This is a genomic window from Leptolyngbya sp. 7M (genome assembly GCF_018128485.1).
The window spans coordinates 6,138,410-6,191,864 of sequence record NZ_CP070897.1; the positions used below are offsets into that span (position 1 = coordinate 6,138,410).

A 53,455-nucleotide genomic window follows, 5' to 3' on the forward strand; every position below is an offset into this window, starting at 1 on the left:
TCTCACTATGAGTCAATCCACCTTTAATCACACTGTTCAACCTCCGACTGCTGAGACGATTCAAGCTTGGTTAGTGGCCCAAATTACCGAGCAGATGGGTAGCGATTCTGAAGAGATTGATGTGACTGCGACGTTTGATGTGTTTGGCCTAGATTCGGCTCAAGCGATGCTGATTGCTAGTCGTACTGAAAAGCAATTCGGCTTTAAATTATCACCGAATCTTTTGTGGCGTTATCCCACGATTCAGGCGTTATCCCAGCGGTTGGCCGAAGAAGCCGAAACCGAGGAAACAGAACTATTCGAGATCTAATTGTGACCAGTCTGGTTATTTATCGTTTGCAGATGCAGCATCAGCGGAGATGAATAGCCAATCACGAATTGCTGATAACCAGTACATAATAAACGGTGGAGATAGGTAATGAACGCAACAGAGCTACTGGCAAGCCTGAGTGAGCGCGGGGTGCAAATTTGGGTTGATAATGACAAACTCAGCATTCGCTCGCCCAAAGGTGTGATTACTCCTGAGCTACAGGCAGAACTAACTGCTCTTGAACATGGAATTGCGAACCGTACTTGAGAAATGATGGGCAGATTCATGAGTATTGATTTACAAGCCAAAGTTGACGGCTTTAAAACTCCCAGGACACTGTACCCGATATTGTAAATGGATCACCTCGTAGCACGGAGTCTCTACCACTCACCGAGACAAAATAGTTTTCGTCAAATAGGTTTCTGATGTTTAACGCAACTCGCAGGCGATCGCGTCGATAAAACAGGGCAACGTCAGTACGAAGATAACCCGGTACCTCAAATGAGTTGTCTAAATCTCCTGTACGCTCACCTACATAAAACAGTCCCAAACCAAATCCCAGCCCTCTCAAATCTCCTGATTGAATTTCATAGGTTGTCCAGAGATTGAAGAGATGTTCGGGAGCATTGGCCAAACGATTTCCTGATTCAAATGTATTATCTTCTGTAATCCGGGCATCGGTGTAAGCATAGCCGGCAATAAGATTCCATCCTGGCAAGATTTCACCTGAAAGATCCAACTCGATTCCCTGGCTGCGTTGTTCACCCGTTTGAATCGAGAAGCGAGAATCATCAGGATCAACCGTCAATAAGTTGGAGCGGGTTAAGTTGTATAGGGCGAGGGTCGCTGCTAGTTGGTCATTCAAATCTGCTTTGACACCAATTTCGTATTGTGTGCCCCGTTCTGGTTCAAAAACTTCTCCAGTCGCCGAGCGTCCCTCGGTTGGGTTGAAGGATTGACTATAACTGGCGTAAAGGGAAATGGCAGGGATCGGCTGATAAACGATGCCAACACGAGGCGTAAATGCATTCCCAGATTGCGTGTCTTCTGTATCTGACAGAAAATCGTCAATCCTTTGTTCAAATAGGTCAAATCGCCCTCCCAACAGGAGTTTTAGATTGTCAGCGATCGCAATCTGGTCTTGCAGATAGATACCGAATGAATTAGTCTGACGAGAGTTATCTTCGAATACTGTATCAATGCGACCGATGGGCGGCTGACGATAAACCGGGTCATAAATATCCAGGGGAGCCAATTCTGCCAGGTCAATACCAAAATTATTGAAATTATCCAACAGGCTCCAGTTCATACCAAACAGTAATTGATGTTGCACAGAGCCAGTTGAAAAACGTCCCAAAACGTCGGCGGTAAGGTTGTAGATATTAGCAGCGCTCTCTGAACTGTAGGTAACTCGATTTGCCGTTCGACCATCTTCATCAAGACCCACAAAAAATGACTGGTCGTTATCCGAACCACGCTCAAACGCAACCCGAAAGTCATTTCGCAAAGACCAATTTTCGCTAAATTGTTGCCTTATCAAACGGAGTACCAGCAGTTGCCATTGATTACACGTTAGGACAGGGAAAAGTGAAATCTCTGGCAGAAAAATATCATGTACCTTACCAGGGACTAGACACCATCAGCGCTGAATTTATTGCTTCATCACTATCCCCAATCTTGACAGGAAAAGCTAACGATTCAGTCGTTGCATTTCAAAAACGAACATTGACCTTTAAATATTCTGTAAAGGTTTTGATTACATCACTTAGTAAATAATCGGAGCTGCTACTGTGAGTGTATGGGGAGAATATAGTTTTACTGTTGTGCGGCTAGAGGTCAGGCGATGAATAGAGTGCTGGTGATTGGTGGAGCAGGCTTTATTGGGTCTGCATTAATTGCTGAGTTACAAAGTTATAACTACGAAATTTTCGTAATTGATAATCTTTCCTTTGGCAATCGAGAGTTTATTCACATTCCTGACAGCCACTTCTTCAAGGTTGATATTTTAAATCAGCATGATCTTGAGCTAGCAATTACAAGAATCAATCCCACCTGGATTATTCATCTGGCCGCGATTCATTTTATCCCCTATTGTAATCAAAATCCCTTTGCATCCAGCAATATCAATATCAAAGGCGTGATAAATGTCCTCCAGGCTGCTAGGCAATTAAAGCAGTTAAGCAAAATGTTCTTTGCTTCGACCGCTGCGGTCTATCCCATTTGTGACTACGCTATTCCAGAAGAGCAACAGCCAGAGCCAATGGATATTTATGGCTTGACTAAACTAACTGGTGAACATCTGGTTCATCAATTTCACTTGCAGACCTCTATTCCCACAATCATTTGCCGATTTTTTAATGCGTTCGGTCCTAACGAAACTAATCCTCACTTAATTCCTGAGATTCAGCGGCAGATTAATACTGGGTTAAGAACGATTCGCTTAGGTAATCTGGAGCCGAAGCGGGATTTTATCCATACCTCTGATATGGTGTGGGCAACTAGATTATTGTTAGAAAAATTTGACATAGGAATTGATACATTCAATCTAGGTAGTGGTAAAGAGTATTCGGTGCTTGATGTCGTGAAAGCATTTGAACGGCAATTAGGAGAACCAATTACAATCGAAGTAGATCCAGCCAGGGTTAGAAAAGTCGAGCGAATGCATCTACTGGCAGATATTTCTAAGCTAACCTCAAGGATTAACTGGGAGCCTCGGATGAGCTTAGATGAAGGTATCAAAACTTTGATCAAAGCGCAACCATTAATCGAATTGGCGAATCTTCATACTGGACGAAAATAAACCATAATTGTTTACTCAGAAGGTACGTCCAGCGCGAACAATCTGGTCAATGTACGCTTTGAAGTTGGCAGGAATGGTGAAGTTATACATGGGGACACCGAACACATACCGATCTGCGACTAGTAATTCATCGATTAACTCATCGGATGGGCGAATTGCCTCTGCTAGTTCGGGGGTGTAGCTAGCTGGATCGCTAAAAGCGGCGGCAATCCAGGTTTCTGTTACCAGCGGTACCGGATCATGGCCCAGATCGCGGTAGGTAACTGTGTCGTCTGGGTAGGTAGCTTTCCAACCATTGATAAACTCATGGGTCAGGGTGCGAGAAATCGACCGCTCTCCCCGTGGGCTGGAATCCACATGCAAAATATGCGCCATAGCTAAGCTCCATTCAGATAGGGTTTGGGTGATGTCGTCTACAGCCAATGGCTGTAGCGTCTTTCCTCATGCTAAGGATAGGCGCTAATTTTGGAAAGTAGTTACTTAAAAGTAAGTTTGTCCTGATTGCTCAAACATCAATTTCAATCAGTTCAGGTCGGTGGCCATGCGGCTAAAAAGTTTCTGGGACTCGGTCTGAATGATTTGGTATTGCTCCAGAATCGGCGCGATCTCCTGATTCTCCCGCTCCACATAGTCATAGAACTGAACGAAAATCCGCTCGACTTCTTCGTAGATTAAACTCAGCTTTTGACTCAAGCGTTCTGTGACTTCGATTTTGAATTTGTCTTTTTCGTTATCTAAAGCTTGCTCAAATCGTTGAATGATCTGATTGCGCTGCCATGCAATCCCAACGGCAAATAGCACCAGGCCAACTCCAGCAAAGGCAATCCCAATTGCATCGAGAATTGCTTCCGCCACCGTAAACTGAACAATGTGCAGAATCATTCCTGCAACTGCTGCGAAGGCTCCACCTACAATTTCGGCGGCCATGTTATCGGCGTTAGTGGAAAGGGAGTCCACTAATCCAGCATCGCTAAACAGCCGCTCAACTTTGCAGCGCACGCTCTCAATTACTTCTTGGCGGCGTTCCAGGACTTTAATCGAAATGCTGCTGTTGGGAATTTGACTAGTTTGGATCTGGTTGAGGTCTTGGGTCAGTCCCTCTAGGAGCTGACGGATGCCATCTACAAAGTGCTGTGCGCCTTCATTGGCGACTTCTTCTAGGGAATCCTTCAGGTCACGCTGGCAGCGTTCTTGGAAGTCGTTGATCCAGGACTGCATCGAAGCTTCCTTGTTGAAGATACCGGCAAAGGAGCGGCGAATCACGGTGAAGACTGACAAACTTTCACGAAACTCGCGTTTGATGCGGCTGGGATATCCGAGTCTCAACCTCAAGCCAGCCGAATGTTTGGCGATCGAAGACACGCCAGCCGGAATTCAAGCGGCAAAAGCTGCCGGAATGCAGGTGGTTGGGGTTGCCAATTCTTACCCATTTCATATGATGCAGCGACAAGCGAACTGGGCCGTGGATTACCTGTCAGATTTGGAGTTTGAGCGAGTGCGACAGGTGTTTGCGGGAGAGAAACCGCTTGTGGAGAGCGTAGAAGGGTAGCAAAATTTGTCTATGTTCTGCAAGTGTAATTGTTAGATTGCGCCTTCCAAGGTACGATCGCACACCTTGCAATGACCGATATCTTCTCAACGTGCTAAAGAAACTCAAGGTTGAAAACGAAAGTGCTGGAGCGATCGCACTTGAGCAATGGTTTCAAAATCGCGATCGTTATGAATCAGAAGCAAGTCATGCTCTAAAGCAGCTTGAGCGATGCAGCAATCAATTGGACTGCGAACCATCAACCCTTGGCAACGCAAATCGCAGTAAATCCGCGCAGCCGCTTGCCAAGAATCACCTGCGAGTTCAATGTAATCCTGAGTTTTAAGGTAGGTTGGGAGAAGCGTCTACTCTTTTTCATTCAGGCTCCCCTGAAGCAGTTCAAGCTGCATGAAGCGAGTAAGCAGAACTGCACGGTCATTGATCAAGACTTCGAGTTTTTGGCGGATTTGACTCGTGCGATCGCGAAAGACACTAACCCAAACAGACGTATCAATCAGCAGCATGGCGAGTCTCGCGCAATGCCTTGTGGTCAAAATCCTCGGTAAATTGAATTTGCCCCGCGAGGTCGAGAAGGTTTTTCTTACGGCGCGATCGTACAAGTTCTCGAAGAGCTAAATTAACTAATTCCTCCTGGTCAGTGAGGTTGGTGAGTTGCAAAGCTTCGTTGAGAAGTGAGTCATCGAGATTGAGAGTAGTTTGCATAAGAGAAACGGTTGGATGACCAGCACTAGGGTTCAGTATAACTAAGTCTCGGCATAATTAAAAACCAGATTCAAAACCCTGCAGCGCCCGCTGCGCAGGGTTTTGGGTTTTATGTTTAATTATGCTCATCTACTTAAAGGATTGAGACTCCATTCAGCCGCTGACAGAACACTAATTCTGAATTTTGAGCTTACCCTTTTGCTGTAATTTTTTGAAAGCCTCTTGCAACTCTAGTGAGAACTCACGAAAATCGATTCCGCCATATTAAGTTCTTTGGCTTATCTTTGGCTTAAACTTGAAATCCCATCTCTGTTAGTCCTTGTCGGAGGCGCTTGGCTTCGCTGAGATTGATAGAGGCGTATCGGCCACACAGCCCGGATAGATCGAGCTAAACACAATCCCGGTGGAATCGTGATAGCGGCGATGCAGTTCCCGCACCGTAATCATATTGCAGAGCTTGCTGTCTTTATAGGCTTTACCGGGCTTAAACTTTTTACCATCAATCATCGAAATTGGCGCTTTGAATCCAGCCTCTAGCCCCTTCAAATCACCCAGATCGGCAGGAGCCGGAATTGGAATCTTGCCGCCCAGTTCTTTAGAATTGGCTGTTACCGTGCCTAAAATTACCAGTCGTTTGTCCGGTGCGGGTGATTTTTGCAAATCTTCCAGCAGCAGATTGCACAGCAGAAAATGGCCGAAGTGATTGGTAGCCACGCTCAGCTCATAACCTTCTGGACTGCGCAACGGCTCTTTCAGTAACGGCATATACACGGCGGCATTGCAAACTAATGCATCGAGCGATTTACCGCTAGCCCGAAAGGAATTGACAAACTGCCGCACACTAGCCAGGGAACCTAAATCGATGTGCATGATCGTATAGCTGCCGGCCGGCATTCCCACTGACTGAGCGGCCTTTTCTGCCTTTTCCAAATTTCGGCAGGCCATGACCACATGCCAGCCCCGCTTCGTGAGCGCTTTCGCGGCGTATAAACCTACTCCCGATGAAGCACCCGTAATAACGACGGTTTTCTGATTCTGTTCCTGATTCTGTACCATTTTCTTAAAACGCGGTTTGCTGTTGACTGAATTATTGACGGATTGATTTTTGTTGGCTCTATACCCATTTGCAGTTCACATTCGCTATGCACTTGTCATCATTAATGTGGCTATGTGAATGTACCCTGCGGTTACTCATCATATCGAGAAAGGTTGCCCATTCCAACTGAAAATAGGGCGATCAATCGCCTGAATTTGTATTTCTTTACAATTGATGTTTTGGTCCAAAATTTGCTATGTTTCGCCGCTATAAATTCTCTGATCGCATTTAGTTGAATCTGAATTGATCGCTAATCGACCGAAGCATAGGCAGCAGTCTTGCCGAATCATTGATAAGTTTACTGCTAGGTTTGTAAGGCTTGATTGAGTTGATTGTTCTACTAGTTCGTAGCGGTTCTTTAGCCGCGAGGAGCATGTTGGGGAACCACAGGGACATAAAGTTACAGAGGCACAAACAAAGATAGAAACAGAGGAAATTGAGCTACTGCACGATAAAATCAGCAAGCTGCGAAAAAAAGAGATGGGTGAAGTGATGCAATTATTGCGAGAACAACAACAGCAGTTGCATGATAACGAACAAATATTAAGAGCCGTCTGAGGAGCCGCTGAAATAACACAAAGGATGGCAACTAAGAATATGCCGATCTTTTGATGTCTATTGTTTTGTGGGTTGCCTGTCATTTGAAACACAAAACCCCGGCCCGCTGGATAAGATCCTGCGTTCCCCTGGTCAATGAACAGCTTTTACTTCGCTGTTCCGAGCGACTAGGTTATTTTCGTCCCAAAAATCAACACTGTCAAGCATAAATGGTCCGGATCGTATGTGCCTGAGATGCGATAAACTTGACAAAGTTTGCCCTCAGGCTAGAATTAAACATTGCTTTCCAGCGTTCTACCGGAGACGTGGCTGAGTGGCTGAAAGCGGCGGTTTGCTAAACCGTTGTACTCCAAAAGGGTACCACAGGTTCGAATCCTGTCGTCTCCGCCATCAAATTCAGCGGCCGCCTGCACCAGTGGGCGGCCTTTGCGTTCTTTGCGGCTTTCCGTGAAAATCATCGTTTATGATTACTCGCGTCAGATTCGCACCTTCGCCGACCGGCTATCTGCATATCGGCTCGGCGCGCACCGCTCTTTTCAACTATCTTTACGCACGCCACACCGGCGGTAAGTTCCTGCTTCGTATCGAGGATACGGACCTTGCACGCTCAACCGAAGAATCGACGCGCTCGATACTCGAAGGGCTTGAGTGGCTCGGTTTCGCTCCTGATGAAGAGATCGTGTTTCAGTCTGACAATGCCGAAAAACACCGTGAGACCGCCCGAAAACTGCTCGCAGAAGGAAAGGCGTATCGCGATTTCACGCCGAAAGAAGCTCCTTCGGACGCTAACGTAAAGGACGCGATCAAGGAACGCGCCCGTGCTCAAGGCGCCGACAAGAATATGCGCGACAATCCCTATCGCGATTTGCCGCGTGACGAATCCGACGCACGAGCCGCCGCGGGCGAGCCTTTCGCGATACGGCTGAAAGTCCCCGAAACCGGCAAGACGTCGTTTGAGGATCAGGTTTACGGACTGCAGGAGCGTGATTATGCCGAGATCGAGGACCTCGTTCTGCTGCGTTCGGACGGACATCCTCTCTATAACCTCGCGGTCGTCTGCGACGACATCGAGATGCAGATCACGCACGTCATTCGCGGCCAGGACCATCTGACGAACACGCACAAACAGATCCTCATTTACGAAGCGCTCGGCGTCACGCCTCCGACATTCGCGCATCTGCCGCTCATAATGGCGCCGAACAAGGGCAAGCTGTCGAAACGCAAACACGGCGAGGTCGTTTCGATGACGACGTATCGCGACGCGGGCTTTGTCCCAGTACGTGTTGCCGCCCCAGAAATACCCGGCCCAGTTCGTCGGCGCTCCGGAGGCAAATCCTTCCACGCCGATGTTCGTACTGGACGAGGGGCCGATCGCACGCCCTAAGACGCCCGTTCCGCCGACGGCCCCGGAGCTGGTACTGGCCTCGCCCAAGACACCATAACGATGCCCTGCGGTACCGATTGCATTACCGTAAACCCCAACGGTCGCACCGGTGCCCGGGCCGGAGTCTGCCCGTGCGAAAACGCCGTATCGGCCGCCTGTGAAAAAGCCACCCGTGCCCGCACCAGGACCATTTACTGAGCGTCCTTGCACCGCAAAACCTTCATTGGGGCCCGTGAAGGTGTTTTCGACGTTTAGGATCGTGCTTCCCGCACTCGCTCCGGTCACATGCAGTCTCGATCCGGGCGTGGTCGTGCCGATCCCGATATTCCCGGACGTGCTGAACCGCATGACCTCGATATTGTTCGGCCGAAGCGTCAGGTCTTTGCCGTTCGTGCCCAGCTCAACGGTGTCGTTTCTCGCGCCGAGTCCGGCGTTTGCACCGATATAACCGATGTAGCCGCGATAGGTATTCGTATGGTCCGAATATGTTGTTTGCGAATAGTAACCGTCCTGTGCTTGAAAGTTAACGACTGCATTACCAAGAAACGGACGAACGAGCAGTCCGACAATTCTGTTGTTTAAACCATAAGCAAAAAAATCACCGTAATGCTGAGTTCTTCCGGCAAAATCCTTGTTGCCGCCGACGGTTTGATCGGTCGAAAGATCGACAAAATTTTTTGTCGAGCTGCCCGTGCCGCCATTAGAGATCGCTAGCGTTCCGCTCGTAATGTTCGCGGCGTTGAGGTTCGTCAGGCCCGAGCCGTTGGCGGCGAGCGGCCCCGGAATCACTACCGCGTCCTCGCCGGTGCTTCGGCCGAGGGCTATGGTGTTGCTCGATGAGACAGAGGAGAGGGCTCCGATTGCGGTGGCGAAGCTGAGGTTGTTGCTAAGGACATTCGCCCCCGCCCCGATGATGGTGTTGTTCGATCCCGTTAGATTTGCATCGCCTGTTCCGGCGCCGATGAAAGTGTTGTTCGACCCGCTGGAATTGTTGAAGCCCGCGGAACTTCCGAAGAACGCGTTCATTTGCCCGCTAGAGTTAGACTGACCGGCGTTGATCCCGGCGAAGAAGTTAAACGACCCGGGAGCGCTCAATACCCGGTTTCCTCCCAGGTTGAACTGGCTCACCGCATTGAGAATATTCGCGGTGCCGTTGCCGCTGATGTTGAAATCGGTCGATGTCGTGTCGCTGGAGAAATTCGCCGTGCCGGCGATATCCGCGAATCCCGCATCGCCTGAGCGGATAGCATATGGAGCCGACGAGACAAACTGCCGGGGCGTCAGCGTTACGAAAGGCTCGGCGGAGCCCGCCGGCTTGACGGAGATCTCAAGCCAGCGCTCAGCCAAACTGGGGAATGACGTGCTCAGCACGTCAATCTCAACGGTGAATATGCCGTTGACCGCCTGAACGCCGTTTTGCGTAATCACGGGCCCAGCGGGCGTCCCGTTTATCGGGGCGTCAAAGAATTGGAACTGCATGTCGTAGGCACCGTTCGCGGAGCTCCCGCCGCTTGTGAGCTTGCCCTGGTAGGTGACGACGGCGATCTGTGCGAAGGAAACCGAAGCAAGAAGCGGGAGAAGAAATGTAAAGATAAGGGCTTTGTTTCGCATATGACTCCTTTTTCGGCGGCTTCATCAGCACGCAAAACTGTAACCGTTGGGCGGCGCGAACATGGAATCGACGAGCGGCGTCCGATGCAAGTGGCCGTAATAATCATGTCAGGTGATAACGGCAGAGCGACCCGCGCACCGCCGCAGCGTTCAGTTCGTAATGGACTGAGTGCCGTTGATCTTTTTGAGAGTTGCTTCAGCAGCTGCAGCTATTTGCGGCGTAAGAACGTCCTCACCGTCCTTTTTTGCCTTTTGCTTGCTCATGGTCGCAGGTATTATCGGCGAACCGTCTGCGGCAGTAAGTCGATATTCAAAGGTGACTTCATCTTTTGATTTGAAACCGCCAGACATCGACGCAACGCTGATCGCGGTCGATGCGGCTGTTGCGGCAACTGCACCCGCGATGCCGCCGACTCCCGGGATCATTCCGGCCATGCCGCCGAGCATTCCGAGGCCTCCCATACCGCCTCCGCCCTTCTTGCGGGTGACCTTGCTGATGAATATGAAGTCGCATTTCTTTAGCTTTGCTTCCTTTTCCGGCAAAGCTGATTCTAGAAAGACCACCTCCACATTTTCCTCAGTAAGCGCAACTTGCAGCGTATTGCGAACCGCCATTGGAGTATCAGCAAAGCTGAAATCTTTGCCCATTTCGGCGACAGGCGAAGATACACCTATCCTGATCACACCCGCTTTCTTTTCGTGTGCCGAGGTCGGTGAACTTATGAGGTAAGCATCCTTGACCTCGGGTGAAATGTTCTGTGAAAAACCGTAGATCGATCCTAGGGATAAGATTACGAGGATGATAATTGTTCTTGTGCACATATTTAATTTTTAACCTCCGTTTTTGTATCAAGCCGCTTTCTGACAAGAGCTAGTGCCCGTCCTAAGTAGGCTTCTGCGTAGTCTGGCTTGAGCTGAATCGCTTGATCAAAGTCAGCTAGAGCAAGTTCTGCGGCTCCCAAGCTGGAGTAGACAAAGCCCCGGTTGTAGTAGGCGATCGCAGAGTCCGGCATTAGCTCTACGGCCTGATCCAGATCAGCCAATGCCGCTTCCAAATCGTTGATTTCGTAATAAAGGCTGCCCCGATTCAGATAGGCATCACCGTATTTGCTGTCTTCCTCGATCGCCTGGGTAAATTCCGCAATTGCCCGAGCCGGATGGTTTGTGGCCTTCTGCACCAAGCCGCGGTAGAAGTAGGCGGGAGCGGATTCTGGATTGAGGACCAGCACCTGATCCAGGTCGGCCATTGCTTCAGCGTAGTCCCCCAGTTTGTAACGCACAATGCCCCGATACAGATAGGCATCTACCAGCCCAGGGGCTAGTTCGATAGCCCGATTGTAGTCCTGCAAAGCCGCGCTGTAGTCTCCTAGAGCCGCATGGGTAATCCCCCGCTGTAGATAGGGTCGCGCATCGTTGGGGTTGGCCCGAATTGCCAGGTCAAAACTAGCTAGCGCGTCGCGATATTCTTGTCGTCTCAGCTGAGTTAGGCCCGTTTTATATGCCTTTTCGGCTGTGGCTGGATCCAATGGCGCTGTGGAGCGGGTCGATGCCGCAGGGGTTGAAGGGGGTGCGGATTGAGCCAAACTTGGCAGAGTCAACAGTGGTGTTGAAATTCCGGTCAAGACAATGCCCAACGAGGTGACGACCCGGTATAGGGAATTCATGGTATTTACCCTCAAAATCGGTGCAGGTGTAATCACTTCATGAAGGATTCCCTATCTTGCGGCAAATTTCATCAAGCAGGCTGTATCTGTAGCTGCATCTGGAGTTGCAAATTATGGGGCAAGTCATTAGGCTTAGATTGCTCTAGTAGCAGAGGTTTGGGGTGCTCCAACAGCAAATTCAGGCGTTCTTGAAGCAACGATAAAAAGAAAGCAATTTCCGCTTCCGCACTTTCTCGCAAGGAGGTAGCCAGGTGATCGCGCACCAAGGTGTAGGACTCGACCGCGCTTTCCAGCCGATCAAACAGCTCGTGGGTGGGTGAATTTTCGTAGAGTTGGGCTGCCGAAGCCAGCCATTCTTCGGCTTCTACAACGTCAAGCGGCTGTTGGGCGAGTAGTTCCAATTCAGCAAAATCAATATCCATACGATCAACCTCCTGGTAGAAATTTCCCTGCGTTAAAAAGTGGAGAGTAAATTAATTAGATCTCGGATGTCGATATGGCTTCCATCCTGCATATAAGCGGATGCGCCGTGTTTTCCGCGTTTGACGATCAATGTGCCAGCCAATGAACGCATCAGCGTCGGAATATCTGGAGCAAGTGCCGCAGATTCGTTCTCATTGGGGAAAAAGACATCCGTTTCTGCAAGCACACCCACCAGCCAGGGATTGTTCATCCATGCTTCCATGGGATCCCAGCCTGTATCCAGCGATGTGGTAAGCCCCTGCCTGCGTGCCTGCTGGAAGATAGATGCCAATTGGGGCTGAAGCCCGGTTTGCAGAAAGAACGATCCGACGTGGAGATGCGTATACTTTGCCAGCATAGCCGTTGTGATCTTCGAGCCATCGAACATAGCGATGGTTCCGGGATAGGTCAGCAGGGCGCGATCTTGTGCATAGGTCAGCGCGATCGTGACCCCGGTAGGCGAATCGATGATCTCAACAGCGTCTGTATGCACCCCAAAGTGCTTCAGTTGAGCGAGCACAAATCGACCGATGTCATCACGACCTGCCACGCCCACAAAATCGACAGCGAAGTCGGGCTCTTCTGCGCCGAGCGCTGCCAGGCGCGCAGCAGTGATGGCTGAGGAACTGCCGAGCGCCATGGTAAAGCCAGTGCCGATCAGCTCACGGCCCAGAATCGGCAGAGAAGGCAGACCGGACAGAATCAGGTCTGCGTTCAATTCTCCTGCAACCAGGATGCGACGCATTTTTACCTGCTGTAGGGTGTGTGATGCCAATTCATTCAGTTCATCCATTCCGGCAGGTCAGCCGCCTCAACTGCTGTCATTTCATCGAACATCTGGCGGATTTCGGCAGGGGAACACACGGCCGCTGTCAGAGGATCGAGCAGCAGGGCATGAAATGCAGCCTCGCGATTTTTCTCAAGCAGGGCAGTGACGACCAGATCGTGAACAGCCATATGCTGCTGATCAAGCGCGGCAAGCTGCGCTGGCAGCGAACCGAAGTACGTAGGCTGAATGCCGTTCCGATCGACCAGACAGGCAACCTCCACCACACCGCCATCGGGCAAATTGGTGATCAGCCCGGTATTTTTCACATTTCCATACACCACAGCTGGTGTATCCGATTCAATGGCTTCCATGATTTGTGAGGCGTATTCAACCCCCCGTTTCAGCTCAGGCTCCAGCTCACCCCTGAGCATCTGACGCACGCGCTCTGCTGCCCGTTCACGCCACTGTGGCCAGTTGTTGGCATAGTATCCTGTTTCCCCAAGATACCCTGAACGCATATATTTCTCTACCAGGTCCGGGCGCTCCCAGCCAACCGCAAAGTTGCTCATCGGGCCATCCAGGCTATCTTTGGCGGCAAAGGGTTTCCAGGGAAATTCTTCGCTGGCCGTGCTGCCGTTGGCTCCATCCAGGAAGTTCTTGGTATTGCTGGTGGTGGGATTGACGTTGACGAACGGCACCTGCGGTTCACTGTCGAGCAGATAGGAATTGTTGGTGAAGTTACCGGAGGGGCGGGTGTAGGGCAAGTATTGGAATACCTGCAAACCGCCCGCATCGCTGTCGGCTGCCGTAATCACCATCGTATTGGGATCGACCTGATCCACATAGTTCATGGCAACTCCAATCGCCGCATCAGCTCGCCGCGTCGCTTCGATGGTACCCACCGCGTTGTTGGGATTTCCGAAGTTATCAGTGCCTTCTTCTTCCAGCACCACAAAGAAGCCATCTTGATCACGCTGAGCAATCTTCAGCGAGGCTTCCAGCATTTCGGCTACTGTCGGTGCAGTTTCCACATAGAGGGGCTTGGGATTAGTGCTGTTTAACTCTAGTTCTTCCTCATTCTGATCATCAAATGTGGCTTTAGCTGCAAACACACCCAGCAGTTTTTCGGGTGGATTGGCGCTGTTTACCACCTGATTCATTTGCTCTTCGGTGTATACAACCGTATATCCCAAAGATTTCGCTAACTCGATCAGGTTTTGAGTCGGACGCCGTTCCGGGCGAGTTTCGGATTGGTCGATTTCAGCCGTAACGTGAAATCCGGTGGTGCCAATCGGCAGCATATACAGCTCACCACCACCCATGATTATATTCGTTCCCGACCGAATCACCTGCTCGATAATCTCAGCGTACTTGTCGCGTGCACGAGTATTATCGCCATCCCGATTCGTGGTAGCCGCCGCGAAGGCAGCTGAGCCAGGTTCAGCCAAATGTCCGGACTGGATCAATACCGTTGCTTTACCAGCATCAATCGCTTCCTCTAGAATCGTTTTACCTGTGTTACCCGATAGAGGCGTGACGATGGAATTGTCTTCCTCTAAGCCAAAGGACTCGGCAAATACTTTGACGCCATTCGCGTGGGTAACAGCTCCGGCATTTGAGGTGCCAGTGAGCTGATCCTCCATGTGGCCCAAATAGACACCTGTATTTGACATGTTGTCCCAGTTGAGCCGACCATCCGGCCCCTGATCCACATTGCGCAAGGCCATGTAGTGGGAGGGACTAGCACCATCGGGGTGAATGAAGATGACATTGCCAGTTTCCTTGGTTGCCGCAGGTGCAGGCTTAGGTGCTGGTACGCGCGAGGGTAATTCTTAGCCCAGGATCCAGTTAAAAACTAGTTCCTAGCCTCACCCCATCTGTTGCATCTTCTTAGTTCCTATTGGTCTAGTTCTATTAAACAGCTCGAAAATACTGCATACCTGATTGACATAAGGTAACTGTACGCGATACATCATGAGTCAACAACTCGGTATGTTTTTTACAATGCAAAGTTTTCTTAAGCTTCGGTTTTCTCGGTATGAGGAGGGATAGACATGGATACCAACCTGATTCTATCCAACATCCTGAACCCACCTATTTTGTTCTTCTTTTTGGGCATGACGGCTGTGTTCGTCAAGTCCGATCTAGAGGTGCCCGCTCCTTTTCCTAAGCTGCTCTCGCTGTACTTGCTATTTTCGATTGGGTTTAAGGGCGGTGTCGAGCTGATCAAAAGCGGCATTACGCAGGAAGTCATCCTGACCCTGCTGGCAGCCATGATCATGGCCTGCTTTGTGCCAATTTATACCTTCTTTATTCTGCGGCTGAAGCTGGATACCTACGACGCGGCAGCAATTGCGGCGACCTATGGTTCAATTAGTGCGGTCACGTTCATTACGGCTAGCGCTTTTCTCACCGAGCTAAGCATCGATTTTGATGGCTACATGGTGGCTGCCTTGGCCCTGATGGAATCGCCAGCCATTATTGTAGGGCTGATCCTAGTGAATCTGTTTACTGTAGACGGCAAGCGGGATTTTTCCTGGCCAGAGGTGCTGCAAGAAGCGTTTCTCAACAGCTCGGTGTTTCTCTTGGTCGGCAGTTTGCTGATTGGCGTATTAACCGGAGAGCATGGTTGGCAGGGGTTGGAACCCTTCACACAGGGCTTGTTCTACGGCATTCTCACTTTCTTTCTGCTCGATATGGGGTTAGTGGCGGCCCGTAGAATTAAAGACTTACAAAAAACCGGCGTTTTTCTGATCTTATTTGCCATACTGATCCCAATAGTGAATGCGGGGATTGGGTTACTGATTGCTAAATTTATTGGCATGCCTAGAGGAGATGCGCTTCTGTTTGCGGTGCTCTGCGCTAGTGCTTCCTACATTGCGGTTCCAGCAGCGATGCGGCTGACCGTGCCAGAAGCCAACCCCAGTCTCTATGTATCAACAGCCTTAGCGGTGACGTTTCCATTCAATATCATTGTGGGAATTCCGCTATACCTGTACGCAATTAATCTAACGTGGACCTAAAATTAAGCGGAGCTGAACTCATGCATCTTGTCAAAAAGATCGAAATTATTGCCAACTCATTTGAACTGAGCAGGATTCTGGATGGCCTAGATCAAGCAGTTCGTCAGAGACTACCAGCAAATCTTGCTCTACTACCACATCGGCAATCGCCCGCACTTCATCGGGCGTATAGACCATGCCCGTCGGGTTTGAAGGGGAGTTAAATACGAACAGTTTGGTGCGGGGTGTAACGGCTTGTCGCAGTTGGTCAGGCGTAATCTTGTAACCGTTTTCTAGAGTGGTGGAAACAATCACGGGTGTGCCGCCAGCCAGCTTTACCATTTCTGGATAGCTGACCCAATAGGGTGCAGGAATGATTACTTCATCACCTGGTTCAATTAAGGCCAGCATCAAATTAAACAACGAATGCTTGCCACCGTTGGTTACCAGAATATTCTCTGCACCGTAGCAGAGTTGGTTATCCCGCTGTAGCTTTTGGGCAATCACTTCCCGTAGGCGCGGCTCTCCAGCAGCGGCTCCATAACGGGTTTTACCTTGCTCTAGAGCTGCTTCCGCCGCTGCCCGAATATGAGCTGGCGTATCAAAATCTGGCTCTCCGACGCTAAAACTAATCACATCAATGCCCTCCCGCTTCATCGCTTTCGCCTTTGTATCGATGGCTAAGGTCATAGAGGGAGTCACTTGTGTCACGCGGGCTGCCAGTTTCATGCTGCTCACCAAGTTCAGTAGGTATCCAGGTTTGTTCAACTAAGTTACCGCATTGCTGTCAGGGGTGTGGCGGAATGTTAGATAATCCTCACATTGTGGTTGGGTTACTGCATGATTGCTACCGTTTTCGTTACCTTGGCAGATCTAGAGGCAGGTGTTTTAGTCGAGTTCTACCAGCAACTGTTTGAACAAGAGCCGGCGGTTTGGCTGCCGCAGTATGCCGAGTTTGAGTTGCCAGGACTACGGCTAGGCATTTTTCAACCGAAAGCTGAGCGCCGGGACGAGTTTTACGGGCCAGCCGGCAGTATGAGCCTGTGCCTAGAGGTGCAGGAGCTAGAAGCGGCAATCGAGCGGCTGACCGCATTGGGCCAGCCTCCACCAGGAGCAATCGTCAACGCCAGCCACGGTCGTGAAATTTATGCCTACGATCCCGCCGGGAACCGATTAATTCTGCATCAAGCGAAAGTAGCTCAGTAGTCATTTCAAGCAATTACATGGAGTTCAGTCAGATTCATTTAGCCAAACCAACTGGTATTTGTAGAAAACCAGTGGTAGAGTTCAGCGACCATCTGAGAGATACTAGGTAAAGTAATGTAAACACAGAGTCAATTCATGCAGAAGTCGGGCCAGTCAACCGTTAGTTCAAGCTTAAAACCAAGCGTTCAATCAAAATGGCTGCTCGGTGACCGCCTGCTCCGTGGGCAGCCCGAGCGTCTCGTCCATCGAGTCGGTGTGCAGGCTCTGGCACCCGCCCAGCACCGCCGCCATCGCCTGGTATGCCACCCGCACGATGTTGTTGAGCGGCTGCTGCTCGGTGAGGGAGCAGCCCGCGGTCTGCACGTGCGTCTTCATGAACCACGACCGCTCGTTCCTGGCCCCGTAGCGGTCCTTCATCATCCGCGCCCAGATCCGCCGCGCCGCGCGGAGCTTGCAGATCTCCTCGAAGAACTCGTTGTGGCTGTTGAAGAAGAACGACAGCCGCGGCGCGAACGAGTCGATGTCCATCCCCCGCTCGAGGCACGCCTCGACGTACTCCATCCCGTCGCGGAGGGTGAAGGCCAGCTCCTGGATCGCCGTGGACCCTGCCTCGCGGATGTGGTAGCCCGAGATCGAGACGCTGTTCCACCGGGGAACGAACCGGGACTGGAACTCGATCGTGTCGACCACCAGCTTCACCGAGGGCTCGGGCGGGTAGATGAACTCGTTCTGGCTGTGGAACTCCTTCAGGATGTCGTTCTGGAGCGTCCCGCCCAGCGTGTCCCACGCGATCCCGCGCTGCCGCGCCATCGCCAGGTACATCGCCCAGATCACCGCCGCGGGCCCGTTGATCGTCTGGCTCACGGTCACCTGGTCCACCGGGATGTCCGCGTACAGCCGGTGCATGTCCTCGATCGTCGAGATCGCCACGCCGCACTTGCCCACCTCGCCCGTCGAGAGCTCGTCGTCGGAGTCCCGCCCCATCAGCGTCGGCAGGTCGAACGCCGTCGAGAGCCCGGTGTTGGCCTTCGTGCCCTTGGCCTGGCTCAGCAGGTACTTGAACCGCTTGTTCGTGTCGTCGGCCGACCCGAACCCCGCGAACTGCCGCATCGTCCACAGCCGCGTGCGGTAGCCCTCGGGGAACAGCCCCCGCGTGTAGGGGAACGTCCCGGGTGTGGGGATCTCGCGATCGACATGCCGAAGCGACTCGGGCGGCTGCCCGGGCCCGTAGGAGGGATGGAGCACGATGCCGGAGATGGTGACGGCCTGGGGATCGACTCGGCCCTGGGGGGCCTGGTGGATGGCAGGGCTGGTGCTCGGTCGCGACGCGGTCGACATCGTGGCGCTCCGTGTGGTCGGTTGAAGCCGCGGGAAGTGTAGGGGTTTTCGATCGCCGGCCGGGGTGAACCCGAGCTGGGAGTCGTCGGTGCGTTGCGGGCCGCCCTATCGGACGATCGGCCCGGTTGCAAAGCGGATGCGAAGATGCTGTAGGGCGATCAATCATGCGGCTCAGCTCACGGGAAAGATTGGGCACCAGTTCGGCCTGTACGTAGGACAAACTCCAGTTGGCACCCGAAATGCCGCCGACCACCAGCACTCCACCAAAAAACAGACTGACTCGCAATAGCGCAGGCTGGAGCCGTTTGCCAGGTTCCACCCATTTGGGCTGCAGGAGGGGTGGCAGGATGGGCAGCGGCAGCCGCTGAAGGCGGGGTTTTGCCGTTTCTTTAGGCACGACAACTTTAGGAATTTCTTTGCTGAACAGTCTCATATATCCCCCAAACTGTTCTGCTACCACTCAATCCAGCAACAGCGGCCAGATTCTCGAACTATGTGAGGAGCGGATTTGTGCAGATGATTACAAAGCAAGCACGGAGCAAAGCAAGCACGGAGCAAGACAAGAGCGAACGGTCAATCGAAGCGACGTACAAGTACTGAGACGGGTGCCGTTAAATATTCAAGCGGTTGGGGCATTACGGGCACCAGGGTTAGAGATCGGGCAGGGGGGCCATAATTTTTTAATCGGAAGAAATTAGGATAATCAATCTTTGTGATTATAGCTCTATGTTTTTTACCCTTTAAGAAATAAAAGCTGATTTCTACAATTGCTGTGAGCAATCATTGCCCTGCTTTCATAATTTGCAATATTTGCAATATTCAGTTTGCAATAGCTTGTAGATGCACGATTCCCGCTTTTGGAGACGCCAATTGGATGAGCGAAAGTTCCTCCAGCTAGGGGAGTCGCCGCATCGCTAGAATTTCAGGAAGATTGCGCACGGTCTATTGCGCAGGGGATTAGTCAGGGATTAGTCAGCCGCTAGTCCCAAAGCTGACCTTCACAAAAATTGATATTTAAGAATGCTTGCGACGATTTGAGCCATGTTCAGAGGGTTTCCCCAATCTGACTTGGCTTGCGATATGCTTTTAGGGCGTAGATAGGACTATAGAGAAAATGCTGCCATGCTGATGCGCCGAGTCAAATCAGGACTGCCAAAATCAGGGATACCTCAGCTAGGGCGAAGGGTCCGCCGAGTTGGTTACACCCTACTGCTGAGTGCCTGTTGCGGTCTACTGATGCCTTCTCAAGTCTTGGCGGCGGAACGGCTGGTCATCACCTATGGCCCCTTGCGGGCTGGGGTTTCAGTGCAAGATTTAGAAACGCTGGTCACCACCGATGAAGTTCCCGGTTCCCTACGGTTTTACCTGGGGCTGGCGGGGCTTGATCCCAGTTTGCTGCGAAGCGTGTTGAGCATGAAGCTAGGAGCCAGCTCAGATTTCAGTTCTGCAGCGTCGCAAAGCCAACGCCAAGCGTCGAAAGCGCCTGCTCTCGCAGTTGGGCCTCAACGGTGCTGAAATCAACATTAAAGTTCCAGCGTTTTAGCAGCGACTGGAGGTCGTCCAACCGTTCGATGGCAAAGTTAAATAGTTGGGGCACCTGCTCTAGAAGCTGCTGCGCCTGCGAGAGAATCGTCAAGCCTAGGGTCGCAATCAAACCACCCAAAACCAACAAGCTGAGCAGAAACACAATCATTACCGCCAGCCAGTGGGGCATATGGCGCGACACCCACTGCACTGGATAGCTGAGCAAAAAGGCCAGGATGGCAGCAAAAATAAAGATAATCAGAACCGTTTCAAAATAGGCCAGCACCTGGACAGTGGCCCAAGCTAAAGCAAACAGCAACAGATAGCGAACAAGCTTGGCATTACTGAGTTGATCCCACAAGTGATTCCAAGATTGATCTGCGGTTGGTTTATCCATTGGGGTCTAGGGGTCCTCTGGCCCTTCTCCTATTTGAAATTTCGCTGGGATGCTACAATCTGTCGTCTATCTAAGGTGGCGAATTGTTCCGATCTCAAGCAAAGCTACTGGACTAACAGTTGGATTGCACCAATTCCAACTTGTAAAGGCACCCAGGACAAAAGGCTGATCACGACAGCGCTGCGAGTGTTGATATCCAATCCTTCCCGAATAGCGACTACCACCGCTAGCAAACTCCAGACCGCCAGAACCAGCCCAATCGGTCGGCCAAGTAAGGGAATCAGAGTGAGAAAATTGAAAATCTGGGGCGCATAGGCAAACCCAATCGGGCTGAGCAAATCATTATAGGTAGGATCGATTGGTTTCAGCCATTGTCCAATCTTCCAGATGGCAAAAGTCCACAGGTAGTAACCAGCAGCCACGCTGAAACCGTTTAATAAAGTACCAAACAACAGCAGCGGCGGACTAGCTCGAGTCAACAGCAAAATCACCAAGCTGCCGACAGCATGGGAGATAGCAGCCAAAACTACAATTCGGCGGGCAAGGCGACGACTGTGGGGAATGCAGTGAGCATCATCATAAAAGTGGGCATTTAGCGCTAAGGCATGGCGGAGCGTCGTTTTGACGCTAACAGAAGCTTCTGGGTGCTTGGAATGGGTAAAATTACGACTCATGAAGGATGACAGGATACAGCAACCTCTGGTTCGATAAACTCCACAGTATCTTTTGCTGCAATTTTACTTTTACTGCTTTTACTTTTTCTATTTATAGTATGTTGAAATTGTTCTCGCAAATGCTGGTTTGGCTTCGCCGTCACCGCTAACCAAAATCATGGTGTCGCAGTAGGGAGCCAATCTGACCAAATCGACCGCAATTTCGACATTTAAGTTGACCTTTTTGGCTCCCGTAGTGGACTGAACCAACTCCTTTGCCACAACACGATAGCCATTGCACTGCATCCAATACAAAAATCCCTTTTGTTTTTCGTTGCTGGGGTCAACCCCCGTATAGAAATGGGCATGAATCAACCGTCCACCAGAGACTAAGCAACTCAGCAGCCGCGTATAGTCAATCTCGATTTCCATCTGCATCGCCGCATAGAACAGACTGGCTCCATCGATGAACACGACAACTCGACCGCGATCTGTGCGTTCAACTCCTTGAAATTCACCAGAAGAAGCAGATGATGGTTTAGCAGCGTAGGCATGACCGTTACTACTGGGTTGAAAAGGTCTTGGGGGGATTAGTTGAATCATAGTTCACTCGTCTTTTATGGCTGGCAGATTTTGATTATTTACTGGTCAAGGATTATCAGGCAGCTTGATTAATTAAGCAGCACCCCGGGATTCAGCAATATCTCGAATCAGACGAATCCTAGAGCTGATGTAATCGTAGAGATGGCAGACCTCCTCACCCGTGAGGAGCACCTTGCGTGAAATTCGTTGCAACAGCAGTTTGACTAAAGCGGTATCTGGTAGGCTCAAAAGCTCGCTACTCTGGGTTTCTTCGATCACGTCCCAAACCAACCGTAGGATGGAGGAATCCATGCAACTACACCTCTATGCGATGGCTCAGAAAAATTTAACATTTTCTTTAGATTTAATGGAAGATGATAAATAGGAAACGCTACTAGTTTTAATCTTTAGCAATATCCCTTAACTAAGCGTAATATTCGTTAGGGCTAGGGAAAGCTGTAAAAATTAATCGTGCTGATTCTAGGGTATGACTGGGTCTGAGGCTGTATATCCCAAGACGGATTCTGTGACCGACCATGAATGTGACCTTTATCAATCTGAAATTGGTTCAGATTTGGTCCAGTCTCATGGCGTTTTATTCATCTTGAGCTACCCTGACTTAATAATTCAGCAGGTAAGCGCTAATCTCTCGGATCATTTTAATCTTTTACCTGAGGATGTGTTGGGTCAATCCTTAAGCAATCTGCTTGAACCCGACTCAATTGCTTTAATTCAGCAGATTCTCCCCACAAATCAGCCGACCCAGCTGCCGTACTTGCGCTCCCACACTCCCCAGCGCGACTGGGCAGGCAACTTTCATTACAACGAACAGTCCGTCCTTTTGGAGTTGGAGCCACTGAGGATAACCTACAATGCAACCGTACCGTTCGACCAGTGATTGCAAGGCTTGAAATGCCCAGTCGGTTGGGTTTACATCCGAAAGCTGGGTCACGTCGGTGACTTGATTCATCGGTTCAACCGGATCAAGGGTGCCTGTTGGATTGACCTGTCCGGTTGGGCTGACTTGTGCGGTTGATGAATCGACGCTTGAATTGACTGAATTGAGAACGTCCGTTGAGTTTACTGTTGCTCTATCAACAGATAAATCAGTGTCGTTTGCTGTGTTTATTTCTACTGCTAATGTGTCAATGACTGACTCGCTAATATTTTCTGCGTCTGCTGCTGCCGTTGATAAATTGGTAGATGACTCGGTAAATAAATCGGTTGATTGATCGGTTGATTGATCAATGTCTAGTTCGTCTAGGGCAAATGGAGCAGCCATTGTTTGCAAAGGTGTTTGCAACGGCGTTTGCAAGGGTTCTGTAGCGCTCGCTTCATGGCAAAAGCTTCCAGATATACTCAGAGCAAATATCAGAGGAAATAAATACGGTTTCCCATGCATCATTTTTTCAGATTCACTGCAATAATTGGCAACCAGGTTGAACAGCATTTTTCTTGTGAATAAGACTTGCTCTTGTAACAAAGCTCCAACGAAAATCCTGATGGATAACAGAATAGACAAAGAATCAGCCGCCATTCCTTGCGTCATCAAACAGAAGTATGCTCTGGAATCCCTGCATAATTCCAAACTGAATCTGATCGGCCATTAGACGGGGAATCAGAAAATCGAAGCTGATTTTTAGATCCCAGGGAGTGAGGGCCGTCAGGGAATCGCTCAACGGCTTGTTAAAGTTGTCCCAATGAACCGGAATCACCAGCGTTGGCTGTAGCTTCGCCACCGTCTGCTCGTAGAAGGCGTCCCGAAATTCCGAGTCCTGGTTGCCAAGGGTTCCTGTTGACAGGAAGAGAACATCGGCTCGCACCTGATCCAGCGCCCCTTCAAGATAGTTGGCGGCAGGTTTGACGAAAATAGCGTGATCGCCGTGTTGAATCAGAAAGTCGAAGGAGCCACCCTCCACATAGTCGAAGAAATCGGCAGGTTGACGGAGTGGGTGGTCAATCACCATGCCCAGGTTATCATTGACCCCGCGCACTGGGGGCGAGTGCTTGGAAGGCAGAACAGTCACGGTAAACTTGCCAATCGACACCGGATTCCCCGGCTCGTAAAGGGTCATCTGCGCTTCGGGGAGATCGCCGCCTCGACCAATATTCAGGGTTGATTCGGAGCCATAAAGGTGAGCGCCTGAAGCAGGGCAACGACAAGCTCGTGGGCGGCGCAGGCGACGACAAACTCGTGGGCGGTGGTGGGAATGACATCCTGCAAGGTGGAGGCGGTGACGATGAACTGTTGGGCGGTGGTGGCAACGATACGCTCAAAGGTGGCGCAGGCGAAGATGAGCTGAAAGGCGGCGGTGGCGATGATCTCCTCAGCGGTGGGGCAGACGATGACATCCTCGATGGTGGATCGGGCAATGATGTTCTGGATGGCGGCTCTGGCGATGACCAGATGGCAGGCGGTAGCGGTGATGATACTTACATCGTAGATAGCGCAGCCGATCAGGTGACTGAAGCTGCTGGGGCCGGAAATGATACAGTGAGAGCCTCGATTAGCTATGCGCTCACAGCCCATGTAGAAAACCTGACTCTGACTGGATTTGCTGCCATCAACGGGACAGGCAACGGTCTCAACAATACCATTACTGGTAACGATGCAGATAACGTTTTAAATGGCGGTGTAGGCAATGATACGCTGATAGGCGGTGGTGGCAATGACACCTATATCGTAGACAGTAGTGATGATGTAATAGTGGAAGCTGCTGGTGCCGGAACAGATATCATCCAGGCTTCGGTGAGCTACACCCTGTCTAACCATGTAGAGAATCTGACTCTAACCGGCTCCGCTGCCATTAATGGTACGGGCAACGGCTTGAATAACATCATTACTGGAAACGATTCTGACAATACTCTGAGTGGCGCTGCTGGAAATGATTCCCTGACGGGTGGTGCAGGCAATGATACCCTCGATGGTGGTATTGGCGATGATGCGATGGCAGGCGGTGCGGGCAATGATACCTACATCGTAGATAGCGCCGGAGATACAATCACCGAAGCAGCCGCAGCCGGCATCGATACGGTTCAGGCTGGCGTTACCTATACTCTGGGCGCAGAGCTGGAAAACCTCACTTTGACTGGAAACAGCGCCATCGACGGCACCGGCAACGAGCTCGATAACGTGATCATTGGCAACAGCGCCAACAACGTCCTCACCGGCAACGCGGGCAACGATACCCTAGACGGTGGCTTGGGAGCCGACACGATGATTGGCGGCAGCGGCAATGATACCTATGTAGTCAACGAAGCGGGAGATGTAGTAACCGAAGCATCCGTCTTTGGCGGCACCGAAGATACGGTTCTGTCATCGATTAGCTACACACTGGGAGCCAACCTAGAAAACCTCACCCTGACCGGCACCGATCCAATTAATGGCTTTGGCAATACGCTAGACAACACCATCATCGGCAATGATGCTGCTGAAATAGACCCGAAGAGGTTCAGCGAGCAGTATTCGCTAGTGGAGCCGGAGATACAGACGGCCGAGGACGGAGCGAGATACTATCTACTCCCGCCGCACCACTACGGGCTCGGTGTGACGGTCGAGACGTTCAAAATGCCCCGAAATGTAACAGGCGTCGCGCTCGGCAAATCGACCTACGCTCGTGCCGGGCTGCTGGTGAATACGACGCCGCTTGAAGCGGGCTGGACCGGGCGACTTGTTGTTGAGATAGCGAATCTCGCGAATCTGCCGCTTCGCGTTTATGTCAATGAAGGCATCGGCCAAATACTTTTTTTCGAATCCGACGAAGACTGCGCCGTCAGCTACTCCGACCGCGGCGGGAAATATCAGGGTCAGACCGGGCTGACTTACGCAAAGGTATGATCCGAGACTTCGCAATTCTCGTTTGTTTGGGTTTTCTCGCTTTGACCGCTTTCGGTCAGGCGGAGAAGCCGGAATCTCGTCCGCGGGCGCGCGATCTCGGCATAACAATCGGAATTTTACCGACCGGACCACTTAATTCGATCACGGATGTGGCCGGTGTCGGTGTCGGGCAGACAACGATCATCAAAGGCGAGAACATCCGCACTGGGGTTACCGCGATCCTTCCGCACGGCGGAAATCTCTTCCGTGAAAAGGTGCCGGGAGCCGTATTTGTTGGCAACGGGTTTGGTAAACTCGTCGGTTCCACACAGGTCAATGAACTCGGCGAGATCGAAACGCCTATACTTTTGACTTCGACTCTCTCCGTCCCGAAAACTGCCGATCTTCTGATGGACTACATGCTCGGGCTGCCGGGCAACGAACAGGTGCGGTCGATAAATCCGCTCGTAGCCGAGACCAACGACGGCGGGCTGAACGATATCCGTGGCAGGCATATCACACGCGACGACGTCTTTAACGCAATAAATAAAGCTGTTCGCGGTTTGCCCGATGAAGGCAGCGTCGGAGCCGGAACCGGAACGGTCGCATTTGGTTGGAAAGGAGGCATTGGGACAGCGTCGCGCAAGCTTCCCGCAGGCTTAGGCGGATACACGCTCGGCGTTCTCGTCCAATCAAACTTCGGCGGCGTGCTTATGATCGACGGTGTCCCGGTCGGCGAGGAACTCGGGCAATATTACTTAAAGAATGCAGCAAGTGTCAGCATCCCGACCGTGAGAAAGGGCTCAAAGAACCCCGTCGCTATCGTTCCCGGTTCTGATCTGGCGGACGGGTCGATAATCATCGTCATTGCCACGGACGCGCCGCTCGACCATAGGCAGTTGACAGCAACTCCACGGGCGTAAAGGCAACAGCGTGGTAGAATCGATCGGCGCGGTGCCCGGTAATTAGAGAGAGTACGCCAAAGACGCTATTCTCGCGCAGCAGGGCTACGGTGATCTCTTCCCCAGCTTCGTAAACCCTAGAGAGTTTGACCGCTCCTCGCACCAGGAAGTAAACCCGTTCCGCTGGATCACCTGGAAAGAAGATGGTTTTGCCGCGCTCGTAAGTCTCTACGACAGGCGGGAAGGCACCACCGCTCAACTGACGGAATACATTTGCTAACGGTCTATCTTGCAACGCTACCATGCCTTTATCCCTAGCCTATTATCGAGCCTATTATCGTGAGCCTGTATGAGCCTGTAGTTCTAATAACCCCCGAAGCGCTCTTTGTACTTATTTACGCTTACTACCAAGTTTTTAACCAGAACTCTTAGGATAAATTGTGCTGCATAACACAATCATACTGTGATAGAACTCTGACTTTAAAACACTAAACTTAAGAATGCGATAGTTTTTTGTAGCAAGAATTACACAATGCTGAAATCTCAGACCAGAAGGTTATTTCTTGAGATATTTTCAGAATTTTTTCTGAGTAATGAAAATAGAGCATAGCCGTTCAACCCAAAAGTTGCAAGGCAGTAGAACTTAAACCTCTGCTACTGCCTCTGGCAACGCTACATCTGGGCAACAGCGGTCCACAAAACTCCCACAGCAGCAAGCTACAAAACTACACACCATGCCTAATCAAAGACTAACGCCCAGCGTACAGGCCATGTCGCCAAAACTTAAAACGCAAAACTCCCTTACCAGTTTCTTTCCGTCCCCGTTTTTCAGTATTCTTGAGACGCCAAACGACATTGGGTGAAGGGTCATGTTGAATTTGTCTGGAAAAAATGCCCTGGTGACAGGAATTGCTAACAACCGCTCAATCGCTTGGGGAATTGCCCAACAGCTTCACGCCGCAGGAGCCAATCTGGGTATTACCTATCTGCCTGATGAAAAGGGCCGCAACGAAAAGAAAGTGGCAGATTTGGTAGAACCGCTCCAACCCAGTTTGTACCTCCCCTGTGATGTGCAGAATGAAGCGCAGATGCAGGAAACATTCGAGGTAATTCAGGATAAATGGGGCCGCTTAGATATTTTGATTCACTGCCTTGCGTTTGCTAGCAAAGATGCCTTAAGCGGTGACTTCAGCAGTGTATCGCGTCAAGATTTCTCTCTAGCAATCGAAGTGAGCGCCTATTCGCTGGTCAGCCTCAGTCGCTATGCGAAGCCATTAATGACCGACGGCAAGCGTCGAAAATGATGAGGCCTTTGCCGCACTTGCGGGGCAGGCAATGTTCGGTCCGATAGGCGGAAAGATATTCGCAGCGGTGGTTTGTGTTTCAGTGATCGGGACACTTTTCGCATATCTGCTAGTTTCGCCTCGTGTCTATTATGCGATGGCAAAGGACGGGCTCTTTTTTCGCAAGGTCGGTGAGCTGCATCCGCGGTTTGGTACGCCGTACCTTGCTATAGCTATTCAGATGGTTCTCGCTTCTGTCCTGATCTTCACAGGCGGTTTCAATGAGATACTGGGTTACTTCTTTTTTGTGGTAATACTCGCTATCGGCTTCGCGGTTGCTGGGCTTCATCGCTTACGTAGCTTAGGAGCCTCGGGATATCAGACTCCGCTATATCCAATACCGCTTTTGATATATCTTGTCCTTACGGTTATCGTGCTCTTCTTCGTAGGGATGCGGAATCCCTTGCAAACTGTTGTGGGACTTGTTGTTGTGTCAGCCGGTATTCCCGTTTATCATCTACTTTTCAAACACCGTTATGGCGTGGATAAAAACGATCAGATTTGAGGATGCAGACCCGAAGCTTCAGGAAATATTGATGAAGACGCGGATGAGCTATCCGCCGGAATATGCAACACCGGCGGAGTCGGCGAGTGCTTTGAACGAATCGATAATTGATTCGCACACCCTTATCCCGGACGCGCTTTATCATTCTTTCATGGCGTTTTCGTCGATGATGTCTCCGGACTTGCCGCTCAAGAGACGGCAGCATGAGATGATCGCGACAATGGTTTCGCATACCAATGACTGTTTTTATTGAGTGGAATCGCACGCAGAGTTTCTGCGTAGGGTAACGCTTGATGGGGAGTTGATCGAGGCACTTAGAACTGACTATACATCGGCTCCGATAACAACGGCGGAGCGTGTGATGTTGGACTACGTCGTGCAGTTGACCAAGGACGCTACAAGGATCACTCCAAAAAACATTGATGGTTTACGAGCGGTCGGTTTTGACGATACAGGAATATTACAGATCACCTTGATCGCATCGTGGTTCAATTACATAAATCGCGTGGCGGACGCCCTTGGTGTGGGTCGTGAAGGACTTTAATGAAAGTCGATCTCATCGTTCACAATATTGGACAACTTGTAACTTGCACTTCTGGAAACCGTCCGAAACGCGGTCCTGAGATGAATGGGGTCAGCATTATCGAGAATGCGGCGGTAGCTATCAAGGGTGGTGTTTTTACAGAAGTCGGGCGTTCGGGTGAGATCTTGGGAAATAACACTCCGATGGCGCTAGCCGCAGCAGAAGCGGTGCTTTTAAAGTTAAGAGAAGGCGGCGAAGACCTACAACAATCGCTGGCAGAAAAAGTCAACCAGTTCGCGACTCACCTAAACCAACATTTTGAACGGGTGGGGGCACCGATCAGAATTGACCATTTCACATCTTACTTCTACGTTTCCTACCCTGCAGAACTGCCTTACGCTCAAATCTTGTTCTACCTACTGCGAGAAAAAGGCGTTCACATCTGGGATCATCGCCCCTGCTTCTTTACTCTGTCTCACACCGATGCTGATATTGAGTTCATCATCCGTGTCTTCAAAGATAGTGTGGCCGAATTGCAGGTCATCGGATTCCTTCCCAGTACTACGCCAGTCAATCCAGTGACTAATGGCCATAGCAAAAGTAATCAGAACAGCCCACCACAACCGGGTGCTCGTTTGGGCAAAGACCCTGAAGGAAATCCCGCTTGGTTTATTCCTGACCCAGATCGATCTGGCAAGTACCTACAGGTTGGAGGAGTCTTATAAAGATGACCCTTATGACCTCTCATGTCGATATTGAATCTTCACGAACAATCATTACAGCAAAGATATCTAGAAGCCAGCAGGAATCCATTGATTTCCCTTTTGAATTTTCATGCAATTTATCGAAGCATTCTCTATTTCCGGTTTCACGTTTAGTGAAGTTAGCCGATTTTATTGCCAGTCAAACTCCTGAAAAAGCAATTTGCGTGGTTCAAGGGAAAATAAAAAATAGTTGCAGTGGCTCTGAAAGAATTGATCCAATTTTTTTAGAAATTGTTACCTATGACGAAACCGACCTGCCGATCTTGATTAAGGACGTTCACAAGAGAGAGAAAAGAAATCAAACATCTACTAGGACAATCACTCGCCATTATCTACCGCAATCTGGTGCTCGTTTAGATCATGACCCGGAGGGCAATCCTACCTGGCATATCTCTGACCTCCATCAGTCTAACAAATACTTACAAATTGGAGGGGCTACATGACTACAACATCGATCGCATCTAAATCAGAAGTAGCATTACCGAATCGCATTTTTAATGCTGAGACAGGAGATTTCTGCGAACAATTTAATCGCTGCTCCTTTGATTTTTCTCATAACTTGGCAGGGCATCCCCTGTTTGAGTTGCCACGATTAGTTGAGTTAGCGAAAACAATTGCTCAGGAAAATGAACCAGCGAGAATTTTCTGTGGAAACAATGACATTCCTGTCCACTGTAGGTGGGGGGAATGGAAAATGCATGAGCAAGTTGTGGAAGCAATCCTGGTATCACGGTTTAGCAATGGGAGGTGTGGCGCGGGTGAGCCAAATGCAGCTATTGCAGCCGTTTTTGACGATTGGGTTTTCGGCGCTCTTACTGAAGGAAACGATTACATTCGGTACGTTGGCAGCCGCTAGTCTGGTGATTTTGAGTGTGGCGATTAGCCGTAAAGCGAAGATTCGGCAAAGAGATAATAATTCATGCTCACAGACTGCGTGATTTCAGACCTCTCCCGACCACTCTTCACGAGAGACACCGGCCTACCGCAACAATCATGATAGAAGGACCCCTCCAATATCGCCATCATAAGGATTGGGGATAGTTAAGCGAGGCATAAGTTCAAACAGGTTGAGTAATCTGATTTAGATCAATTCCAGCAATTTCAGGAATTGGCAGCCCTAATCGCAATCGCAGCGCGACCCAATCACTTACTGCCTCTCGCAATTCCCGTCGACACCCTTCCAAAGTTTGGTGCCTTGCCCACACACCTTGAAGACCTGGAATCTCGCCCCAATAAGTACTTTTATCTTCAATGATTTCATAGACTGCTATTTCCATTGCCTGGTCGAGATAGCTAGCAAGCATAGCTCAAAATCTCTAATGCGGTAATTCAGATTTTAATATGCTTCTCTTGTGTAGAACGTTACCTTGATTTGTAGTGACTACCTTACTCTTGCCGAATCGCAGTAGAGATGTTCATCTGACCCAAACGTAACGCTGGATAGATGCCAGCCAGCAGGGCAGCGATAATGGCCACGAGCAAGGCTTGCCAGAAGTATTTCGGTTCGAGTGCCATTTGCAGCGTCCACCCAAAGGAACGAACGTTGATTACGTAGATCAAAATCCAGGCGAGGGCGTACCCCAGGGGCATGGCAAACAGACCAGCCATGGTACCCATTAGGCCAGTTTCCAGCAGGGTCATGCTACCGATCTGGCGGGGAGTCATGCCCGTGGCCCGCAAAATACCGAGTTCGCGGGTGCGTTCGAGCTGGAGGCTCATCAGGGTGCTGAGGACGCCGATAAAGGCCACCACCACGGCGAGCAACCGCAGGGCATTGGTGATGGCAAAGGTGCGGTCAAAGATAATCAAGGATTCTTGCCGCAGGGTGCGGTTGGATTGCACTGACAGATCTTGCCGCCCGCGAAACTGGTTCTGAATCTCGGCCACGATCGCTTCTACGTCAGCACCAGGCTGAACGAAGAGACCGAGCGAGGCAATGCTGGAATCCTGCCAAATTTGCTCATAGCGGTCGTTGTCGATGATCACCGTGCCTCGATCCGAGGATCAACATTGACTTACTCACAAATGAGTTTTTCCACACCCTTCATTTTTTGTCCTGTACTTAGGGCTGTAGTACTAAGATTGTACAACGGAGTAATTGGCGCAAAGTAATCGGCAACAGGATCGATGATCGTATAGCGCACATCATCACTTGACGAGGCTGAATTGAGTAGAATATTTTTCTGATTCAAGCTGAGAATTTTAATTCCTTTCTGCCAAAGATGCCGAAATAAATAAGCCGTTTGAATTTTCAGTAATTGGCGCTGTTTGTGCGGATCGAGCCAGCGGTGCAGTCGAAACCGAGATCGCTGCTGAATCTCCTCTAGGCTGGGAATTTGAAACACCTGGCAAAATTCGGCTGTAAAGCCGGTGGGAATTTCACCTAACGTTTTGCCCTTGACGCGCGGCATCACCAGGATTTGCTTGCAGAAATCTTGCTCACGCTGAGACTGCATATAAAGATAAACCGGACAAACCTGAAGCATCTCCTGTTCTCTGGCCGACAGTTTAGTCGCAAACTCGCTGATCAGCACTTGGCTGCGGTAAAACTGGTGCCGCAGGTTGCCGCCCTGAAGTTTGCCCTGGGAGCATTTCCAAACCAGGTCACCATAGGGGAAAATGCCCAAATCAGTATCCTGAACGCTGAGTAGGTAGACGCCTTTGTGGGCCGTGTCCTGATAGGGATTGATGTCGTAATTTTCCTTGTGGAGCCAAATCGATTGGTGCAACTGCTGAAACCTGTCAAAGAAGTGCGCAAAGCTGGGATAGTTCTGTACAAGCTGATGGTACACCGTTGGTTCAAACTCAAAGGTGTAGCACTGATGCGCAACGGTTTTGATCATGGTTTGGAGTTCCGAAAGCCTTGTAGCTGAAGTGGATGTTGTCAGCATAGAAATAATATCCATCGCTCTGAGTACAAGACAAAACTTGTAAGAGAACAGAAAAGGGGGGCATGAGAATAACCACAGTCAAACTATGGCCCCCATAGACAAATCACTCTAATCCCAAGACTTTGCAGCCCTATTCGACTAGCATGGTGCCAGAATCACCGTCGCATTTTCCCTATTTTAGTGGATGCTCACGAAGAAAGGTCGCTCTAACACAGGTGGGTGCACTGACCTGTTAGGTGAGTTTTGCCATTTGCTTGAGCGTTCAACACGTTATTGTTCAATCCTTGCTCAGTTCAATCCTTGCTCAGCATTGAAATCCAGGCTGAGCTGATTTCTGCTAGCCTGAACTCCAATTGAGAGCATCCTAGTACCGAATTTGCAGCGTCACCGAGGCTTCACGACCCGAATACCTGGTACGCCCGAGCCATGCTCATCGAGTACCAGCGACGCGGAACAGCAGGCGCCGATCCTGCTGCTGACGATCCTCCATCACAAGAGTGGCGAGCCCGGCTCGATCGCCTTCTCACCGAGGCCGAATCTCGCTTCGGCGAGAGCGATCGCTACGTTCGTGCCATACGCCGCCTGCGTGACGCAACCACTGCGAAGCCATCAGAGCCCTGAGCGCTGTCCGGCCACGTTGCTTGGGCAAGAGTGGCTACACTGAGGCCGACAGCCGTCGCACGCAGGACCAACAACCATGCCAGACCGCCTGAACCACAGTGATCACCTGACTGGAGACGACATGAGCCGGGACGCAAGGTCCATGCACAGTTGCGTCTGCGTGGTCAATTCCATCAATCCCGGACCCAATGTACCATATTGGAACTGCTGCACCCGAAATGTGCTGGGTGGCGAGTGGAGCATGCCTGTAGGCGTGCCGCACTTTCCGGGGCGCACATTCGTATGCGACCACTTCAACTCAACGCCAGCTGGCCTGTATGGCCCGCGACGCACATTTAGCCCGAGTGCTTCGAATGTCGAGAAGGGACCATGCTGCATCTTGCCGAGCAGTTAATGTAGCACACGTAATAAAGAGAGCTTTGCAATGCGCACAAGTCCGATTGCCATCATCTTCATCGCTTTGCTGTCCTTGGCCATTCCGGGTTGCGGACACGCGACACGATCAGGGAACTGCATCATTCGCTATCATTCCCCCATAACTATTTGGGGGCAGGATCTCTACATCTATCCCGCCGACCGAACGCCCACCACCCGCTTGTCCTTTGCGCCGCCCGAAACGGGGTGGTATGTCGTAAGGCTTCTCATCCGCAATATGACAAGCAAATATGACCGAGACGACACTTCTCCGCGTGGCGGGGATCGTCTGAGCGCCTTTCTGCGCGAGTCGCCCCCGGGCCCGTGCATCGTGCGAGTCACTCAGCAAGGCGAGATAAGAGAGTATGCTGTCCAGCCCGGCAAAGGTCAGCTGTTTACGGATATATCGGTGCGAGGTCTCGGTAACGCAAGTGCTCTTATTGTAGGAAGGATATATTTAATTAAAAGTGATGAACTATGCACTATTGAGACGGACTGTGTTATTGACGTCGAGCCATACTCCCCATCTTCGCTCATGCTCTGGAGGAAGTCGGGCCGAGACTGAGTATCGCAAGCCTCGCCCAAGGGAACAATCCGTGAGTTGCAGCAAGACATTATCTGACTCCACGCCTGTAGAGTTGGAGCACAGTCAAAGCGATGCCGCAGTGCCTCACAGGTCTGCCGCAACTCCGGCTCATATTTATCCACTTCGCTAGTTTTTTGCGCTGCATGCATCCGGTACTGAGCAATCGGATGTCCAATCACGTATAGCCTTGCCCCTTGGGCAGCGAATCGTGTCCACAACTCATAGTCCATACTGTAGAACAATGATTCATCTACATATCCACCACTCCGCTCCCAAATCGAGCGGGTAAACATCACCTCAGGCTGATAGAAGAATTTTCCTTTCAGCCAACAGCGATCCAGATCCAGCAAATCACCGAGAGGCAGCAGACCATCTACACAGGATGTAAGATGCTGTTCAATTTCAATTCCATCCCGAAATAATTGACAAACTCCCGCGACTACATCTGCACCACTCGTATAAAACGCCAGGGCCATCGCATACAGCGCATTTGGAGCCAAGCGATCATCGCTATTGAGCCAAGTCAGAATTTCTCCTGTTGCCTGTTGAAAACCCTTATTAAGCGCATTGCTCTGTCCTTGATCCGGTTCACTGATCACATAGGAAAAATGGTCTCGGTACTGATTCACAACTTGCATCGTGTTGTCAGTAGAACCACCATCTATCAAGATATGTTCCACGTTGGGATAATTTTGGTGAATTACCGAAAGGATGGTTTCTTCAATGTATTCTCCCTGGTTGAAGGAAGGCGTGATGATTGAAATTTTCGGCCAGGGTTGGCCATTGGGTAGAGTGGGTGGTATGGGACGGGGATCTGCTCCGTAAGGCCAGGGTTTAACAGACTGGTTCTCCTTTGCCTGAGTTGACATTTCATAGACAACGGCTGTTTGGTTCAACTTAGCTCGAATGTCAACCGTATGAGGAGCAAATTTAAGGGCAGTATTGTAGGCAGCAATCGCTGCTTCTAGGTTTTGAGCGGCTGCGTAGGCATCTCCCAATTTTGTGTAGACCGATGAGTGGGGTGGAGAGAGTTTTTCATCTTCATCTGTTACCGGCTTGAGAGTAGCAGAGCGTAAAGCAACATTTGCACCGGGAGCACTCACAGCTCCATTAGAGTGGGTCAATCCATCTGTCTGTTTCAACTCCAACAGCAGTTGATTGAGACGCTGCTCAATTTGACTCAATGAAGAAATAAATTGGTGTATTGTTTCTGATGCGATATAGGACAAACTGGTGGAAACTTCAAGGCTCAGAACGCTGAAGTAGCTGCGTAGCGTTGCTGCCAATAAAGGACGAGACGGAATGCAGACATCAACTCGGTCAGCAATCACAGCATTGTGGTCATCTAGGGGCGGCAAATCATCTTCAAAGTCAATTCGAGCTTCTACTTCGGCCAGAATATCCAAACAGGTAGCTCGCAACTGGCGAATCGGATGGGCGAGTTTGCCTTGCAGTCCGGCTAGGGCGGTTTGGGCTGCCTGAGGCGACTCCGCTCCAACTAGATCGGCAATGCTTTCGGCTTGAGTCAGGTCTAGGCGTCCGTTCAAAAAGGCCCGCAGCGTGAATTCCCCCGGTTGAGCCAGCCTTGCCCCTTGCTCTAAGCACAGCGACAGCACCTGCTGCACCGCCATAATCCCACCGTGGCAGTGAAACTCCACCACATCTTCGCGAGTATAGGAGCGGGGAGCCAGCATGAGCAGCAGCAAGGCTTCGTCGATGATCTGCTCGGTTTGGGGATGACGCACATAGCCGTAGAGAATGCGATGGCTTTCCCAGGTTTGCCGTCCGGGTGCATAAAACAGAATGCGAGCAATCGATATGGAGTCTGGCCCCGACAGACGCACAATCCCCACGCTGCCCTGCTGTGGCACAATCGCGGTAGCAATCGCGGCAATCGTATCTTGGCTTAAGGGTTGGGCTGACATCCGTTCTGCTTAAAATTTGATTGCGTCTATTCTCACTTTAGTGTTTATTCCAGCGCTAGCGATCATAGCGAAGGTTTGCATAGTTAGGATGGGATTTAATCAAAGTTGGGTCTAACTCTAACTGGCAAATAAATCATTCCAGCAGATGATCATTGAAGGCAAAGCGTTTGTAGCTCGCCATTGAGAAGGGAAATGAAGGGGGGCTGGATCTAATTGAGCTTGGCGCAACTGCTCGTGATACTTTGCCAGATTCAAAGCGCTTAGAGCAGCATTGAAGTGAAAGTCCAGCTTTTGCCGTCATATTTGCACTTGGCACCCCGTGGCTTTTGCACCCCAGATGCGCTACCTTGCCACTCCAATCAACCCAGTATTCCACCCGATAAAGGGGAAGGGTTGACTGTAGTGTTTGCGGTAGGTCTTCTCTGGCAGCTCACTATAACGACTCAAGTTGGTGAAGTTGACTTTGCCAAACACCAGAACAATTGTGGAAAACAGCGTCATGAGAAACTTTTGTTGCGGTTTACTAAATGCCCCATTTTGGCAAACAGGGCTTGTAGAATATTCTGCATGGCTACCTCTTGGGTGTTCGATCTCAATGTCGGCACCTTACAAACGGAGGTAGCTTTTGCGGAAGCTGCTCAATAAACTCATGGGCTTCTGCTAATTTTGCGGCATGAATGATCTGTTCACTGCGGATATCAGTACGGTTTGCCAGTTCTTGCGTTTGCTGCTGGGTAAATTCCTTGAGTTTCAGGGGTTCACCCACGTTGAACGGCGATTGGTTGATTCTAAATTGACTATAATCTTCAGTTGAGTAGGCTAAAACCATGCGCAACTGTTTCCAGATTGCATCATCTCTGCCTTTCTCAAACCAATTGCGCAACATGCCAAAAAAATCCGAAGCAATCTCTGGCCGAGAAAAGATACGATCCACTTCATCGACACCAAGCACTAGCGGCTTATTGAGCTGCGCCAGGACATATTTTTCAAAATACTCGGTACAGGTCGCAATCGATCCCAGAATTTTGGAATGACCAGTTGGGCTGGGTTGCTCTAATCCCAATTCGCCGCCAATTCGCTCACAGAACCAGGGCAGAAAACTATCCAAATCCGTCAGTACCTTTTGCTCCACATCTCCCAAACTGAGATAGACCTTCTTATACTTCTGCTGCGTCGCGTAGTTGAGGATCCTGGACATCAGTGAAGTTTTGCCCATGAGATGCGGAGCCATGATCCGGAGTAATTGTCCTGGTGCCTCGATTGACTGATAACGATGGGATTCGTTGGAAAAGCGTTCGATATAGAGTGACGATTGCAGCGGTACCGAACCGGACGGATACTCGGCTAGCGAGGCTTGGGGAGAAGAATTGGTTGGGCGAGATTGTTTTTTAGCTTTAGCCGACTTGATTTTTTGCATCAGTACAGGCGTCAGGCATTCAGGCACACCAATCATTTGAATCGCATTGCAGCCAACTTTATAGGCAAACTCGATTGTGCGGCCTGCTCCCAGCGCTTTATAAAAACCCACTGCAAACTCAATCGCCGCCTGATCGCTAATCGCACTGCTCATGCCAATTACATAGGGAATGTGCTGAGCAATTGCCTTTGCCTGTGCTTCGGAATAGCAGCCGTTCAGCACCACACATTTTACTTGAGCCGCAAACAGCTCAAACAATCCGCTCAAGGCCGCACCGTCCACTAAAATGGCTTGCCCTGAGTCATCTTCGAAAAACAATCCGGTCTGGGTTAATTCTAGGACTGGGCTGAGGCTTCTATCTTGCTGAGTTGCAGCATGGGTTGCAGCGCTAGTGTTTTGTTTAGTTCCATACTCAGCAGCCGTTTTGTTTCTATCATGTCCTATACCGTGACCCGAAAAGTGAACGATCTGAGGATCGATGTCTAACATTGCCTGAAGAATATCTCTGGGACGGACAGCCCAACGCTGCTCTAGGACAACTGCATCCCGCTGTCTAGAGCGGCGCAACCAGAGCGATTCCCAATTTGCAGCACTACGGTCATGGAAGCCGGTTCCTTGAGCAGTTTCTCTTGAGTGGTCCTGATTTGATTGACGGATCAAACCCAAATTAATATCTGAATTGAACCCTAAAACATACTTTGCCTTAATTCGCTTGAGATGGGCGGATTATTATAATTTATTTAGCTAATCTTCAAACCATCAGGATTTTTGCCTGTAGACATGGAAGGTAGGATTTGACCTGTTTCTAGAGTTCCCATATCTAATTACACCAGCGCAATTGCAAAATCCAGATAACTATAGCGTTTAATAAATTCCTTGAAGACAAAATAAGTTCAAGTTCGCCTGAGCTGTTGGTTTGGGTAGCTTCACCGGAATTTACGACTCAGAATTTAACAGCCGAATGTTGCGACGATAACACCCTATGTGAGATTGCCTTTTGGTAGGCTGGGGTGGTTTCTCAGGAAAGATTGATGCTATGCACAAGCTACTGTCGGGTGGATTGAGCGTCGAGCAGATCACGGTTGCCATTGCTGATCTGCCATCCTCTTTGGAAGGAACTAAACTGGTTCAGCTCTCTGATTTACACTTCGACGGTTTGCGTCTGTCTGAGGCAATGCTAACCCAAGCCATTGAGGTGAGTAACGCAATCCAACCCGATTTAGTCGCTTTGACTGGAGATTATGTCACTGACGATCCAACGCCTGCCCCTGAGCTAGCTCAACGGCTGCAAACGTTGCAGAGTCGCTTGGGTACCTATGCAGTTTTAGGGAATCATGACATATGCCCTGCGGGCGCGCGTGTCCAGGTAACAGCAGCCTTTGAAGCAGTGGGGATCCAAGTCCTGTGGAATCAAATTGCCTATCCATTTGGCACCGGGTTACCCGTGGTCGGTTTAGCAGACTTTTGGTCGAAAGAGTTTGATCCAACGGTGCTGAACCAACTCAATCCGGACATTCCACGCCTAGTGCTCTCCCACAACCCAGATACAGCCGCACCTTTGCAGCGATGGCGAGTGGATCTACAGCTCTCAGGCCATACGCACGGCGGCCAGGTGGTAATCCCGGGGCTAGGGCCATTGCCAACTTGGTACCAAGCCTTTCGACGATACGTTCCCAAATCTTGGCGGCCTTGGATTCCCTATATGCGGGAAGACTGTTATAAAGTCGTGCGCCATTGGCAGTGGGCACAAGGACTACATCGGGTGGGCGAAAATTGGCTCTATGTCAATCGTGGTTTAGGAACCTATTTGCCTGGTCGCTTGTTCTGTCCGCCTGAGCTGACAGTGATTACAAGCTTAGAGCGTGCGGGTAGAGTCATGCCGCAAAAAAAAGCACAAAAAACGTTACAGATTATGGGTTAATAACTCCAGGTCTCAGTCCAAGCAAATATCCTCGGAGATTTCTTCAAAACGTCCTAGAAACAACATGTATTGCTATTGTATTGCCAATCGATTCGAGTGGGTGAGTTGTTGCAGTAACGTCATGAATGGCAATACTTGAAGCAGAATTTATACACACAACTCGCTAACCCAATTGGGTAGATCCAATCAACATCAAAATTAATCTTAAGAAATTAAATCAATTGGTTCATCGGCAACCGATGTCGCTGTCATTTCCCCGGAAGTAGTAGTGGCTAAATCGGCCAGGTTCATGTGTTCATAAGCTTCAAAGGGTTGATGAATCCAAGGGTTGTCGCTGAGATAGTCCACGTAATAATCCGGCGCAATTATAGAGCAAGCTTTGTACCACAGGACTGCTGTGCGAACCTCATCAACATAAAAGCCATAGTGCCGATCTAGCCAAGTTAAGGTGCGCTTAAGGCTTTCGCCCGAATCCACCAGGTCATCTACTAACAGCACATGGCTACCCAAGTTGGGGGTGGTCATGGTTAGATCGCGGGAAAACGTCAGCGAACTGCGGCTTTGCTTGCCTGGCCCTCGGTAGGACGACGTTGCCAGAATTGCCAACGGCAAATCAAAAATCCGGGATAGGATATCGCCGACTCGCAGCCCTCCGCGAGCCAGACAGATAATTTGGTTGAACTCCCAGCCCGACTGATAAATCCTTGCGGCAAGCTGCTCAATTTTTTGGTGGTATTCCGTCCAGGAAACATGGAGGTCTGACATATCTGACATGGAGGGCCGATGAGGTTGATGTTGCGGAAGATGAAAAGCATCATACCAACTGTGGCGGGTTTGGGAGGTAGAAAAGTTTTGCAGCCTTAGATCAAGGGATCGAGATCGAACGAGTCATGATATTCTACAGTAATCGCATCGGGAAACTAGGGTTTAGTTTCCCGTCGATCACAATCGAGTCGTATTCAGGTCATATGCAAGTCATAGAGTAGGAGGGCCATTGCAGTGGGCATTGTCGTGGAACGGGTATCGAAACAGTTTGGCGACTTCAAAGCGGTAGACCAGGTCGATCTGGAAATCGAGACTGGCTCGCTTGTAGCGTTGTTAGGACCATCGGGATCGGGAAAATCGACGTTGCTGCGGATCATTGCCGGGTTAGAAACCCCAGACAGCGGCAGGATTTTGTTGACCGGACAGGATGCTACGCAACAAAAGGTAATTGGCTACCAAAGTTTTGGGCCGGAGTTAGAACAGCTCGCCCTGCCGCAGTCGCTCGCCGGTTGCCTAAAATCAGGTCATACTCGGCGGTGGTAGCTAGAAGCGAGGGCAACTGGGATAGGTCATCGCTGCCATCTCCATCGCAAAACAAAATCCATTCAACCTGGGCCGGAAGGTGCTGGAGTCCGCGCCAGCAGGATTGGCCATAGCCCGGTATGGGTTCAGTGACCACTTCTGCACCGGCCTGCTCAGCAATGGCTCCACTGCCATCGGTGCTGCCATTGTCCACGACGCGAATCTGAGTTAGTCCATAGGACTGTAGGGTTTGAATTACAGCAGTAATTGTCTCGGCTTCATTGCGAACAGGAATCAACACGAGCACAGGCAAGATTTGGCAGCTAATCATACTTCAACCCCAGGTGAACGCCTTAGATTAACCCGCAATCCCTCAGCTTGCCTAGGCAATCGATTGGCTGTCCCGATTAACCAACATCGGGATGAGATGCGGCTGAGAAAACCCTGAGAAAAGGGGCAGAAGGCCAATCAGTCATTCGCTTTTTCCCTGCCATAGCAAAATCTAGTGGCAAGCCGCCGGAGATTGGGTAAAATCGCTATGATCAAGGAGAAGTGATTGATTTGCTCTTAATTTGCATTTGACTTGCATTAATTCGGAGGCACTCCAACGGTTTACACACGTCCCCTAGCTCGCTTAATCGAGCAATTGCAGCGCCTGCCCGGAGTTGGACCCAAAACGGCTCAACGTCTAGCGCTCCATATCCTCAAACGTCCAGAAGCCGATGTCCAAGCCCTGGCCCAAGCGCTCCTAGAAGCGAAACAGCAAGTTGGTCTCTGTTCGGTGTGCTTTCACCTGTCGGCTGAACCCGTCTGCGAAATTTGCCGCGACCCCAACCGGGAGCAGCAGACAATTTGCGTTGTATCTGATTCTAGAGATGTGATTGCCCTGGAACGAACTCGCGAGTATAAAGGCAAATACCACGTCTTGGGCGGATTGATTTCACCAATGGAAGGTATTGGTCCCGATCAGCTTTATATCACCCAGCTTGTTCGCCGCGTTAGTAAGCAAGATATCAAAGAAGTAATTTTAGCAATTAACCCTAGCGTTGAAGGTGAAACCACGACTCTGTATATTGGTCAATTGCTCAAACCATTTACGAAAGTAACCCGAATTGCCTTTGGTCTACCAATGGGCGGTGACCTGGAATATGCCGATGAAGTGACGCTAGCTAGGGCCTTAGAAGGGCGGCGGGAGTTGGATTACTGTCGCAGGGAACCGTTGCCACCCGGACTGGCATCGTCGTCGAATAGATCGAGCGGCGAGGCTTCTAAGGTATCGGGATTGACCCGGTCCCGTCCGATGCGGACCATCCCCGCTGCATCGAGGGTTCCATAGAGTGAGCTAATGCCATCGGGTTCCATTAGCTGGGAAAACCGCCTGAAGCGGGTGAGGCTCGATTCGCTGATCGGGAACCGCTGCCGGTCGAACATTTCTTCTAGCACGATGTGATTGGTGACATAGAGGACATCGTTCTCCTGGAGTTCTCGCACGCCCAGGTTTCTGCCAGTAAACTCAAACACGCCTGCTTGCTTCGATTTGCCGTCGGTGATCATGACTAAATCGGCATGAACACGGGGCTGGGTTTCCATGATCTGGCGGGCTTCGGCAAAGCTCGTGGCCGTTTTGAGCACTTGTCCCAGGATTTGCACATTGCTGCGGCCATGCATTGACAGTTCACCAGGACCAGGATGGACCGTATCGAGTCCCAGAGTGATGCCAGCGATGTTCAAGCCCCAGTTGGGCCAAACCACGCCGGGATAGGTGATAAACACGTGGGGCAAACCGTCGTTGGGCTGGCGGATAAACACAACCGGATTGTAAATGATGTAGTTGATCGGTTTTTGGTCGTTATCCAGCGTACTGCCATGATAGAGACGGCCATCTACGGTAGCCTCTCCGGTGGCAACCCACTGGCTACAGCCATCCCAAAACAGAATATCGGGCAGAGTGCTGGCAAAAATTTCCTGATAGACATCGCCATAGGCCAATACGAGGCAGGCATCCATCGTCATGCCAATGTCCTGTGTCGCATCGGCCAAGCCCCGGCATTCTTCTACTTTTTCTGGATAGGAGCGCAGGGCAGACAACCGACCGAGGGCCAGTCCCCTGCCGGCAAAGCGAAGTGTGCTAATAATGTCGCTGCCCAGAGAGGCGATCTCGTCATGCAGGTACTGTCCATGCTGATAGCCCATCTCATAGGGGCTACCCTGCAACCACACGACTTTGATCACGCCGTAGTCTTGGCGATGGGGTGCAACCGGCCGCCAGTTAGGAGGGAGAAATTGGGCAATCTGGTCGGGTGAAATCGTGGGAGCAGGCGGCAGGACTACCTCCGTAGCGCTATCTGGATCGCAGGTACAGAGATTTTCAGCAGCCGAAGCTTGCAGTTCCACCAGCCAATCTTCCAGACTGAGGACGGCTCCCCGGACACCGCCACTGGCTTGAAAGCGGCTGGCATTGCGTCCAAGGCGGGCCAGTCGTCCTCATCATGTCATTGCGAGTGTTCTATTCCCTTGTCTAGGTCAGGCGAGGGAGTTTTTGTTTGGGAATTTAATTCTCTTTGCAAATCTCAACAATTTTAGATACAATTGACTGCAATAAGCGTAGTCGTTATGAGTTTACTTAGACCTATGGCAAACCCAGCGGTAGAAAATCTGGTCATCATTGGTTCCGGTCCGGCGGGTTACACAGCTGCAATCTATGCGGCCAGAGCAAATTTGAAGCCTTTTGTGTTTGAGGGGTTCCAAGCAGGTGGCCTACCGGGTGGGCAGTTGATGACCACAACTGAGGTGGAAAATTTCCCCGGTTTTCCAGATGGAATTATGGGACCTGAGTTAATGGATCGGATGAAGGCTCAAGCATTGCGCTGGGGGGCTGAATTGGTGACTGAAGACGTGACTTCGGTAGATTTCAGCCAGCGTCCATTTGTGATTCGTTCTGAAGAACGAGAAGTGCGGGCGCACAGCGTAATTATCGCCACTGGTGCAACGGCAAAGCGGCTTGGGTTGCCCTGCGAGCAACAATTCTGGAGTCGGGGTATTTCGGCCTGTGCGATTTGTGATGGCGCTACGCCCATTTTCCGCGGTGCGGAGATTGTGGTGATTGGCGGCGGTGACTCGGCGGCTGAAGAAGCAATGTACCTAACTAAATACGGCGATCATGTCCACCTGCTGGTGCGGGGTGACAGAATGCGAGCCAGTAAAGCCATGCAGGACCGGGTGTTGAAGAATCCTAGAATCACCGTGCACTGGGACACGGAAGCGCTGGATGTATACGGCGAAGAGGGCTGGATGCAGGGCGTCAAGGTCCGCAACAACAAAACTCAGGAAGAAAGCCAAATTCCGGCAAAGGGCTTGTTCTATGCAATTGGCCATACGCCAAATACAAGCCTATTTAAGGGCCAAATCGAGCTGGATGATGTGGGCTATATCGTTACCCGCAACGGTGTAGAAACTAATATCGAAGGAGTTTATGCCGCCGGGGATGTGCAGGATCACGAGTTCCGCCAGGGTATCACGGCAGCCGGATCGGGCTGTATGGCGGCAATGCTGGCTGAGCGGTGGTTGGCGATCAACGAACTCGCGCAAGAGTTTCATCAAACCAACTCTGAAAAACCAGCGGCTGAACCAACTCCCCACAAAACCGAAGCGGAAGAAGCGGCAGAGTTTGATATTGCCCGTACTCGTCATGTTGGTGGCTACGCGCTGCGCAAGCTCTACCACGAAAGCGATCGTCTGATCATGGTGAAGTACGCCTCGCTATCCCCAATGGTCTGAAATGCAACTGCTAAATTACACCAAGTCGCGGCTACCTGCGGCTGGTGTTGGAGCGCTTGCTGATAGGAGTGAATGGCACTGAGAAATTGCTGTCGCTGCTGCTGAATGTTGCCGAGCTGTTGATAAGCAGCACTGTAGTTGGGTTGATCGGCCACCAGCATCCGGTAGGTCTGTTCCGCCGCTTCTAGCTGTCCTAACTTCTGAAATGCTAGCCCTAAATTGAAGCGGGTATGGCTGCTTGGCTGTAGGGATAAGGCCCGTTGGTAGCACGCAATTCCCGCCGCTAAATTTCCCAAACTACACTGAACAACCCCTGCGTGGCTATGAAATTCGGCCCCGTTCGGATCGAGGTCAATGGCTCGCTGAATGTGAGCCAGGGCTAACTCTGCTTGTCCCTGCTGCAAGCAAATCAGACTCAGGAGATGCCATGCCTCAGCCTGATCGGGATAGCGCTGCAAGAATTTTTGACATTGGGTTGCGGCCTTAGTGAGATTGCCAGTTTGCCCAAGCTGCGCAATCTGCTGGAGTTGCTGTGCCACCGAAGGCCCGGAGCGAGATGAACCACGAGGCTGTTTCGTCATCGGCTACCATTTCTACGGGTTTCTTGTTAAAGATACACGCTAGATCGGGCCAGCGTTGCCTGACTTTTATGCCCTCCTAGTCCTGCGCCTTTCTAACCCAACTCGACTCAACCATTGCAGCCGATCTCTCAAAAGCATAGAGATTTGGCAAATATTTGGCGAGAAAGTCTGGAATGACCCAGCTTTAGTTCAAATTCGTGATGAACGACCACTTGCGAAAATCTCATAGATTCGTAAACTGATCTGTAAGCTTTTCGATCAGCTTTTGTAACTTCAAGTTCACATTCACCTGTCTCCTTGCCCTTACGCTCAGTAGGGTGTTGATTGTCTCAAGTCGTTCCTCAATTGGAGATAGTTATGCCTTCAAAGTTTTCCCGTTCTGTGATTTGGTCTACTGCTATCTTGACGGGTGCAGTGCTGATCACATCCATTGCTCCCGGTTCCGCCTGCCCGTTTAAGAAGGGGCTGAACTCAACGGATTCGGTGACTTCTAGCAGCCCTTCGGATTTGACCAACAACTCGCTCAATTTCAACCAGTTCGATACCAACCAGTTAGGAATTGCAGCTATTAGTCTAGCAGCGCTGCTGGGCTTGGGAGCAGGTGGCCTATTTCTCAAAGCCCGTCTCGCGAAGCGACAAGCTCCAGATGGGGCAGAAGCATCTCAAGTAGAGGCTACAGTCCGAGATCAATCGCGGTATTCTGAAGAGCTAGTAGGATGGGCACTGCCCACCCTACTGATGACCTACTAAAGGGGAAATTGCTTTAGCTCATCTGGATGCCTCAAAAAGTGTTTCTTATTGTTGTAGTACAGGTAGTAATACACCTCATAGTCCGGTTCTAATTCCTCCTGCACTTGTTGCCATAAATTGATTCCTTCTAGTCTCCAAGCTGTTTTTGCTTCCTCACTTGGAAAGCGAGAATTGGGAGGATAATCTTGATCGAGAGTTGCGTCAAGCGTAGCTTGCCATGCTAGCAGTCGATCGATCGTTTCTGGTTTTAGGGGAAGTTTAGTAGGATCAACATATCCAAAGTCGTCAATATCCCATATTGGCCATGCACCATATTCAGTGCGAATGCTAAGTTTTCTAGACATCACTGCTTCTCCTCAATTAGCTTATGGATTAAAGTTTGATGAGACAGGGTTGGCACCCACAATAAATCCCCATTCGTTATCGTGGTCATCTGCCTTTTTTGCCTCTAATGTCCGGGCTTTGCCATTGCGCGAGAGATTCCCGATCTTGACTTTGGCTTTGGTGTCAATCGACAGCCTCAAGGACTTGGAATTGGCATCAGAGAGTTGATTGACCTGAGCAACGTTGTCAAAGATGGCATCGGTTTGAACAATCTTTTTCAAGGGTTTGACTTTTTGTGTTTTTTTAGGCGATACCCCAAGCGGTTGAGAATCGCACCGATGGTCTGACGAGAGGGCAATTGCGACTCATCGTAGCCCTTCTCACAGATCAAGGCTTCCCGGACGGCTCTGGCGCTAATGCGGGCATAGAGAAAGGTTGATTGAAATTTCGGGTCGGCTTGCGCTTGCACATCGACTAAACTTCGAATATCCATCTCTAAAGGTGCTAGAATCTCTTCGCTTTTATGCCGTCCTCTCGCCTGATAGTTATCCACACAGACAATCCCACTGCGCCGCTCATGCAATCCCAGTTGTACGCTATCTCGATTCCAGCCTAATACCGTTTCCGTTTTCCGGGCTGACCCACCAAAATAGTCCTCAGCTACTTTTGCCATAAAGTCTCGCTTCTGATGCCCAGTCAGTTTTTGAGCCGCATCCTTAAAGGTTGCTTTAATCATGTCACTCAGCATAATTGGAGAATCTCCTGCTCTAACGTTTTTGAGCAAAGAAACAGACTCCCTGCTCCATGCCTACTAAATTGACTGGGATTCTAATTATTTGCAAGCCCCTTAGAGCAGAATGCTAACAGTAGTGGTAGTTTCCGTGAGCATTGGCTTCAGGTTGGCGGCTAGAAGTGTAGCGAAAATTGATCCCAATCTGCTTGGGATGCTGGTCTAGCGATAGAATACCCAGAAAACGACAGACCTCCTGCTCTAACTCCTCAGTTGATTTTGTGGCCGCCATCCAGTTTCGTTTGATCAACTCTGGAATTGGCAGTAACTGATAAATCTGACTGCGGCGACCAATCTGCTGGTTAAATCGGTCCTTGTGAGCTAGATGCAACCGATAATTGTTTTCGAGGTTCAGCCAAAATTGCGGAGAAGTCTCAAAAACCTCGGCTAGCTGAATAGCAGTTTCTGGAGTGATTTGTTTAGCTCCTTTAATGATCTCATTAATCGTTTGCACTGGACGCTGCATGATTTCTGCTAGATCTTTTTGCGTCCAGCCACGGGCTTCAAGTTCTTCAATCAAAATGTCTCCAGGTGGACAAACTTCTGCTGGTACAAGCTGCTGACTCACGCTTTCCTCCCTTTTCGCCCAATGATGGCGACGAACCTTCAAGGCTCTGTCTTTCGTCTGAGACATTAGACTCATAAGCCCACAATCACCCAATACTAATGGCAATTGTTGAATTCCCCTTGCCAATTTAGCGGTTAACTCGGTCGCTGCATTGGGCTAGTGATAGTCTACGATCTCTACAATCAGCAGATACTTCCTTTGTGCCTCCTCTCTGATTTCTAGAATCAGACGATATTGGTCATTTAATCGCATAGAATATTGCCCCTCTCGATCACCACAAAGCTTTTCAAACCTTCGGCTCTTGAGTGCAATGAAGTCTTGCACATCGGTAGCAGACGCGATGATTGTCATGACCCGAAAGAAGCTGCTCACGACTCCTTCGGGATAACGCTTTGCGCCCTTTTTAGAGGTGAACAGTGCTTCTAGTTTTTTAGATTTGAAGCGATAGTCCAAGACCGTTCTCCCACGACGTAATCGGGATGACCGATCATAATAACTGATTCAGTCTTGGGGTGAATCGCTGAATTCAATTTTAGAATTATTTGTGCTAAATATCTGTATCAGTACGATACTTTTTGACTTATTTAACGTGATATGCAACTAATTTTTGAAAAGAAAGTCCCACAGGCGATGCTAGAAATACAGCCCTTCTAGTTCGAGGTGGAACATATGTTTTCTATTAGGGTTCGATTTCTTCTATGGATATACCCAAAACATCAGCCACCTGCTCTACACTCAAGCCCATTGCAAGTAAACGGCTAATGGCATTTCGGTTTGCCTGTTCTGCTTCCTGCTGCATTTTGTCAATTGCTTGCAGAAATTTAGGTGTCCAAATTTGGCCTCCGAAGGTTAATCCTGTAAATGTCGTCATTGGTTGTGTTCCTCTCAATCGGGTTTTAGTAAGAAATAAAAGCCTACACCAGCGCTTTGTAATTTTTGACTCGCTCGCTGGCAGCAACTCCCAAAATTTTGGCCAACCAAGGTGGCGGTGAGGTAGCAATCGCCTGTTGCAGTTCGGCGAGTAAGGTCCTAGCAGAACCGCCTTGCTCTTTTTTGATTGGATAAATTCCAGCCTGCACCACTTTGGCCGCAGCCGGCCCACCAATAGCGACAATATACAGCACCGAGCAGTCTCGAATTAAACTGACGCGAAAGGCGTTTTTGTCGTCTGAGAAGTCGGCTGCTAAGGCCGAGCGAATGTCAACCAGCCGAATTTCTTCAGTCGAGAGTTGATAGATCAGATAACGCAAACAGGAACCAAAATGCCCATCTAATGATTCTTGATGATTGGAGGCTACCGCGACTCGAATCGAGTTGGGTATGTCCTCAGCTCGGTAGGGTTCAATGACAGGGAGTTGGTCAATTGCGTCTAGTTCACCCCAAAGGATGCGGACGGCTCTTTTGAGAGCTGCAATGTCAGTTGTGTTAGCATCTTCTCCGTCTTCTTCCCCATCGAGTTCGTAGGTTTGTCCCAATGCGGTTTTCAGATTCGTGACCGTAATCCGACTCAGGCTGGCTTCATCCAGAACACCGCCCAGGTAATCCTGCAAGGCTTCGATGAAATCTGTAATCGACAATTCTGGAAACAGTCTGGAGGCGAGGGCAATTCTCAGGGCCACTGCGTTGGAAATCGGTTGTTCAGCCATTTTTGGATCTTCTTGGTGAATGGTGAAATGGGTTGAGACAGGAGACAGGAGGTAGGAGGTAGGAGGTAGGAGAAAGGAGTTGTTCGACTACGTGTGGCAGATTACGTGTGGCAGATAATGAATAACTCAATCACTATGATGAACCGTCAATGACTCAGCGTTGAATGTTGAATTACTCGCACATAGATGGCATTAATTGTGGTTTCATCTAGAGCATGGCAGGTATTGCCGATTCGGACAATAAACCGAGGAAAGCGCTGCTCTAACGTAATTGTCCGTCCGGGGGTTAGTCCCATGCTTCGCAGGGCTTGAGCGGTAGCATCTCTAAGCGTATGGATGCTTGTGATCATGCCTCGTTCACCAAGCCGCAGCAATTTTAATGACGAATCCTGAGCCGAAAATGACTTGTGCATGGGACTAATCCTTCCTGGAGTCAATCAGGGCAGCAATCTATTTCACAGCTTTGAACGATTTGATGTGGAAGCAGGACGTGGAGCGTATTTTGATAATCCAGCAGGAATTGCCAACATTTTTAGTCGTGTGACGGGCAGAGACCGCTTGGATATTCTTGGCAGGCTAGGGGTGTTAGGAAATGCGAATCTATTTCTGATCAATCCAAATGGAATTCTGTTTGGCAGGGACGCCAGTTTAAATATCGAGGGTTCGTTTGTAGCCAGTACAGCCGATCGATTAGTCTTTGCAGATGGAAATGAGTTTAGTGCAGTTAATCCGCAGGCAGTGCCCCAATTGATAGTGAGCGTACCGCTTGGGCTACAGTATGGTAGTGCTCCGGGATCCATTACAGTAGAGGGAACGACCTTAGAGTACATAGTTGATTTCAATCTGTTCCCTGATCTAGGAATAGGCGTTGGAGACACCCTGGCTCTGCTAGGAGGTGACGTGCGGTTAGATAAAGCGACCTTCTTATTTTTGAATACTATCGAGCTAGGGGCAATAAAAGCAGGAACCGTAAGGTTAAGCTTTACTGGAAATCAACCAAATTTCATCTTTCCTGAAGTAGGTGGCCGAGCGAACATTGTCATTGTAGATGGAGGTAATTCCCTAATTGGCGGTAATCTTCGGGTTAATACAGGTTCTCTTGAGATTGATAATTCATCAATAATAATTGATAATGTTAATATCAACGCCAATGATACCGTTATACTTAACAATAATAGTGCAATTATTTCATTGTCTGAAAATTCTTCCGCAGATATCGGAATTAACGCAAGTTCCCTGATTTTAAACAACTCAAGATTGAGCGCCGATGCGAATGAGCGAAGGAACGCTGAGGATATTCGAATTAATACTCGTGATTCAGTTCTTATGCGTAATGCTAGTATTTCTAGCGTAGTAGGGTCTACGGCAACTGGCAATGGAGGAGATATTGAAATTAGAACAGGTTCGCTTGATCTATACCAATCACAACTGCAACTACAGACCCAAGGCGAAGGAAATGCAGGGAGGTTAGTTATCAATGCTCGTGATAATGTCTCTTTTAGAGAGAGCGCAGTTTTAAGCACGGTTACAGACACTAGCAAAGGAAATGGAGGTGACATTGAAATCAATGCAAGCAATCTATTTTTTATTAATAATTTGCCTACATTTCGAACCCAATCATCTCTAAATACTTCTACCTCAGGAATTGGTGATGCAGGAAACGTATTAATTAATGTTAGAAACTCCACTATCTTTGAAAGGAGAAAAGTGCGAATAAACACCAGCTCCGAGAAAGGACGGTTTTGTAGCGGCAGTATTACGCTTGGCCATTTCTTCCATCGCAGAGATCACTTCAGGCTCCGCAAGCGGATCGGTGATCTTCAGAGGCCTCCCAAGCTGCACATCTGCCGGTATCGAGCGAAAAAGCTCGTCCGCGCTCGAAAGACCGATCTCGGCCAGCATTTCCTGTCTTTCTTCAGGTGAATTAGGTATATATCTCATTCGTTTTCCTGCCGGTTTGTGAGGCAAGTTTAGTTATTTGATTCACAATGATGATAGCAAATCCACAGAACATTCTCGAAAGCCAGAAACAAACTGCGGATTTGATAATTGCCATTAGTCCGCTTAAACTTTCACAACCATTCATCCGGAGAATCTATGTTCAACAGACTGCGTTATTCATCGATCGTTATCTGCATTACATTTGCATTTATCGCTGTTCCTTTCGTGCCGGCGCAGGCCGAGCAAAAGCCGAGTCCGACCCCCGAAGCAACTCCGCCGCGGGCGAAAGACGGACGTAAGCTGCTGACGGCGATGGATCTGCTGAGCATAAAAGGCGTCGGCAGCCCGCGGATCTCGCCGGACGGGACGCGGGTCGTTTACACACTCTCTGAAACAAAGACCGAAAAAGATAAGGAGTGGAAGGCGACGACGCACGTTTGGGTCGTGCCGACGGCGGGCGGCACGCCGCGGCAGTTCACGCGCGGTGAAAACAATTGTACGTCGCCTGAATGGACTCCCGACGGCAAGATGATCGCGTTCCTCACCGACCGCGAAAAGGCGGGCGAGCGTCAGGTATGGATGATGCACGCAGACGGCGGCGAGGCGTGGCAGCTGACATCGCAGAAAGGCGGCATCAGCAGCTTTCGCATTTCGCCCGACGGAAATAGTCTGATATTCACCGCTACGGATCAGCCAACAAAGGAAGAGGAAGACCGAAAACGGGTAAAAGACGACACAATTCTTATCGATCAGGATCTAAAGATGACGCACCTTTGGTATTTCGACATTGAAAAGAAAGAGGCAAAACGACTCACCGAAGGCTCGTTTACCGTGAGCGATCCGCAGTGGTCACCCGACGGAACACAGGCATCATTCACGGCACGTCCGACGCCGAAAGCTGACGACGGCGGATTGGCCGAAGCGTGGATACTGAACATCGCGACCAAAGAAAAACGCAAGGTCGAGGAAACGCCGGGATCGAGCGATTCGGTCCGCTGGTCGTCCGATGGAAAATGGCTTGCCTACACCGGCAACAAGTACATGAAGCGTTCGCCAGCGACAGATTCACACAAGCCTGAGTCGGAGGCGGACGAAGCTGAAGACTTCGGCTGCTTCGGATGGCTGCGAGGCGTTCGCGACCGCTCCATCATGCTGGAGCTTCGGAAAAAAGACGGCCACACTCTCGCCATCGGCTACTCCTGGCTAGAGCGGGTGGAGTTCGAGCCTTCGGAGGGGATTACTCTCTATCTTCCAGGCCGTAAGATTCGGATCACGGGGTCAGGGCTGAATGCGGATGCTCGCCCCACCGTCCGTCTCTTCGACGGCATCATCCGTCATCGCGTGCCCTGGGTTCGTGAGGCAGACCGGTCGGAATCTCTGAAAGCACGAGCCGACGCAGTGGTCATCGACAGCATTGAGTGGGACTCGTAGCAGTTCCCCCCGAATCGAGCCATGTACTTTGCTGATACCATCCTCGGGAAGGAGATGGCAGCACATGGCCAAGAAGAAGACCAAGAAGGTGCCCAAGGCAGTTCGTCGCGGGAAGAAGCGTGCGCCGAAAATCGGAGGGCGTCCGTCTCGGGCCCTCTACATGTACGACTACGAAGGAGGCGGTGGGACTTGGGATATACGCCCTGGCGAGGTCGACCCCTCCGCTCGGACCCATCCGGTCATCCTTGACAAGATGTTCATGATGCTCGAGAGCGTGCTGAAACGCTTGAATGAGACCGAGCGGCCGAGCGACACTGCGCTTAAGCGGCTCTGGACGGAACTGACGCCCGATCAGCGTGCTCTACTGGGGTTTGCGTGGAAGTATGAGTCCACCGGGCTGACCTATTCCTCGATTGCCACCGGGTCAGGTTTCACTCGCGCGGGGACTGGGCCGCGATACCTGTCTGACAAGTCCATTCAAAAGTGTGCGAAGGCCCTTTTCGACAAGGGGCTGCTCGCACGTTCCGGTGACCGGAGCTTCATTCAGTTGACTGCGAAGGCGCACGAATTGGTCGAGTGGGCAAAGGCGGATGCAAGAAAGAGATCGGCCGCGGAAAAAAACCCACAGACTTCCGCCTGATTCCGAGCACTTCCGACAACTTCCGACTCCGCCTCGTAGATTGATCTGAGTGAGCGACGAGAGCCTGCATCACGCAGGCCGAGCGCCGTGGATCAACAGCAAGGAGTCGGCCATGAGCAGTATCAGTGGAATATGGGGAGAAACATCTTCCCACGCAGAGAACCGATCAGGTGCAAGGTCCTTCAGTAGCGTCTACCGAGCTGGGCCGTCCTTGGGCGGCTGGCGAAATCGTCCTGCGCTGCCTGGAACCAACCGCCGTGCCACTGTCAGATCCCCCACCTCGTCTGGAGCAGATCACTGATGAAAAAGATACAATTATGCGCCAATTAGCTCAGCATCCCACAGATGCCCTGTGGCAGTGGCTAACCTGGGAGCAAGGGGTGGTGGTGTTGACGAATCCTGCCCTGCTGGAATGGTATTATCAGCTGCAAACTAATTCACTCCCTTCATCTGCTGATACACTGGTCCATTCGCCTGCCTCGCA

General features: G+C 50.3%; 68 protein-coding genes, 1 tRNA gene and 5 pseudogenes (1 of these 74 only partly in view). 32 read left to right on the top strand and 42 right to left on the bottom strand.

Annotation, left to right across the window (positions count from 1 at the left end):
- Positions 1–7 precede the first annotated feature (7 nt).
- Positions 8–310, top strand: coding sequence for an acyl carrier protein (locus JVX88_RS32685; RefSeq protein WP_211622652.1), 303 nt, complete (start codon positions 8–10; stop codon positions 308–310).
- A gap of 108 nt (positions 311–418) precedes the next feature.
- Positions 419–577: a hypothetical protein gene (locus tag JVX88_RS32690; protein WP_211622654.1), complete on the top strand. Its 159-nt coding sequence runs from the start codon at positions 419–421 to the stop codon at positions 575–577.
- Positions 578–629: 52 nt separating this feature from the next.
- On the opposite strand, the gene JVX88_RS32695 is transcribed toward JVX88_RS32690, so the two are convergent.
- Positions 630–1,850 (bottom strand): TonB-dependent siderophore receptor, encoded by a 1,221-nt coding sequence (locus JVX88_RS32695; protein WP_263975357.1) that lies wholly within the window; start codon positions 1,848–1,850, stop codon positions 630–632.
- Between the two features lie 303 nt (positions 1,851–2,153).
- Here JVX88_RS32695 and JVX88_RS32700 point away from each other — a divergent pair, with 303 nt between their 5' ends.
- Positions 2,154–3,110 carry an NAD-dependent epimerase/dehydratase family protein gene (locus tag JVX88_RS32700; RefSeq protein ID WP_211622658.1) on the top strand — a complete coding sequence of 319 codons (957 nt, stop codon included), beginning with the start codon at positions 2,154–2,156 and terminating at the stop codon, positions 3,108–3,110.
- 15 nt (positions 3,111–3,125) lie between these two features.
- Here JVX88_RS32700 and JVX88_RS32705 read toward each other — a convergent pair whose 3' ends face one another.
- Both JVX88_RS32705 and JVX88_RS39750 read right to left on the bottom strand, forming a co-directional pair.
- A complete protein-coding gene (locus JVX88_RS32705; RefSeq protein WP_211622660.1) occupies positions 3,126–3,485 on the bottom strand; it encodes an FMN-dependent NADH-azoreductase in 360 nt (119 codons plus the stop codon).
- 147 nt (positions 3,486–3,632) lie between these two features.
- On the bottom strand, positions 3,633–4,388 hold the full coding sequence (locus JVX88_RS39750; protein ID WP_225931258.1) for a hypothetical protein: 756 nt from the start codon (positions 4,386–4,388) through the stop codon (positions 3,633–3,635).
- Between JVX88_RS39750 and JVX88_RS39755 the strand changes: the two genes are divergently transcribed.
- The gene (locus JVX88_RS39755; RefSeq protein ID WP_263975358.1) at positions 4,375–4,659 is read left to right on the top strand and encodes an HAD family hydrolase; all 285 of its coding nucleotides are present in this window, start codon (positions 4,375–4,377) and stop codon (positions 4,657–4,659) included. The genes JVX88_RS39750 and JVX88_RS39755 overlap by 14 nt on opposite strands.
- 104 nt (positions 4,660–4,763) lie before the next feature.
- Here JVX88_RS39755 and JVX88_RS44635 read toward each other — a convergent pair whose 3' ends face one another.
- The 4 genes from JVX88_RS44635 to JVX88_RS32730 all read right to left on the bottom strand — a co-directional run bounded on the left by JVX88_RS44635 (position 4,764) and on the right by JVX88_RS32730 (position 6,417).
- On the bottom strand, positions 4,764–4,898 hold the full coding sequence (locus JVX88_RS44635; RefSeq protein ID WP_410503742.1) for a hypothetical protein: 135 nt from the start codon (positions 4,896–4,898) through the stop codon (positions 4,764–4,766).
- Between the two features lie 105 nt (positions 4,899–5,003).
- Complete coding sequence (locus tag JVX88_RS43515) at positions 5,004–5,162, bottom strand: hypothetical protein (RefSeq protein ID WP_263975360.1); 159 nt, start codon at positions 5,160–5,162, stop codon at positions 5,004–5,006.
- A complete protein-coding gene (locus JVX88_RS32725; RefSeq protein ID WP_211622666.1) occupies positions 5,149–5,361 on the bottom strand; it encodes a type II toxin-antitoxin system VapB family antitoxin in 213 nt (70 codons plus the stop codon). Before JVX88_RS32725 ends, JVX88_RS43515 begins: the two co-directional genes overlap by 14 nt.
- A gap of 312 nt (positions 5,362–5,673) precedes the next feature.
- Positions 5,674–6,417: a protochlorophyllide reductase gene (locus tag JVX88_RS32730; protein ID WP_317134526.1), complete on the bottom strand. Its 744-nt coding sequence runs from the start codon at positions 6,415–6,417 to the stop codon at positions 5,674–5,676.
- A gap of 897 nt (positions 6,418–7,314) precedes the next feature.
- Between JVX88_RS32730 and JVX88_RS32735 the strand changes: the two genes are divergently transcribed.
- Together JVX88_RS32735 and gltX are read left to right on the top strand one after the other, a co-directional pair.
- Positions 7,315–7,405 (top strand) — tRNA-Ser (locus tag JVX88_RS32735).
- A 73-nt stretch (positions 7,406–7,478) separates the two neighbouring features.
- Positions 7,479–8,399, top strand: coding sequence for a glutamate--tRNA ligase (gene gltX, locus JVX88_RS44640; RefSeq protein ID WP_211622669.1), 921 nt, complete (start codon positions 7,479–7,481; stop codon positions 8,397–8,399).
- Here gltX and JVX88_RS44645 read toward each other — a convergent pair.
- Positions 8,396–8,590: a hypothetical protein gene (locus JVX88_RS44645; RefSeq protein ID WP_211622671.1), complete on the bottom strand. Its 195-nt coding sequence runs from the start codon at positions 8,588–8,590 to the stop codon at positions 8,396–8,398. The two genes, gltX and JVX88_RS44645, sit on opposite strands and share 4 nt — an antisense overlap.
- A 94-nt stretch (positions 8,591–8,684) precedes the next feature.
- Here JVX88_RS44645 and JVX88_RS44650 point away from each other — a divergent pair, with 94 nt between their 5' ends.
- The 3 genes from JVX88_RS44650 (at position 8,685) to JVX88_RS32760 (ending at position 9,807) form a co-directional block, all read left to right on the top strand.
- The gene (locus tag JVX88_RS44650; protein ID WP_211622673.1) at positions 8,685–8,981 is read left to right on the top strand and encodes a hypothetical protein; all 297 of its coding nucleotides are present in this window, start codon (positions 8,685–8,687) and stop codon (positions 8,979–8,981) included.
- 145 nt (positions 8,982–9,126) lie between these two features.
- The gene (locus tag JVX88_RS44655) at positions 9,127–9,447 is read left to right on the top strand and encodes a hypothetical protein (protein ID WP_211622675.1); all 321 of its coding nucleotides are present in this window, start codon (positions 9,127–9,129) and stop codon (positions 9,445–9,447) included.
- Between the two features lie 84 nt (positions 9,448–9,531).
- The gene (locus tag JVX88_RS32760; RefSeq protein WP_211622677.1) at positions 9,532–9,807 is read left to right on the top strand and encodes a hypothetical protein; all 276 of its coding nucleotides are present in this window, start codon (positions 9,532–9,534) and stop codon (positions 9,805–9,807) included.
- A gap of 353 nt (positions 9,808–10,160) precedes the next feature.
- Here JVX88_RS32760 and JVX88_RS32765 read toward each other — a convergent pair whose 3' ends face one another.
- From JVX88_RS32765 to JVX88_RS32785, 5 genes are all read right to left on the bottom strand, one after another.
- On the bottom strand, positions 10,161–10,832 hold the full coding sequence (locus tag JVX88_RS32765) for a hypothetical protein (protein WP_211622679.1): 672 nt from the start codon (positions 10,830–10,832) through the stop codon (positions 10,161–10,163).
- A 2-nt stretch (positions 10,833–10,834) separates the two neighbouring features.
- The gene (locus tag JVX88_RS32770) at positions 10,835–11,674 is read right to left on the bottom strand and encodes a tetratricopeptide repeat protein (protein ID WP_211622681.1); all 840 of its coding nucleotides are present in this window, start codon (positions 11,672–11,674) and stop codon (positions 10,835–10,837) included.
- 71 nt (positions 11,675–11,745) lie between these two features.
- A complete protein-coding gene (locus JVX88_RS32775; protein ID WP_211622683.1) occupies positions 11,746–12,096 on the bottom strand; it encodes a hypothetical protein in 351 nt (116 codons plus the stop codon).
- A 32-nt stretch (positions 12,097–12,128) separates the two neighbouring features.
- Entirely contained in the window at positions 12,129–12,929 is an 801-nt protein-coding gene (locus JVX88_RS32780) for a carbohydrate kinase family protein (RefSeq protein ID WP_211622685.1), read from the bottom strand.
- A complete protein-coding gene (locus JVX88_RS32785) occupies positions 12,917–14,671 on the bottom strand; it encodes an alkaline phosphatase (RefSeq protein ID WP_225931799.1) in 1,755 nt (584 codons plus the stop codon). The genes JVX88_RS32780 and JVX88_RS32785 overlap by 13 nt, the downstream gene beginning before the upstream one ends.
- Before the next feature lie 288 nt (positions 14,672–14,959).
- Here JVX88_RS32785 and JVX88_RS32790 point away from each other — a divergent pair, with 288 nt between their 5' ends.
- Complete coding sequence (locus tag JVX88_RS32790) at positions 14,960–15,928, top strand: sodium-dependent bicarbonate transport family permease (RefSeq protein ID WP_211622687.1); 969 nt, start codon at positions 14,960–14,962, stop codon at positions 15,926–15,928.
- 45 nt (positions 15,929–15,973) lie between these two features.
- Here JVX88_RS32790 and JVX88_RS32795 read toward each other — a convergent pair whose 3' ends face one another.
- The gene (locus JVX88_RS32795) at positions 15,974–16,636 is read right to left on the bottom strand and encodes an aminotransferase class I/II-fold pyridoxal phosphate-dependent enzyme (RefSeq protein ID WP_211622689.1); all 663 of its coding nucleotides are present in this window, start codon (positions 16,634–16,636) and stop codon (positions 15,974–15,976) included.
- A gap of 111 nt (positions 16,637–16,747) precedes the next feature.
- On the opposite strand from JVX88_RS32795, the gene JVX88_RS32800 reads away from it, so the two are divergent.
- Complete coding sequence (locus JVX88_RS32800; protein WP_211622691.1) at positions 16,748–17,113, top strand: hypothetical protein; 366 nt, start codon at positions 16,748–16,750, stop codon at positions 17,111–17,113.
- A gap of 189 nt (positions 17,114–17,302) precedes the next feature.
- Here the strand turns inward: JVX88_RS32800 and JVX88_RS32805 are convergent, their stop codons facing one another.
- Positions 17,303–18,451 (bottom strand): methylmalonyl-CoA mutase, encoded by a 1,149-nt coding sequence (locus tag JVX88_RS32805; RefSeq protein WP_211622693.1) that lies wholly within the window; start codon positions 18,449–18,451, stop codon positions 17,303–17,305.
- A gap of 1,236 nt (positions 18,452–19,687) precedes the next feature.
- Here JVX88_RS32805 and JVX88_RS44660 point away from each other — a divergent pair.
- Entirely contained in the window at positions 19,688–19,966 is a 279-nt protein-coding gene (locus tag JVX88_RS44660) for an alpha/beta hydrolase (protein WP_211622695.1), read from the top strand.
- On the opposite strand, the gene JVX88_RS32815 is transcribed toward JVX88_RS44660, so the two are convergent.
- The 4 genes from JVX88_RS32815 to JVX88_RS32830 form a co-directional block, all read right to left on the bottom strand.
- Positions 19,890–20,372 (bottom strand): AI-2E family transporter, encoded by a 483-nt coding sequence (locus JVX88_RS32815; RefSeq protein WP_211622697.1) that lies wholly within the window; start codon positions 20,370–20,372, stop codon positions 19,890–19,892. The two genes, JVX88_RS44660 and JVX88_RS32815, sit on opposite strands and share 77 nt — an antisense overlap.
- 104 nt (positions 20,373–20,476) lie before the next feature.
- On the bottom strand, positions 20,477–21,046 hold the full coding sequence (locus tag JVX88_RS32820) for a Yip1 family protein (protein WP_211622699.1): 570 nt from the start codon (positions 21,044–21,046) through the stop codon (positions 20,477–20,479).
- Between the two features lie 87 nt (positions 21,047–21,133).
- Complete coding sequence (locus JVX88_RS32825) at positions 21,134–21,628, bottom strand: NYN domain-containing protein (protein ID WP_211622701.1); 495 nt, start codon at positions 21,626–21,628, stop codon at positions 21,134–21,136.
- A gap of 72 nt (positions 21,629–21,700) precedes the next feature.
- A complete protein-coding gene (locus JVX88_RS32830; RefSeq protein WP_063834748.1) occupies positions 21,701–21,919 on the bottom strand; it encodes a hypothetical protein in 219 nt (72 codons plus the stop codon).
- 175 nt (positions 21,920–22,094) lie between these two features.
- Between JVX88_RS32830 and JVX88_RS44665 the strand changes: the two genes are divergently transcribed.
- Positions 22,095–22,505, top strand: coding sequence for a hypothetical protein (locus JVX88_RS44665; protein ID WP_225931259.1), 411 nt, complete (start codon positions 22,095–22,097; stop codon positions 22,503–22,505).
- On the opposite strand, the pseudogene JVX88_RS44670 reads toward JVX88_RS44665, so the two are convergent.
- Together JVX88_RS44670 and JVX88_RS32840 are read right to left on the bottom strand one after the other, a co-directional pair.
- Positions 22,467–22,736: pseudogene (locus JVX88_RS44670) on the bottom strand (hypothetical protein); the annotation flags it as partial. The gene JVX88_RS44665 and the pseudogene JVX88_RS44670 sit on opposite strands and share 39 nt — an antisense overlap.
- Before the next feature lie 397 nt (positions 22,737–23,133).
- Positions 23,134–23,682 (bottom strand): hypothetical protein, encoded by a 549-nt coding sequence (locus JVX88_RS32840; RefSeq protein WP_211622705.1) that lies wholly within the window; start codon positions 23,680–23,682, stop codon positions 23,134–23,136.
- A gap of 41 nt (positions 23,683–23,723) precedes the next feature.
- Between JVX88_RS32840 and dcd the strand changes: the two genes are divergently transcribed.
- Together dcd and JVX88_RS32850 are read left to right on the top strand one after the other, a co-directional pair.
- Positions 23,724–25,445 (top strand): dCTP deaminase, encoded by a 1,722-nt coding sequence (gene dcd / locus JVX88_RS32845; protein ID WP_211622707.1) that lies wholly within the window; start codon positions 23,724–23,726, stop codon positions 25,443–25,445.
- Complete coding sequence (locus JVX88_RS32850; protein WP_211622709.1) at positions 25,442–26,347, top strand: P1 family peptidase; 906 nt, start codon at positions 25,442–25,444, stop codon at positions 26,345–26,347. The genes dcd and JVX88_RS32850 overlap by 4 nt, the downstream gene beginning before the upstream one ends.
- Here the strand turns inward: JVX88_RS32850 and JVX88_RS32855 are convergent.
- A pseudogene (locus JVX88_RS32855) lies at positions 26,325–26,630 on the bottom strand (cyclic nucleotide-binding domain-containing protein); the annotation flags it as partial. The gene JVX88_RS32850 and the pseudogene JVX88_RS32855 sit on opposite strands and share 23 nt — an antisense overlap.
- A gap of 565 nt (positions 26,631–27,195) precedes the next feature.
- On the opposite strand from JVX88_RS32855, the gene JVX88_RS32860 reads away from it, so the two are divergent.
- The 7 genes from JVX88_RS32860 (at position 27,196) to JVX88_RS32890 (ending at position 30,399) form a co-directional block, all read left to right on the top strand.
- A complete protein-coding gene (locus JVX88_RS32860; protein WP_211622711.1) occupies positions 27,196–27,630 on the top strand; it encodes an SDR family oxidoreductase in 435 nt (144 codons plus the stop codon).
- Positions 27,631–27,661: 31 nt separating this feature from the next.
- Positions 27,662–28,174, top strand: a complete 513-nt coding sequence (locus tag JVX88_RS32865; protein WP_211622713.1) for an amino acid permease — start codon at positions 27,662–27,664, stop codon at positions 28,172–28,174.
- Positions 28,146–28,427 carry a hypothetical protein gene (locus JVX88_RS32870; RefSeq protein WP_211622716.1) on the top strand — a complete coding sequence of 94 codons (282 nt, stop codon included), beginning with the start codon at positions 28,146–28,148 and terminating at the stop codon, positions 28,425–28,427. The genes JVX88_RS32865 and JVX88_RS32870 overlap by 29 nt, the downstream gene beginning before the upstream one ends.
- On the top strand, positions 28,428–28,718 hold the full coding sequence (locus tag JVX88_RS32875) for a carboxymuconolactone decarboxylase family protein (RefSeq protein WP_211622718.1): 291 nt from the start codon (positions 28,428–28,430) through the stop codon (positions 28,716–28,718).
- Positions 28,718–29,422: a hypothetical protein gene (locus tag JVX88_RS32880; protein ID WP_211622720.1), complete on the top strand. Its 705-nt coding sequence runs from the start codon at positions 28,718–28,720 to the stop codon at positions 29,420–29,422. Before JVX88_RS32875 ends, JVX88_RS32880 begins: the two co-directional genes overlap by 1 nt.
- Positions 29,423–29,424: 2 nt before the next feature.
- Positions 29,425–29,904 carry a hypothetical protein gene (locus tag JVX88_RS32885; RefSeq protein WP_211622722.1) on the top strand — a complete coding sequence of 160 codons (480 nt, stop codon included), beginning with the start codon at positions 29,425–29,427 and terminating at the stop codon, positions 29,902–29,904.
- 255 nt (positions 29,905–30,159) lie between these two features.
- On the top strand, positions 30,160–30,399 hold the full coding sequence (locus tag JVX88_RS32890; protein WP_211622724.1) for a DMT family transporter: 240 nt from the start codon (positions 30,160–30,162) through the stop codon (positions 30,397–30,399).
- 120 nt (positions 30,400–30,519) lie between these two features.
- Here the strand turns inward: JVX88_RS32890 and JVX88_RS32895 are convergent, their stop codons facing one another.
- From JVX88_RS32895 to JVX88_RS32905, 3 genes are all read right to left on the bottom strand, one after another.
- Positions 30,520–30,765 carry a type II toxin-antitoxin system HicB family antitoxin gene (locus tag JVX88_RS32895; protein WP_211622726.1) on the bottom strand — a complete coding sequence of 82 codons (246 nt, stop codon included), beginning with the start codon at positions 30,763–30,765 and terminating at the stop codon, positions 30,520–30,522.
- An 82-nt stretch (positions 30,766–30,847) separates the two neighbouring features.
- Positions 30,848–31,447 carry an ABC transporter permease gene (locus JVX88_RS32900; protein ID WP_225931260.1) on the bottom strand — a complete coding sequence of 200 codons (600 nt, stop codon included), beginning with the start codon at positions 31,445–31,447 and terminating at the stop codon, positions 30,848–30,850.
- Positions 31,448–31,476: 29 nt separating this feature from the next.
- Positions 31,477–32,367 carry a hypothetical protein gene (locus JVX88_RS32905; RefSeq protein WP_211622728.1) on the bottom strand — a complete coding sequence of 297 codons (891 nt, stop codon included), beginning with the start codon at positions 32,365–32,367 and terminating at the stop codon, positions 31,477–31,479.
- Between the two features lie 411 nt (positions 32,368–32,778).
- Between JVX88_RS32905 and JVX88_RS32910 the strand changes: the two genes are divergently transcribed.
- A complete protein-coding gene (locus JVX88_RS32910) occupies positions 32,779–32,973 on the top strand; it encodes a hypothetical protein (protein WP_211622730.1) in 195 nt (64 codons plus the stop codon).
- 102 nt (positions 32,974–33,075) lie between these two features.
- Here JVX88_RS32910 and JVX88_RS32915 read toward each other — a convergent pair whose 3' ends face one another.
- From JVX88_RS32915 to JVX88_RS39775, 4 genes are all read right to left on the bottom strand, one after another.
- Positions 33,076–33,351: a hypothetical protein gene (locus JVX88_RS32915; protein ID WP_211622732.1), complete on the bottom strand. Its 276-nt coding sequence runs from the start codon at positions 33,349–33,351 to the stop codon at positions 33,076–33,078.
- Positions 33,352–33,475: 124 nt separating this feature from the next.
- The gene (locus tag JVX88_RS32920; RefSeq protein ID WP_211622734.1) at positions 33,476–33,736 is read right to left on the bottom strand and encodes a hypothetical protein; all 261 of its coding nucleotides are present in this window, start codon (positions 33,734–33,736) and stop codon (positions 33,476–33,478) included.
- 38 nt (positions 33,737–33,774) lie between these two features.
- Positions 33,775–35,898 (bottom strand): glycosyltransferase, encoded by a 2,124-nt coding sequence (locus JVX88_RS43520; RefSeq protein WP_211622736.1) that lies wholly within the window; start codon positions 35,896–35,898, stop codon positions 33,775–33,777.
- 592 nt (positions 35,899–36,490) lie between these two features.
- Complete coding sequence (locus JVX88_RS39775; protein ID WP_225931261.1) at positions 36,491–37,975, bottom strand: AAA-like domain-containing protein; 1,485 nt, start codon at positions 37,973–37,975, stop codon at positions 36,491–36,493.
- Positions 37,976–38,351: 376 nt separating this feature from the next.
- Here JVX88_RS39775 and JVX88_RS32935 point away from each other — a divergent pair, with 376 nt between their 5' ends.
- Positions 38,352–39,236 carry a metallophosphoesterase gene (locus tag JVX88_RS32935; protein WP_211622743.1) on the top strand — a complete coding sequence of 295 codons (885 nt, stop codon included), beginning with the start codon at positions 38,352–38,354 and terminating at the stop codon, positions 39,234–39,236.
- Between the two features lie 204 nt (positions 39,237–39,440).
- Here the strand turns inward: JVX88_RS32935 and JVX88_RS32940 are convergent, their stop codons facing one another.
- Positions 39,441–40,001, bottom strand: coding sequence for a phosphoribosyltransferase (locus JVX88_RS32940; protein ID WP_211622745.1), 561 nt, complete (start codon positions 39,999–40,001; stop codon positions 39,441–39,443).
- A gap of 234 nt (positions 40,002–40,235) precedes the next feature.
- Between JVX88_RS32940 and JVX88_RS32945 the strand changes: the two are divergent.
- Positions 40,236–40,448 (top strand): annotated as a pseudogene (locus tag JVX88_RS32945) (ATP-binding cassette domain-containing protein); the annotation flags it as partial.
- Here JVX88_RS32945 and JVX88_RS32950 read toward each other — a convergent pair.
- On the bottom strand, positions 40,432–40,854 hold the full coding sequence (locus JVX88_RS32950; protein WP_211622747.1) for a glycosyltransferase family 2 protein: 423 nt from the start codon (positions 40,852–40,854) through the stop codon (positions 40,432–40,434). The pseudogene JVX88_RS32945 and the gene JVX88_RS32950 overlap by 17 nt on opposite strands.
- Positions 40,855–41,136: 282 nt before the next feature.
- Between JVX88_RS32950 and recR the strand changes: the two are divergent.
- Positions 41,137–41,721, top strand: a pseudogene (gene recR, locus JVX88_RS32955) (recombination mediator RecR); the annotation flags it as partial.
- 2 nt (positions 41,722–41,723) lie between these two features.
- On the opposite strand, the gene JVX88_RS39780 reads toward recR, so the two are convergent.
- Entirely contained in the window at positions 41,724–42,917 is a 1,194-nt protein-coding gene (locus JVX88_RS39780) for a C45 family autoproteolytic acyltransferase/hydolase (protein ID WP_225931262.1), read from the bottom strand.
- Between the two features lie 237 nt (positions 42,918–43,154).
- On the opposite strand from JVX88_RS39780, the gene trxB reads away from it, so the two are divergent.
- Complete coding sequence (trxB, locus tag JVX88_RS32960; RefSeq protein WP_211622750.1) at positions 43,155–44,300, top strand: thioredoxin-disulfide reductase; 1,146 nt, start codon at positions 43,155–43,157, stop codon at positions 44,298–44,300.
- Here the strand turns inward: trxB and JVX88_RS32965 are convergent.
- A complete protein-coding gene (locus JVX88_RS32965) occupies positions 44,240–44,881 on the bottom strand; it encodes a tetratricopeptide repeat protein (protein ID WP_211622752.1) in 642 nt (213 codons plus the stop codon). The genes trxB and JVX88_RS32965 overlap by 61 nt on opposite strands.
- Before the next feature lie 357 nt (positions 44,882–45,238).
- On the opposite strand from JVX88_RS32965, the gene JVX88_RS32970 reads away from it, so the two are divergent.
- On the top strand, positions 45,239–45,631 hold the full coding sequence (locus tag JVX88_RS32970) for a hypothetical protein (protein WP_211622754.1): 393 nt from the start codon (positions 45,239–45,241) through the stop codon (positions 45,629–45,631).
- Here JVX88_RS32970 and JVX88_RS32975 read toward each other — a convergent pair.
- The 8 genes from JVX88_RS32975 to JVX88_RS33010 all read right to left on the bottom strand — a co-directional run bounded on the left by JVX88_RS32975 (position 45,628) and on the right by JVX88_RS33010 (position 49,372).
- A complete protein-coding gene (locus JVX88_RS32975; RefSeq protein WP_211622763.1) occupies positions 45,628–45,975 on the bottom strand; it encodes a hypothetical protein in 348 nt (115 codons plus the stop codon). The two genes, JVX88_RS32970 and JVX88_RS32975, sit on opposite strands and share 4 nt — an antisense overlap.
- 21 nt (positions 45,976–45,996) lie before the next feature.
- Positions 45,997–46,236 (bottom strand): ISAzo13-like element transposase-related protein, encoded by a 240-nt coding sequence (locus tag JVX88_RS41415; protein ID WP_211622765.1) that lies wholly within the window; start codon positions 46,234–46,236, stop codon positions 45,997–45,999.
- The gene (locus JVX88_RS41420; RefSeq protein WP_211622767.1) at positions 46,233–46,703 is read right to left on the bottom strand and encodes a transposase; all 471 of its coding nucleotides are present in this window, start codon (positions 46,701–46,703) and stop codon (positions 46,233–46,235) included. The genes JVX88_RS41415 and JVX88_RS41420 overlap by 4 nt, the downstream gene beginning before the upstream one ends.
- A 112-nt stretch (positions 46,704–46,815) precedes the next feature.
- Positions 46,816–47,313 (bottom strand): HigA family addiction module antitoxin, encoded by a 498-nt coding sequence (locus JVX88_RS32990; protein WP_211622769.1) that lies wholly within the window; start codon positions 47,311–47,313, stop codon positions 46,816–46,818.
- Positions 47,314–47,469: 156 nt separating this feature from the next.
- Positions 47,470–47,766, bottom strand: coding sequence for a type II toxin-antitoxin system RelE/ParE family toxin (locus tag JVX88_RS32995; RefSeq protein ID WP_211622781.1), 297 nt, complete (start codon positions 47,764–47,766; stop codon positions 47,470–47,472).
- Between the two features lie 226 nt (positions 47,767–47,992).
- Entirely contained in the window at positions 47,993–48,184 is a 192-nt protein-coding gene (locus JVX88_RS33000) for a hypothetical protein (RefSeq protein ID WP_211622783.1), read from the bottom strand.
- Positions 48,185–48,227: 43 nt separating this feature from the next.
- Positions 48,228–48,959, bottom strand: a complete 732-nt coding sequence (locus JVX88_RS33005) for a dinitrogenase iron-molybdenum cofactor biosynthesis protein (protein WP_211622785.1) — start codon at positions 48,957–48,959, stop codon at positions 48,228–48,230.
- Between the two features lie 146 nt (positions 48,960–49,105).
- Positions 49,106–49,372, bottom strand: coding sequence for a FeoA family protein (locus tag JVX88_RS33010; protein WP_211622787.1), 267 nt, complete (start codon positions 49,370–49,372; stop codon positions 49,106–49,108).
- Between JVX88_RS33010 and JVX88_RS44675 the strand changes: the two are divergent.
- Positions 49,371–49,940, top strand: a pseudogene (locus tag JVX88_RS44675) (filamentous hemagglutinin N-terminal domain-containing protein); the annotation flags it as partial. The gene JVX88_RS33010 and the pseudogene JVX88_RS44675 sit on opposite strands and share 2 nt — an antisense overlap.
- 684 nt (positions 49,941–50,624) lie before the next feature.
- On the opposite strand, the gene JVX88_RS44680 reads toward JVX88_RS44675, so the two are convergent.
- Positions 50,625–50,900, bottom strand: coding sequence for a hypothetical protein (locus JVX88_RS44680; protein ID WP_225931801.1), 276 nt, complete (start codon positions 50,898–50,900; stop codon positions 50,625–50,627).
- Positions 50,901–51,056: 156 nt separating this feature from the next.
- Here JVX88_RS44680 and JVX88_RS33020 point away from each other — a divergent pair, with 156 nt between their 5' ends.
- From JVX88_RS33020 to JVX88_RS33030, 3 genes are all read left to right on the top strand, one after another.
- A complete protein-coding gene (locus JVX88_RS33020) occupies positions 51,057–52,331 on the top strand; it encodes a TolB family protein (protein WP_211622791.1) in 1,275 nt (424 codons plus the stop codon).
- 64 nt (positions 52,332–52,395) lie between these two features.
- The gene (locus tag JVX88_RS33025) at positions 52,396–52,971 is read left to right on the top strand and encodes a hypothetical protein (RefSeq protein ID WP_211622793.1); all 576 of its coding nucleotides are present in this window, start codon (positions 52,396–52,398) and stop codon (positions 52,969–52,971) included.
- Between the two features lie 170 nt (positions 52,972–53,141).
- Positions 53,142–53,455, top strand: partial view of a hypothetical protein gene (locus tag JVX88_RS33030; RefSeq protein ID WP_211622795.1) — the 5' portion only. It continues 589 nt past the right edge of the window; 314 of the gene's 903 nt are visible here — the first part of the coding sequence; the start codon lies at positions 53,142–53,144; its stop codon lies beyond the right edge, outside the window.

Excerpts from the sequence above, each read along its gene's own strand:
- JVX88_RS32685 (WP_211622652.1), top strand. The coding sequence starts at position 8 with ATGAGTCAATCCACCTTTAATCACACTGTTCAACCTCCGACTGCTGAG.
- JVX88_RS32690 (WP_211622654.1), top strand. The coding sequence starts at position 419 with ATGAACGCAACAGAGCTACTGGCAAGCCTGAGTGAGCGCGGGGTGCAA.
- JVX88_RS32700 (WP_211622658.1), top strand. The coding sequence starts at position 2,154 with ATGAATAGAGTGCTGGTGATTGGTGGAGCAGGCTTTATTGGGTCTGCA.
- JVX88_RS32705 (WP_211622660.1), bottom strand. The coding sequence starts at position 3,485 with ATGGCGCATATTTTGCATGTGGATTCCAGCCCACGGGGAGAGCGGTCG.
- JVX88_RS44635 (WP_410503742.1), bottom strand. The coding sequence starts at position 4,898 with ATGGTTCGCAGTCCAATTGATTGCTGCATCGCTCAAGCTGCTTTAGAG.
- JVX88_RS43515 (WP_263975360.1), bottom strand. The coding sequence starts at position 5,162 with ATGCTGCTGATTGATACGTCTGTTTGGGTTAGTGTCTTTCGCGATCGC.
- JVX88_RS32725 (WP_211622666.1), bottom strand. The coding sequence starts at position 5,361 with ATGCAAACTACTCTCAATCTCGATGACTCACTTCTCAACGAAGCTTTG.
- JVX88_RS32730 (WP_317134526.1), bottom strand. The coding sequence starts at position 6,417 with ATGGTACAGAATCAGGAACAGAATCAGAAAACCGTCGTTATTACGGGT.
- gltX (WP_211622669.1), top strand. The coding sequence starts at position 7,479 with ATGATTACTCGCGTCAGATTCGCACCTTCGCCGACCGGCTATCTGCAT.
- JVX88_RS44645 (WP_211622671.1), bottom strand. The coding sequence starts at position 8,590 with ATGGTCCTGGTGCGGGCACGGGTGGCTTTTTCACAGGCGGCCGATACG.
- JVX88_RS44650 (WP_211622673.1), top strand. The coding sequence starts at position 8,685 with ATGCAGTCTCGATCCGGGCGTGGTCGTGCCGATCCCGATATTCCCGGA.
- JVX88_RS44655 (WP_211622675.1), top strand. The coding sequence starts at position 9,127 with ATGTTCGCGGCGTTGAGGTTCGTCAGGCCCGAGCCGTTGGCGGCGAGC.
- JVX88_RS32765 (WP_211622679.1), bottom strand. The coding sequence starts at position 10,832 with ATGTGCACAAGAACAATTATCATCCTCGTAATCTTATCCCTAGGATCG.
- JVX88_RS32770 (WP_211622681.1), bottom strand. The coding sequence starts at position 11,674 with ATGAATTCCCTATACCGGGTCGTCACCTCGTTGGGCATTGTCTTGACC.
- JVX88_RS32775 (WP_211622683.1), bottom strand. The coding sequence starts at position 12,096 with ATGGATATTGATTTTGCTGAATTGGAACTACTCGCCCAACAGCCGCTT.
- JVX88_RS32780 (WP_211622685.1), bottom strand. The coding sequence starts at position 12,929 with ATGGATGAACTGAATGAATTGGCATCACACACCCTACAGCAGGTAAAA.
- JVX88_RS32790 (WP_211622687.1), top strand. The coding sequence starts at position 14,960 with ATGGATACCAACCTGATTCTATCCAACATCCTGAACCCACCTATTTTG.
- JVX88_RS32795 (WP_211622689.1), bottom strand. The coding sequence starts at position 16,636 with ATGAAACTGGCAGCCCGCGTGACACAAGTGACTCCCTCTATGACCTTA.
- JVX88_RS32800 (WP_211622691.1), top strand. The coding sequence starts at position 16,748 with ATGATTGCTACCGTTTTCGTTACCTTGGCAGATCTAGAGGCAGGTGTT.
- JVX88_RS32805 (WP_211622693.1), bottom strand. The coding sequence starts at position 18,451 with ATGTCGACCGCGTCGCGACCGAGCACCAGCCCTGCCATCCACCAGGCC.
- JVX88_RS44660 (WP_211622695.1), top strand. The coding sequence starts at position 19,688 with ATGCCTTCTCAAGTCTTGGCGGCGGAACGGCTGGTCATCACCTATGGC.
- JVX88_RS32815 (WP_211622697.1), bottom strand. The coding sequence starts at position 20,372 with ATGGATAAACCAACCGCAGATCAATCTTGGAATCACTTGTGGGATCAA.
- JVX88_RS32820 (WP_211622699.1), bottom strand. The coding sequence starts at position 21,046 with ATGAGTCGTAATTTTACCCATTCCAAGCACCCAGAAGCTTCTGTTAGC.
- JVX88_RS32825 (WP_211622701.1), bottom strand. The coding sequence starts at position 21,628 with ATGATTCAACTAATCCCCCCAAGACCTTTTCAACCCAGTAGTAACGGT.
- JVX88_RS32830 (WP_063834748.1), bottom strand. The coding sequence starts at position 21,919 with ATGGATTCCTCCATCCTACGGTTGGTTTGGGACGTGATCGAAGAAACC.
- JVX88_RS44665 (WP_225931259.1), top strand. The coding sequence starts at position 22,095 with ATGACTGGGTCTGAGGCTGTATATCCCAAGACGGATTCTGTGACCGAC.
- JVX88_RS32840 (WP_211622705.1), bottom strand. The coding sequence starts at position 23,682 with ATGACCCTTTACGAGCCGGGGAATCCGGTGTCGATTGGCAAGTTTACC.
- JVX88_RS32850 (WP_211622709.1), top strand. The coding sequence starts at position 25,442 with ATGATCCGAGACTTCGCAATTCTCGTTTGTTTGGGTTTTCTCGCTTTG.
- JVX88_RS32860 (WP_211622711.1), top strand. The coding sequence starts at position 27,196 with ATGTTGAATTTGTCTGGAAAAAATGCCCTGGTGACAGGAATTGCTAAC.
- JVX88_RS32865 (WP_211622713.1), top strand. The coding sequence starts at position 27,662 with ATGTTCGGTCCGATAGGCGGAAAGATATTCGCAGCGGTGGTTTGTGTT.
- JVX88_RS32870 (WP_211622716.1), top strand. The coding sequence starts at position 28,146 with ATGGCGTGGATAAAAACGATCAGATTTGAGGATGCAGACCCGAAGCTT.
- JVX88_RS32880 (WP_211622720.1), top strand. The coding sequence starts at position 28,718 with ATGAAAGTCGATCTCATCGTTCACAATATTGGACAACTTGTAACTTGC.
- JVX88_RS32885 (WP_211622722.1), top strand. The coding sequence starts at position 29,425 with ATGACCCTTATGACCTCTCATGTCGATATTGAATCTTCACGAACAATC.
- JVX88_RS32890 (WP_211622724.1), top strand. The coding sequence starts at position 30,160 with ATGAGCAAGTTGTGGAAGCAATCCTGGTATCACGGTTTAGCAATGGGA.
- JVX88_RS32895 (WP_211622726.1), bottom strand. The coding sequence starts at position 30,765 with ATGCTTGCTAGCTATCTCGACCAGGCAATGGAAATAGCAGTCTATGAA.
- JVX88_RS32905 (WP_211622728.1), bottom strand. The coding sequence starts at position 32,367 with ATGGATATTATTTCTATGCTGACAACATCCACTTCAGCTACAAGGCTT.
- JVX88_RS32910 (WP_211622730.1), top strand. The coding sequence starts at position 32,779 with ATGCTCATCGAGTACCAGCGACGCGGAACAGCAGGCGCCGATCCTGCT.
- JVX88_RS32915 (WP_211622732.1), bottom strand. The coding sequence starts at position 33,351 with ATGCAGCATGGTCCCTTCTCGACATTCGAAGCACTCGGGCTAAATGTG.
- JVX88_RS43520 (WP_211622736.1), bottom strand. The coding sequence starts at position 35,898 with ATGTCAGCCCAACCCTTAAGCCAAGATACGATTGCCGCGATTGCTACC.
- JVX88_RS32935 (WP_211622743.1), top strand. The coding sequence starts at position 38,352 with ATGCACAAGCTACTGTCGGGTGGATTGAGCGTCGAGCAGATCACGGTT.
- JVX88_RS32940 (WP_211622745.1), bottom strand. The coding sequence starts at position 40,001 with ATGTCAGACCTCCATGTTTCCTGGACGGAATACCACCAAAAAATTGAG.
- JVX88_RS32950 (WP_211622747.1), bottom strand. The coding sequence starts at position 40,854 with ATGATTAGCTGCCAAATCTTGCCTGTGCTCGTGTTGATTCCTGTTCGC.
- trxB (WP_211622750.1), top strand. The coding sequence starts at position 43,155 with ATGGCAAACCCAGCGGTAGAAAATCTGGTCATCATTGGTTCCGGTCCG.
- JVX88_RS32965 (WP_211622752.1), bottom strand. The coding sequence starts at position 44,881 with ATGACGAAACAGCCTCGTGGTTCATCTCGCTCCGGGCCTTCGGTGGCA.
- JVX88_RS32970 (WP_211622754.1), top strand. The coding sequence starts at position 45,239 with ATGCCTTCAAAGTTTTCCCGTTCTGTGATTTGGTCTACTGCTATCTTG.
- JVX88_RS32975 (WP_211622763.1), bottom strand. The coding sequence starts at position 45,975 with ATGTCTAGAAAACTTAGCATTCGCACTGAATATGGTGCATGGCCAATA.
- JVX88_RS41420 (WP_211622767.1), bottom strand. The coding sequence starts at position 46,703 with ATGCTGAGTGACATGATTAAAGCAACCTTTAAGGATGCGGCTCAAAAA.
- JVX88_RS33000 (WP_211622783.1), bottom strand. The coding sequence starts at position 48,184 with ATGACGACATTTACAGGATTAACCTTCGGAGGCCAAATTTGGACACCT.
- JVX88_RS33005 (WP_211622785.1), bottom strand. The coding sequence starts at position 48,959 with ATGGCTGAACAACCGATTTCCAACGCAGTGGCCCTGAGAATTGCCCTC.
- JVX88_RS33010 (WP_211622787.1), bottom strand. The coding sequence starts at position 49,372 with ATGCACAAGTCATTTTCGGCTCAGGATTCGTCATTAAAATTGCTGCGG.
- JVX88_RS44680 (WP_225931801.1), bottom strand. The coding sequence starts at position 50,900 with ATGAGATATATACCTAATTCACCTGAAGAAAGACAGGAAATGCTGGCC.
- JVX88_RS33020 (WP_211622791.1), top strand. The coding sequence starts at position 51,057 with ATGTTCAACAGACTGCGTTATTCATCGATCGTTATCTGCATTACATTT.
- JVX88_RS33025 (WP_211622793.1), top strand. The coding sequence starts at position 52,396 with ATGGCCAAGAAGAAGACCAAGAAGGTGCCCAAGGCAGTTCGTCGCGGG.